The sequence below is a fragment of the Amphritea sp. genome (genome assembly GCF_016744155.1).
GTDB lineage: Bacteria > Pseudomonadota > Gammaproteobacteria > Pseudomonadales > Balneatricaceae > Amphritea.
Map to the genome: position 1 here is coordinate 1 of NZ_JADGEW010000008.1, position 57,671 is coordinate 57,671.

Consider the following 57,671-nt stretch of genomic DNA (forward strand, 5'->3'; position numbering starts at 1 on the left):
ATCTACAGCTAATTATTAAAATATCTTCAGTGGATTACTGATTGAAGGTATTAAGACTTAGATGAATGATTGCCCACGACAACTCTTCAAAAAAACTCAGGGCTTATCGGCGAGCTCTACACCAAATTTTACAGTATCTTCAGTGGATTACAGATTGAAGGTATTAAGACTTAGATGAATGATTGCCCACGACAACTCTTCAAAAAAATCAGGGCTTATCAGCGAGCTCTACAACTAATTCTTAAAATATCTTCAATGGATGAAGTGTTGAAGGTATCAAGCTCTGGATGAATGATTGTCCACGGCGGCTCTTCAAAAAAACTCAGGGCTTATCAGCGAATCCTAAAACTAATTCTTAAAATGCCCTCAATGGATTGCTTATCGAAGGTATTAAGCCTTAGATGAATGATTGTCCACGACAGCTCTTCAAAAAGCTCAGGGCTTGTCGGCGAGTTCTACAGCTAATTCCATAGTTTTTTCAACAGGTTAAGGATGGCTTGTTGAGGGTCTTTTCGCTATGGTGAATAAACAGGTACAAAACTCTCATCCCTTCGTTGTCCTGCGTGGCAATACTTATTACTTCCGTTACGTTACTCCAACTCATATTAGAAAGTTGTGTCCTCCGTTGCCTACTGAGGGTAAGAGAAGCCTTCGCGCAGACTCGCTTGAATGGCTGGCAGGTTTTTGAATGCAACAGTGTTTTGTCTAGTCCGAGGCGCTACCAGTGCATAGTTTTGCTTAAAGCTTCGAGTGTCGGGAAATTTAACAGTGGTGGTGTTTCATGTAAGTGTATGTGTCGACATTGATTACACCAAAAGCTGAAGCTTTTTATATAACAAAGATGCGGATTCTATAACTATCTGTATTAGTTTGACTTTGTTTTTGTAGGAATGTTTTTTGCTTTATTATTTAAAGTAAGATACTAATTTCTTGTTGAGAAGGTGTTGCATGAGTTTAAAAAAAATAATATCAATCGCTTCGTTGACCCTTGTTACCCAAACTGCTTTCGCTGGTGCAGTTGATTTAACTGGTTGGGGAGAAGACGCCAATATCGCTAGTAGCGGAACTTGGACGGTTCAACCAGGAAATGATGCTGTAAAGCAAACTACCAATGGCAACCCTACTGTTTTTTACAAGGCTGGCAGCAACGATCAAGGCAATGCTTTATCCGGCTCTATCAAAGTAGAAACCACCTCAGATGATGATTTTATCGGTTTTGTGTTGGGTTATGATACTGGCGAGATTTCAGGTACAAATACAGATTTCTGGCTCATTGATTGGAAACAGGGTAATCAGTCCGCATTTAGTGCAAGCGCTTCAAAGGGTTTAGCTTTGTCACATGTAACTGGCGCTTTGTCCACGACAGAGGCTTGGGGGCACAGCGGTGATGTGACGGAAGTTGCACGAGGTGCTAATTTGGGCACTACTGGTTGGGCGGATAATACTTCGTACTTGTTTGACTTGGTGTTTACTTCCAGCCTTATCGAAGTTTATGTTAATGGTAACTTGGAAATCTCGGCAGCAGCATCTGCACTTGGCCTGTCCTCTTTCAATGATGGTGCATTTGGTTTTTATAACTTTTCCCAAAGTAATGTCTTATATGCGGGTATTACTGAAGAGCAGCTTAGTCCCGTTCCTGTGCCAGCCGCGGCTTGGTTGTTTGGTTCGGCTCTAGTCGGTTTTGCTGGCTTTAGAAAATTAAAAAAGAAAGCAGCATAGTGTTCTTGATAACCTGCTTAATAGACCCGTCCTTGTGACGGGTTTTTATTTAGTCAAATTTGGAAAATATGCCAATAAGTCCAATCTTTGTATAAGCTTAACTGCTTGTTTAGGGCTTGTGCTAAGTTGGGCTTCGGGTGTATTGGCTGGTTTGGTCTAGAGTCGACCCTTACCGACCGAAATAATACTTAAGGCTTCCTCAAGGGGTTCTAAGTCCACACCTTTAAAGTACAAGTCGCAACTAAGTGACGCTGCTTGCGTATGATCAAGTATCTAGATGTCGGTGCTCTCAATTATTATCTTTGGTGTACCATTTTTGAGTATGTGATGTGCTCGATGGCCCGAAGGTAAGCGGTTTGCGGCTATAGAATCTTTTCATTACTTGCTGGTGGAGTTTCCTTCTCATAGTTCTGTTTTTATATGCAAAGACTTATTAGATGGCTTACCTTCTTTTCTGTGAGTGATGAGAATATGCCGCTTGTCTTGGTACATAAACTGGTACAGAATGGCGCCAGATTTTAATAGAGGCATTATGCCGTTACCTTCTGGGTACTATGGAAGAGTTCTGGAGCAAGACCAAATAGGAATCCCCGAAGGTATGGCTCATATCGGATTCGGGTAGGTCGCTCGAGGCCTGTGGAGACGCAGAGCTTAGATGAATGATTGTTCACGAGGGCTCTTCAAAAAAACTCAGGGCTTATCGGTGAGCTCTACAACTAATTCTCTCGTTTTTTCAATTGGTTGCGGATGGGTTTTTAGGGGCTCTTCGCTACGGTACTTAAGCTGGTACAAAGCTTCTATCACTCTGTAGGGATTTGCGGCAACACTTCAAACTATTCAAAGCTAATCTGAGAGCTATGTCTCTTATTCAATTTGGAATTACCCATTTTCGTTACACGTCAAGGTTAGGTTGCGTTGGTGAAGGTGAATATATTTTTTCATCTAAGCTGTGACTGCTTGTTATAACGCTGACTCTGGTCTTTTTTTAACTCTCTGTTAATCATGCGCTTTTTTCCGACTTCCTAGTTAATTCCAATTTCTGTATTTGTCAGGCTAATAATCCTTCCCATTTTGGTGCTTTCCATAGCGCTTTCGGCCTTGCAAATGAGGGGGTTAATTTCTATAGTGTGTAGTAGTGGGTAAATGTGGGTAAATGTGGGTTAAATTGGTTTAGCGAGGAGGTTTTTTCAGTGTTTCGAGGGGTTAGCCCAATCAATCTTGATGCCAAAGGCCGTATGGCCGTACCGGCACGCTACCGTGACAAGATCACGGAGCTCTGCTGTGGAGAGTTGGTGGCGACGATTGATACTGAAGAACGCTGCCTACTGCTGTACCCGCTTGCTGAATGGGAAGAAATTCAGGAAAAGATTGAGGCGCTACCCAGTTTTAATCCTGCAGCCCGTCGTATACAGCGATTGCTGATTGGTCATGCGACCGACCTTAATATGGATGGTAACGGCAGACTTCTACTTCCTGCGCCGCTACGTGAATATGCCGAGTTAAGTAAAGAAATTGTCCTGCTGGGGCAAGGAAACAAGTTTGAAATCTGGAGCGAGGAGCGCTGGTTGGCGACCCGTGAAGAGTATTTGGCGGAAGCCTCTGGTGGCGCTGAGTTGCCAGAAGAATTACAGAATTTATCACTTTAAACCGACAGGGGTTAACGCACATGAGTGCAGAGTTACAACATATCACAGTTATGCTGAATGAGGCTGTGGATACCCTGGTCGGTGACCCTGAAGGGTTTTATATCGATGGCACCTTTGGTCGTGGTGGCCACTCAGCCTTGGTGTTGAGTCGGCTGGCAGAGAAGGGCCACCTGATGGGGATCGATAAAGACCCCGAGGCGATTGCCTGCGCAGCAGAGCGTTTTGCTGATGAGCCGCGTTTTAGTATTGAACGGGGTTCATTTGCACAGTTAGAAGAATTTGTACGTCGGCGTGAACTTGCCGGGCAGGTTGACGGTGTGTTGTTAGACCTGGGTGTTTCATCTCCCCAGTTAGATGACCCGAGTCGCGGCTTTAGTTTTATGTCTGATGGACCGCTGGATATGCGAATGAATCCTGATGTAGGTGACAGTGCAGCTGAATGGTTGGCCCGCGCCAGTGAGAAAGAGATCGCTGATGTGATGTATACCTACGGTGAAGAACGCCATTCCAGACGAATGGCCAAAGCTATCGTTAAGGAACGTGAGCTGGAGCCCATTGTAACAACGGGACGTCTGGCGAAGATTATTACTGAAGCGAATCCTGCTTGGGAGAAGGGTAAAAATCCGGCGACCCGTGCGTTTCAGGGTATTCGGATTTTTATAAACCGTGAATTAGAAGATCTTGAAGATTGCCTTGATCAGGCGCTGGATATGCTAAAGCCTGGTGGTCATTTGGTCGTTATCAGCTTTCACTCGCTGGAAGACCGCATCGTTAAACGGTTTATTCGCAAGCACGTAAAAGGCGATGATCATCTACCGCTAGGTATTCCGGTAACCAATGATATGTTGAAAATTCGTATGAAAGCCGTAGGCAAAGCGGTGAAAGCCGGGCGTGATGAGGTTTCTGAAAATCCACGCTCTCGAAGCGCCGTCATGCGGGCAGCGAAAAAAATACGATGAAACTGAGTGTGCCACTGCCAGGATGGCTGAAGGCAGAAGATGAACCGCAGATTGGCGAGCTGATAAAGCCCGTTGAACTGGTAAGGCCGGGTTTAGTGCTGATAAGCATCGTTGCTTGTGTTGTGCTTTCTGCTTTGATGGTTATCTGGTCGGCACATCAGTATCGATTGCTGTTCAATCAGCAACAAGAATTGGTACAGCAGTGGGATGAGCTTCAGGTTGAATGGGGGCAGCTGCTACTGGAACAAGGAGCGCTGGCCGCCAATAACCGGGTGGAGTCAGTAGCAATTAAGCGTTTAGGAATGCGTATTCCTGAACAGGTAGAGGTGATCAGAGATGAGCGATGAGCAGGGGTTACAAGCTCGTGCGGCCAGGGGGTGGCGCTTATGGCTGGTCTTTGGTTTGCTATTTCTGATAGCAGGGGCGGTTGCCACCAAGATGCTCTCACTGAATGTCCAGGAACATGCATTTCTGAAGCGACAGGGAGATGCTCGGATTCTACGTACCGCAGTGATACCCGCTCACCGGGGAATGATTAGTGACCGGAATGGTCAGCCTTTGTCTGTGAGTGCTCCAGTATCGACCGTATGGATGAACCCAAAAGAGTTTGATCGGCAGAATGGGTCGATCAATAAGCTGGCAGCGTTGCTGGGAACCGATAAAACAGCCTTGCTTAAGCGGGTTTCACGTTTTCAAAGTAAGCAATTTATTTATCTGAAGCGCCAGATGACACCGATACAAGCAGCCCAGGTTGAAGAGCTGGAAATGCCCGGAGTCTATGTTGATCGTGAGTACAAACGATTCTATCCAGCTGCAGAAGTAGCCACTCATCTGGTTGGCTTTACCAATGTAGATGGTAAGGGGCAGGAAGGGATTGAATTGGCCTTTCAGGACTGGTTGCAGGGTATTCCTGGGAAGAAGCTGGTGATGCGGGACCTGCTAGGACGAACTGTTAAGCATATTCGTGAACTAGAGCCGATGACTCAGGGACGTGATATTCAATTGAGTATCGATTTGCGTCTACAGTATCTGGCTTATCGAGAGTTAAAAGCGGCGGTGCAAGCGCACAAGGCAGACTCAGGCGCAGTGGTCGTGATCGATGCGCATACCGGTGAAGTGCTGGCGATGGTAAATCAGCCTTCTTATAACCCTAATGATCGTAGCAATCTTGGGGATGGTATGAAGGCGTTGAGAAACCGGGCAGTCACCGACACTTTTGAGCCAGGTTCAACCATGAAACCTATTACTGTGGCTACAGCGCTAATGAGTGGCCAATACACTCTGGATAGCGTTATTGATACATCGCCAGGCTATATGCGGGTACGTAGTAAAACTATTCGTGATCATCGTAATTACGGCAAGCTGAATATTGGCCGAATTATTACCAAATCCAGTAATGTCGGAGTGACTAAACTCGCTTTGAGTATGCACGAAGATGCCGTGCGAAACACGATGCAGAATTTAGGGTTAGGACAGGCGCCGGGCACCGGATTTCCTGGAGAGCAGACCGGTGTACTACCTTATTATTCAAAGAAACGTACCGTTGAGCGGGCGACCATGTCTTATGGATATGGGATCTCTGTCACTCCGCTTCAGTTAGCGCAGGCTTATATGCCGTTTGCTACTGGAGGGCTCATGCGGCCTGTCTCTTTGTTGAAATTGGATCGCCCTGAGAAGGCTACGCGGGTGATGCCGAAAGAGATTGCTGAGAGTGTTCTGCGAATGATGGAAACGGTGACAGGGTCGGGTGGTACGGGACGCCAGGCGGCAATCGATGGTTACCGTGTTGCAGGTAAGACCGGGACCTCACATAAAGCCAGCAATGGCGGTTATGCTGATGATCGCTATGTTGCCGTTTTTGCAGGTGTTGCTCCAGTAGAGAATCCGGAGGTCATCGCTGTAGTGATGGTGGATAACCCGAAAGGGCAGGAATATTACGGTGGTGAGGTAGCTGCGCCGGTTTTTTCCCGGGTTGTCGGTGGTGCGTTGCGAATGCTGAATGTGGCACCGGATAACTGGCAGCCAGCTTCATCACAGATGGTGATGAAGTGAGTACTGACTGTTTTTCTCTGGCTGAGTTGCTGCCACAGTTAGCTCAGAGTGACCTGGCTGAAATTAAGGTCTCCGGGATCTGTCAGGACAGTCGTTTAGTAAAACCGGGGGATCTGTTTTTCGCCCGTGATGGTGTAAGCCATAAAGGAATCGATTTTGTTTGCTCCGCTGCAGCAGAAGGGGCAGTTGCTGCGATCGTTGATGACGTAGCGCTGGCTGCAGCGGACTCTATTAACGTGACCATTCCGCTGATTGGTGTGCCAGATGTGGCTGCACTGATCGGCGGGGTCGCTTCACGTTTCTATGGTAAACCTTCCCTTAATATGCGCGTTGTAGGTGTAACCGGTACTAACGGTAAGACTTCATGTGCTCATTACATTGCGCAGGTATTGGAGTTCTGCGGCGAAACCTGTGGGTTGATTGGCACTGTGGGTAACGGTTTGCTGGGTCAATTAAATGACGCAACCCATACCACTCCGGATGCGATTCAGCTGCACAAAATGTTGGCGGATTTAAAGCATCAGGGCGCTACGGTAGTGGTAATGGAAGTGTCCAGTCATGCGTTAGATCAGCAGCGTGTGAGTGGGGTTCACTTTGATGCAGCGGGTTTTACAAATCTGTCCCGGGATCATCTGGATTACCACGGCGATATGGAAACTTACGGTGCAGCTAAAGCCCGTCTGTTTTGTGATATGGAGATAGATCATCAGGTGATTAATGCTGATGATGAGTATGGTGCCCGAATACTGGCTTTGAAGGATGGTCAGGAGCGTATCAGTTTTGGTGAATCGGAAGGGGTTAAAGTTTGGGCAGATGAAGTAACGCTTTCAGCAACAGGAATTAAAGCTCAAATTGCTATGCCGCAGGGAACCTTTGTATTAGAAGCGGGTCTTATCGGCCGATTCAATTTGAGTAATCTGTTACTGACGATTGCGATCACTGAGCGGCTGGGCTGCTCTATGGATCAAATTGATGCGGCGTTGCGTCAAATAACAGCGGTTCCCGGGCGTATGCAACGGGTCTCTCCAGATCAGCCTTTGGTTGTTGTTGATTATGCCCATACACCCGATGCATTGGAAAAAGCTCTGGAAGCTCTTCGGACCCATTGTCAGGGTCAACTCTGGTGCGTTTTTGGCTGTGGCGGTGATAGGGATACTGGAAAACGCATCCAGATGGCTGCCGTCGCGGAGAAGTTTGCCGATCGGGTTATGGTTACCAGCGATAACCCGCGTACCGAAGACCCTCAGCAGATTATTGCGATGATCATGAGTGGCTTTCGTAATGCGGATCGGGTTCTGAGTGATGCCGATCGCGCTATGGCGATTAAAACAGTCATTGCTGAATTAACACCGCAAGATATTTTACTGATTGCTGGAAAAGGGCATGAGAATTATCAGGATATACAAGGGGTGAAAATGCCGTTTGATGATCTGGAGGTTGCCCTTAATGCCTTGGATTTATCTGCTGAGAATTCTGGAGAAAAAGGAACCGCACAATGAATGGCCCGTTTAATCTAAGTGAGCTTGCGCCTGCGCTATCCGCTCGTTTGATTGGTGGAAGCTGTGAAGTATTGGGCGTTAGTACTGATACTCGAAATATACAGGCAGGTGATCTGTTTATCGCGCTACGGGGCGATAATTTTGATGCCCATAATTTTGTCTCCCAGGCAGTAGTGGATGGTGCTGTTGCGGTAGTGGTCGAACGTGAAGTTGATGTCGATGTTCCACAGTTAGTTGTGAGTAATACCCGAATGGCGTTGGGGAATATTGCCGCTTATAACCGCAATCGGTTTGAGGGTGCACTGTTTGCTGTGACCGGTAGCAGTGGCAAGACGACCGTGAAAGAGATGCTGGCGTCGATCAATCAACTGCGTGGCCAGACATTAGCGACCCAAGGGAATCTAAATAATGACATCGGTGTACCACTGACGCTACTAAGGCTGTCAACAGGTGATCAATTCGCTGTGATTGAGATGGGGGCAAGTGGAGCTCATGAGATCGCTTATAGCACCCACCTGGCAAAGCCGGATGTGGCTATTTTGAATAATGCCATGGGAGCGCATCTGGAAGGGTTTGGCTCTCTTAAAGGTGTTGTTCAGGCAAAGGCTGAAATTTTCGAGGGGCTTTCTGCAGATGGTATCGCTGTGGTTAATCAGGACGACCCTCATGTGCAAGTGTGGCTGGGAATGCTGCAACAGCAGCCGGTAATGACCTTTTCGTTGGTTAATCAGCAGGCTTCTGTCTATGCCACTGATATTAAATTGCAGGATAACGGTTGCTACGCGTTCTCTATGAATTATGAGGGCTACCAGTATCCGGTAAGCCTTGGTCTGATGGGGCGGCACAATATTGCTAATGCACTGGCGGCAATGACGGCAGTGCTGGCGGATGGTTGTGATCCTCAGATTGCTGCAGAGGGCGTTGGACAGTGTCAGGGTGCAGCAGGACGAATGCGGCCGTTTCAATTAGATGAATTAACCCTGTTGATCGATGACAGTTACAACGCTAACCCTGATGCTGTTAAAGCAGCAGTTGATGCCCTTGTTGAATTGCAGGGAGAGTCGGTACTGGTACTGGGTGATATGGGTGAGCTGGGCGAGGGTGCTGAATTGAAGCATCGCGATGTTGGAGAGTATGCGGCCGCTAAGAATGTCGATGCCCTGTTTTGTTGTGGTGTCATGAGCCAAGAGGCGGTGGAGGGCTTTGCCGCTGCTGGTGGCAAGCAATCCCAGAATTTTAAAGATAAACCGACACTGCTGAGTGCGCTTAGACAGTTACCAAAAAATAGAAGAAATCTGCTGGTGAAAGGATCTCGCAGTGCAGGAATGGACCAAATAGTGACCGAACTTATAAAAATGAACGTAACTGTTACAGAATCGACTGATGGGGGTAGCCACTGATGTTATTACTTCTGGCGGAATGGCTGACTGAATATAACAGTTTTTTTGCGGTCTTCAGTTACCTCACACTACGTGGCATTTTTGGTGTACTGACTGCGCTGGCGATCTCCCTGTTTTTGGGGCCTGCTCTGATTCGTAAGTTGAAAAGCAAACAGATTAAACAGACGGTACGAAATGACGGCCCGGAATCGCACTTCAGTAAAGCGGGCACGCCAACCATGGGTGGCGCACTGATTATTTTGGCGATTATGATCAGCAGCTTGCTCTGGTCGGATCTGACAAACCGTTACATCTGGATTGTTCTGGGAGTTACCTTTATTTTCGGAGCAGTGGGCTGGGTTGATGATTACCGGATGGTGATTGAGAAGAGCACTCGTGGTCTTCCTGCACGTTGGAAGTATTTCTGGCAATCAGTGGGAGGGCTGGGGGCTGCGATAGTGCTCTATGTCACAGCTCAATCACCCGCTGAGACCCAATTGATTATCCCTATTTTTAAAGATGTAGCCATAGAGATGGGCTTGTTCTTTATTGTCTTTACCTACTTTGTGATTGTGGGTACATCGAATGCAGTCAATCTGACTGATGGCCTGGACGGTTTGGCTATTTTGCCAACGGTATTGGTAGCGGGAGCGCTGGGCGTCTTTGCCTATTTAGGGGGTAACGTTAATTTTGCTGAATACCTGCACATTCCCTATATAGCGGGTTCTGGTGAGTTGATCGTTATCTGTGGTTCGATTGTTGGAGCGGGCCTTGGCTTTCTCTGGTTCAACGCTTATCCCGCTCAAGTCTTTATGGGTGATGTAGGTGCGCTGGCGCTGGGTGCTGCGCTGGGTGTCATTGCGGTGATTGTTCGTCAGGAGCTGGTGCTGATGATTATGGGTGGTGTGTTTGTTATCGAAACCGTGTCAGTGATTCTTCAGGTGGCATCATTCAAACTGACGGGGCGACGCATCTTCAGAATGGCGCCGTTGCATCACCACTTTGAGCTGAAAGGCTGGCCGGAACCACGCGTTATCGTTCGGTTCTGGATTATTACTGTCGTGCTGGTCCTGATTGGACTGGCGACACTTAAGATACGTTAACGGAGCATATGTGAGCCTGATAGCGACGGATCAACTGCGCATCATTATCGGTCTGGGTCAGACTGGGCTTTCCTGTGCCCGCTACCTGGCTGGCCGAGGCTTGTCGTTTGTGCTTGTTGATACCCGTGATGTGCCTCCGAATCTGGAACAGATCCGGTCTGAGTTTCCTGATGTTGATCTGCATTGTGGTGCATTAGAAGAAGCTCTGCTGTGTCGGGCCAGCGAAATTCTACTGAGCCCCGGTGTGGCGAAAGACCAGCCGGCAATACAGGCGGCTGTTGCTGCCGGTGTTAAGCTTAGTGGCGATATTGATCTGTTTTGTCAGACGGTATCTGCGCCCATCGTTGCTATCTCAGGCTCTAATGCCAAAAGTACCGTCACTACACTGGTTGGTCAGATGGCACTGGATGCAGGTATCGATACCGGTATTGGTGGAAACCTGGGGACTCCGGTACTGGATATGCTGAGTGCCGGTGAGCAGCAGCTTTATGTCCTTGAGTTGTCCAGCTTTCAGCTGGAGACGGTAAATGACCTTAGAGCAACCGTCGCAACCGTGTTGAATGTTAGTCCTGATCATCTTGACCGATATAACAACAGTCTTCAGCTTTACTATCAGGCGAAACATCGAATCTTTAAAGGTGCAGGTCGGGTTGTTATCAACCGGGATGACCCTCTTACATCGCCACTGGTTAGCACCGGCGTGAAAGTGAGTAGCTTTGGTAAGGGGCGGCCTGATCTGAATCAATTTGGGCTGTTAGAAAAACAGGGTGAAACCTATCTCGCTAAAGGTAATCAGCCACTATTGTCAGTCAATGAACTTAAGGTTCGTGGGCAGCATAACCTTGTAAATGCTCTTGCGGCACTGGCGCTGGGGGAGGCGGTGAATCTACCGCTGAGCTCGATGCTGGAAACCTTGAAAGGTTTTACCGGTTTGAAACACCGTTGTCAGTGGGTTGCTGATAAACATGAGATTACCTTCTTTAATGACAGCAAAGGCACCAATGTTGGTGCTACGGTTGCCGCAATCGATGGTCTTGCCTCGACCCAGACCCCAGGTAGTCGGATTGTGCTTATTGCGGGTGGTGTGGGTAAAGGTGCCGACTTTAGTGATCTGAATAAGCCGATGCAAAAGAGCGGGCGAGCACTGGTCTTAATAGGTGAGGATGCGGTTCAGATAGATCAAGCGGTGACTTGTCTGGATGGGCAGTATGCTGCATCGATGCAGGATGCGGTTAAGCAAGCGATGAATTTAGCGCAGCCAGGGGATATCGTTTTACTGTCACCTGCTTGTGCCAGCTTTGATATGTTTAGTGGTTTTCCGGCCCGGGGTGATGCCTTCATCGATTCGGTGGAGACGATATGAGTATCGCAGCTACCGCTCCCGTTACCCTAAATCAAAAGGTCTTGCCGTTTGATCCATGGTTACTGACGGCGGCAATCTGTCTGATCCTGATTGGTTTTGTGATGATTAGCTCTGCATCTATTGAAGTTGCAGCGGTACGCAATAGTAATCCATTTTTTTACATGATTCGTCACGGGGTTTTTATACTCATAGGTCTGGCAGCGGCGATTGTGGCTCTGAATATACCTATTAGTTTTTGGCAGCGTAGTGGGCCTTGGTTACTGCTGATAGGTTTTTTGTTGTTAATACTGGTGTTGATTGTTGGTCGGGAGATTAACGGTTCGGTGCGCTGGATCTCGTTGGGCCCTATAAACTTACAAGCGTCAGAGGTGGCAAAGTTTGCCATGGTAATCTATCTGGCGGGCTATCTTGTTCGGCGTCTGACAGAAGTAAGAAGTAGTTGGAAAGGAATAGCTAAACCGGCGTTACCGCTGGCGTTTTTTCTATTTTTGCTGATCCTTGAACCAGATTTTGGAGCTGCTGTAGTGCTGCTTGGCAGTATTATGGGAATGATTTTTTTAGGCGGAATGAAGTTCAGCCAGTTCGCTATGATTGTGGTTGGTTGTGCGGTAGTTATACCGTCGCTTGCCGTACTTCAGCCTTATCGGGTGGTGCGATTAAAGACTTTTTTAGATCCCTGGGCTGATCCATTTGGATCAGGATATCAGTTGGCACAAGCACAGATCGCTTTTGGTCGGGGAGAGTGGTTTGGTACGGGCTTGGGGAACAGTGTGCAGAAACTGTTTTATCTTCCCGAAGCGCACACAGATTTCGTGTTTTCAGTGCTGGCTGAAGAGATGGGGTTGGTATTTGCACTGCTGGTGATTGGTTTGTTTGGCCTGTTGGCGATACGTATGTTTAATATCGGCCGCAGAGCAGAGAAGCTCCAACAATTCTTTATGGCTTATATCTCTTATGGTTTTGCCATCATGTTGGCGGGGCAGGCGTTGATAAACATAGGCGTGAATGTAGGCGCTTTGCCGACTAAAGGGCTGACACTACCTTTGGTGAGTTATGGCGGCAGTAGTTTGGTGGTCAGCTGTGTAATGCTGGCGATAGTGATGCGTGTGGATTACGAGTTAAAGCGGATGCAACGTGACGCGGTTAATGCGCCAGTGAAATTAAAAAAACAACGAAAGACTCGCGGAGGAGGTTCAGATGACTAGCTCTTCTGCAGCACCTGTATCCACCGTGCTTATTATGGCTGGTGGTACCGGCGGGCATGTGTTTCCGGCGTTGGCCACTGCAGATTATTTGCGTCAGCAGGGCGTCGGTGTGGAGTGGTTAGGCACCGCAGCAGGTATTGAAGCGGATGTCGTGCCAGCGGCAGATATTAAACTGCACTGTATTGATGTCAAAGGGCTGCGTGGTAAGGGTAAGTTAAGCCTGCTGCTGGCACCCTTTAAGCTAGTGCACGCGTTATATCAGGCGTATCAGGTATTAAGACGTGTAAAACCCGATGCAGTGTTAGGCATGGGCGGTTTTGCTTCCGGGCCGGGTGGGCTGGCCGCATGGCTAACCGGTGTGCCTGTTGTGGTTCATGAGCAGAATGCTTATGCCGGTATGACTAACAAGATCTTATCGCGTATGGCTCGACGAGTACTTGAGGCTTTTGGTGGAGCGTTCAGAGGCAAGACTGAAACCACCGTGGTAGGTAACCCTGTTCGGGGGAATATCCTTGATCTGCCCGCTCCGGAGCAACGTTTTACTGATCGTCAGGGTGCTCTTCGACTATTGGTAGTCGGGGGTAGTCTTGGGGCAAAAGCGATCAATGAGTTGTTGCCTGTTGTGTTAGCAGGGCTGCCCGAGGGTATCCAGTTGGAAGTGCTGCACCAGGTAGGTAAACGAAACTTGGCTGAAACCCAGACCTGCTATCGGAATGCAGGGCTTGAGGGGAAAGACAATATTCGTGTTGTACCTTTTATAGAAAGAATGGATGAAGCTTATGGTTGGGCTGACCTGGTACTGTGCCGGTCAGGTGCTTTAACGGTAAGTGAATTAAGTATAGCGGGGGTCGCTTCTGTATTAGTACCTTTCCCGTTTGCTGTAGATGACCATCAGACAGGTAATGCGCGCTATTTGGCTGAGGCCGGGGCGGCCATTCTGATTCAACAAAAAGAGTTGGATAGGAACCGTCTGACAAATATTTTGACAGAGCAGTTGAATAACCGGCAGGTGCTTCTAAACATGGCGGTGAAAGCCCGTCAGTTAGGACAGCCAGAAGCAAGCCGACGCGTTGCTGAGATCTGTTTGGAGGTAATGAAATAGTGACTGAAAATACAACTGCGATTTATGACGTGCCAGAGATGCGCCGAATCCGTCGAATACATTTTGTTGGTATTGGCGGTGTTGGCATGTGCGGTATTGCTGAAGTACTGCTGAACCAGGGTTACCAGATCTCAGGTTCTGATATCAGAGCCTCTGCGACCACCGATCGTTTGGAGCAAATGGGGGCGGAAATTTTCATCGGGCATTCGTCTGACAATATTACCGCAGCCAATGTGGTTGTGACCTCTACAGCCGTTAATAATGAAAATCCTGAGGTGAGTGCTGCCCGGGAGCGACGTATACCCATAGTCCGTAGGGCTGAGATGCTCGCCGAACTGATGCGTTATCGTCATGGTATTGCCGTGGCCGGTACCCATGGAAAGACGACCACCACCAGTTTATTGGCTTCGGTGATGGCTGAAGCAAAGTTCGATCCCACTTATGTAATTGGAGGTCGACTAAACAGTGCCGGGACTAATGCCAAACTGGGTAGTAGCCGCTATCTGGTGGCTGAAGCCGATGAAAGTGATGCCTCCTTTCTACATCTTCAACCAATGGTCGCTATCGTTACCAATATCGATGCCGATCATATGGATACCTACGGCGGCGACTTTGGCAAACTGAAACAGACTTTCGTTGATTTTCTGCACAATCTGCCATTCTACGGTCTGGCTGTGCTTTGTACCGATAACCCTGTTGTGAAAGAAATTATTCCTCAGGTTGGTCGACCCATAGTGACTTATGGCACTAATGAAGAGGCTGATTACCGGGCTGAAAATATTGTTCAGAATGGCATGCAAACCAGTTTTACGGTTAAGCGGCCTGATGGACGAGCGGATCTGCAGGTTACTGTAAATATGCCGGGCAGGCACAATGTGTTGAATGCTTTGGCGACAATTGCAGTAGCGACCGATGAAGGTATAGATGACTTAGCTATTTGCACAGCTCTGAAGAAATTTGAGGGTGTTGGTCGACGCTTCCAGGTATTAGGCGACATCCCTGTAGAGGGTGGTTCTGCGATGCTGGTGGATGATTATGGTCATCACCCCACAGAGGTTCAGGCAACCATCCGTGCGGTAAAAGAGGGCTGGCCGGATAAGCGTTTAGTCATGATTAACCAGCCGCACCGTTATACCCGTACCCGTGATCTGTATGAAGATTTTGTTCAGGTGCTATCTGAGGCCGATGTCTTGTTGCTGATGGAAGTTTATGCGGCAGGTGAGGAGCCGATAGCGGGAGCGGATAGTCGTAGTTTGTGTCGCAGTATTCGTCAGCGCGGTAGTGTTGATCCGGTGTTTGTTGAATCGGTTGATGCCGTACCAGGTGTGCTGAAAAATCTGCTGAAACCCGGTGATCTGGTATTGACGCAGGGAGCAGGCAATATTACCGCCTTGGCACACGAACTTTCTAAACTTGATCTGACAGCGGAGTCGGAGGTCAATTGATGAATGCTTTTAAAGTAACGGATCAAGAGCGTAATCGATTCGGCCGGGTAGCGGTGCTATTCGGAGGCTCCTCAGCTGAGCGCAGTGTGTCTCTGAAAAGTGGCGCCGAAGTGTTGCGTGGGCTGCAAGCAGCCAATGTAGATGCTTTTGGTGTGGACCTTTGCGGTGATGATGCAGACCCATTACAACAGTTGCAGCAGGCTGACTTTGATCGGGCTTTTCTGATTCTCCATGGACGTGGTGGGGAAGATGGCACTATCCAGGGGGTGCTGGAAATTATGGGTAAACCCTATACCGGCAGTGGTGTGATGGCGTCAGCACTGGGCATGGATAAAGTGAAGTGCAAACAGATTTGGGCGGCGGCAGGACTGCCTACACCGATTTATGCGGTACCTAATGAGACTACTGATCTTAATCAACTGGCACTTGATCTTGGCTTCCCACTGATCGTTAAGCCTGCCCACGAAGGCTCAAGTATCGGTATGAGCAAAGTGACTAATGGTTTGGAATTAACTCAGGCGATTACAGATGCACAAGAGTTTGACCGGGCGGTATTAGTAGAAAGCTGGATTAATGGGCCTGAGTTTACTGTTGCTGTACTGGATGGAGCGGCTCTGCCGGTTATTCGCTTGGAAACGCCCCATGAATTCTATGACTTTGATGCGAAATATCAGGCGAACGATACTCAGTATCACTTTGACCATGGCCTGACTGCAGATCAGGAATCTGAGTTAAAGAAATTGTCAGAGCAGGCTTTCGAAATGGTCGGTTGTAGCGGTTGGGGGCGGGTTGATGTGATGTTGGATGAACAGCGCGGTTTTCAGTTGTTGGAAGTGAACACGCTTCCGGGTATGACCGATCATAGTCTGGTGCCGATGGCGGCGAAAGAGGCGGGTAAAAGCTTTGAAGAGCTAGTGGTGACTATTTTGCGAGGGAGCCTCTAGTCCATGCTAAAAAAACTGCTTTCGTCAGAACAGCCTGAAGCCGAACAGCCCCGACGAGGAGCTTCGGCTACGGCATATAAGCGAGCAGAGAAGAGTAAGGCAGCGGCAAAAGAGAGTGATCCAGCGCGGATTGAACTAGCCTGGATGCAAAAATTAAAAGGGATCGATGGCGACTGGTGGCTCAAGCCTGCGACGATTCTTACGGCATTGGCGGTGTTTGTTGCGCTTGCTGATTACAGTTATAGCGTAATGTACAACTGGCTGGATAAGCCAGTGGAGCAAGTGGTTTTTGAAGGGCAGACAAGACATCTGGACCGGCATCAATTAGCGGCCAGTTCGGTGGCTTTGATGAACGGTGGATTGTTGAGTGCTGACCTTGAAGCGGTAAAAGAGGGAATACAGGCTAATCCCTGGGTTTATCAGGTAGGTGTAACTCGGCGCTGGCCAGCGGCACTTTACCTACAAGTGACAGAAGAGGTGCCTGTTGCCCGTTGGGGGAGTGATGGCCTGTTAAACCATGAAGGTGATATTTTTTGGCCGGAGCAGCTATCGAGATATAGCGGTCTACCATTGCTGACGGGGCCTTCCGGAAATACTGCGATGATGATGTCGGAGTATTACGATCTGAATCAGATGCTGAGAAATGCCGGGCTGCAGCTGGTTGAACTGAAACTGGAAGCTCGGGGAGCCTGGACGCTGATTCTGGATAACGATATTCGAATCATCGTTGGCAGAGATCAAGTGGTGGCAAGGCTTGAGCGTTTCCTGAAAATTTATACGCAACGCCTACAGGCTGAAGCAAAAGCAGGCCGAATAGAGCAGATTGATATTCGATACAACAACGGCATTGCCGTGAAGTGGCGCCCTCAGGTGTCCACCGAAGAACAACAGAAAGGTTAATACTGTGAATATGGCGATGAAGCCTGGAAATAATATGATCGTAGCACTGGATATCGGCACCTCTAAGGTAGTGTGTCTGGTGGGCGAAGTCGGTTTGGATGGCATTGTTGATATCGTTGGTATTGGCTCCCATGAGTCTCGCGGTTTAAAACGAGGCGTCGTGGTTAATATTGAATCTACTGTTCATTCGATTCAACGAGCCGTTGAAGAAGCTGAACTAATGGCGGGCTGCAAGATTCATTCGGTTACTGTGGGTGTTGCAGGTAGTCATATTAGAAGTATGAACTCCCACGGAATTGTTGCTGTTCGTGATGGTGAAGTGATGGAGCACGATCTGGAACGGGTGATTGATGCTGCTCGGGCGGTGGCTATTCCCGCAGATCAGAAAATCTTGCACATACTGCCGCAGGAATACGTGATTGATAATCAGGAAGGTATTCGTGAACCGCTGGGCATGTCAGGAGTGCGGCTTGAAGCTAAGGTTCATTTAGTAACGGGTGCGGTTAACGCGGTACAGAATATCGAAAAATGTGTTAAACGCTGTGGCCTGGCGGTGGATAGCTCGGTACTGGAACAGCTGGCATCCAGCTACTCGGTACTAACAGAAGATGAGAAAGAGTTGGGTGTTTGTATGGTGGATATGGGTGGCGGTACCACTGATATCGCTATCTTTACCGGCGGTTCGATTCGTCATACGGCAGTGATCCCTATTGCGGGTGATCAGGTGACCAATGATATAGCGATGGCATTGCGAACACCGACTCTGCATGCCGAAGATATCAAAATTAAGTATGCCTGCGCCCTGGCGCAGTTAGCCAGCCCTGAAGATACGATCAAAGTGCCGAGTGTCGGTGATCGTCCGGCAAGGGATCTGTCGAGACAAGCATTGGCTGAAGTGGTTGAGCCGCGTTACGACGAGTTGTTTACCTTGGTGCAGGCTGAGTTACGCCGCAGCGGGTTTGAAGATTTAGTGGCCGCGGGCATTGTACTGACCGGCGGTACCTCGAAAATGGAAGGGGCGGTAGAGCTGGCAGAAGAGATCTTCCATATGCCGGTACGACTGGCGTTACCCAAAGGAGTACGGGGTATGGGGGATATTCTCTGTAGTCCGATCTACGCAACGGGCATCGGCCTGTTGCAGTACGCAAAACAAGATAATCAGCATTTGGGCGAAGCGGTTGAAATAGAAGACAGCGTCGAGCGACCAGGTGTTCTGGACCGGATGAAAGCCTGGTTTCAGGGTAACTTTTAACGAAAAAGATAAAAGGGTCTGCTGACTCGGTGAGCGATTTGTTCACAGGTTTAGATAGACAACAAATGAATTGGAATGCAATACACAACAGGTGCAGGTTGGGCACTGAACCTGGAGGGAAGGGATATGTTTGAATTAGTCAATAATGTAGCGCAGAACGCGGTCATTAAGGTGATTGGCGTTGGCGGTGGTGGCGGTAACGCTGTACAGCATATGGTCTCATCCGAAGTGGGTGGGGTCGAGTTTCTCTGTGCGAATACGGATGCGCAAGCGTTGAATCACATGGATTCACGCAATGTCCTGCAAATGGGTGGCGAGATCACCAAAGGTTTGGGGGCAGGGGCGAATCCGGATATAGGCCGTCAGGCGGCTCTGGAAGATCGGGATCAGCTCGCTGAAATGCTCAGTGGTGCGGATATGGTCTTCATTACCGCAGGCATGGGCGGTGGTACCGGAACCGGCGCAGCCCCTATCGTCGCTGAAGTTGCAAAGGAACTGGGTATTCTGACAGTTGCAGTGGTGACTAAGCCTTTTCCGTTCGAAGGTCGTAAACGGATGTTGATCGCCGAAGAGGGGATCAAGCATTTATCAGAGCATGTTGATTCTCTGATAATTGTGCCTAACGAAAAGCTTTTGCAGGTATTGGGTAAAAGCTGCACGCTGATCAAAGCTTTTGATGAAGCTAATGATGTGCTGAAAGGAGCGGTGCAGGGTATCTCTGACCTAATTATCCGCCCGGGTATGATCAACGTTGACTTCGCCGACGTGCGTACTGTGATGTCTGAGATGGGTACTTCAATGATGGGTACTGGCTCTGCTCGGGGTGAGAACCGTGCAGTTGAGGCGGCAGAAGCCGCTGTGCGCAGCCCGCTGCTGGAGGATGTCGATCTGATGGGCGCTCGCGGTATTCTGGTGAATATCACCGCAGGTCTGGACCTGAGTCTGGGCGAGTTTAGCGATGTGGGTCAGGTGATTGAAGAATTCGCTTCTGATAATGCGACGGTCGTTGTTGGTACGGTTATCGATCCAGAGATGGTTGATGATATTAAGGTGACTGTTGTCGCGACTGGTTTGCAGAAAAATGAACCGGAGCAGGGTACGGTTAAGGTAGTGAGTAATACCCGTAAGCCTGATGGGGAACTGGATCTGAATAAGCTTGAGTTGCCAGCGGTTGTACGCCGCAAAGCAGATTATCTTAATGCTGAAAAAAATAGAGTTCAACAGCGGGAACTATCTGGCTCTCAGTTGTCGAAGGATGACGAGAAAGGAGATACCGAAACCTACTTGGATATCCCAACCTTTCTAAGGCGTCAGGCAGATTGATATTAGCGTATCAAGCTGAGGGTGCTGAACGGGTTACACTAATCAGTTATTGCTGAAATAGCGGGTAATTTGTTAGAATGTTCGGTTAATACGGCACAAAATACCTTGGCAGGAAATATGATCGGACAACGTACTTTACGGAACAGCATTAAAGCAACTGGAGTTGGACTTCACACAGGTCAGAAAGTGTATCTGACGCTGAAGCCAGCACCAGTCAATACTGGTATTATTTTCCGTCGAGTGGATCTGGACCCTGTAGTTGAAATTCCAGCCCGCGCTGATAATGTCGGTGATACTACGATGTCGACAAATCTGCAGAAAGATGATGTGCGTATTTGCACAGTAGAACACTTGTTGTCAGCAATGGCCGGCCTGGGAATCGATAATGCTTATGTAGAATTGAGTGCTGAAGAAGTGCCAATCATGGATGGTAGTGCTGCGCCATTTGTGTTTTTGATCCAGTCTGCCGGTATTCAAGAACAGGGTGCACTGAAAGAGTTTATTCGGATTACAAAGGAAGTTACTGTCCAGGTTGACGATAAAGTGGCGACCTTTAAGCCTTTTAATGGCTTTAAAGTTGGCTTTACTATCGAATTCGATCATCCGGCTTTTGCTGATCGAAATATGGAAGCTAGCCTGGATTTCTCGAGCACTTCGTTTGTGAAAGAGGTAAGCCGTGCGCGTACTTTTGGTTTTATGCGTGATATCGAGTATCTGCGCGCGCAAAATCTAGCGCTGGGCGGTAGCATGGATAACGCTATTGTAGTGGATGACTACCGTATTCTTAATGAAGATGGCCTGCGTTACGATGATGAGTTTGTTAAGCATAAAATCCTGGATGCCGTAGGCGATCTCTATTTGTTAGGTAAAAGCCTGATCGGTGAGTTTCACGGTTTCAAGTCAGGGCACTATCTGAACAATCTGTTGTTACGTAAGCTATTGGAAACAGAAGATGCCTGGGAAGTGGTTACTTTCGACGGTAAGGATCAATCAGTACCCATTTCATACCTTCAGCCTGCAGCTGTTAGTTGATCTGTATTTTTTTATATTAAGCCGGGCTATTTAGTCCGGTTTTTTTATATTTTTTCTGCTGATTTATACCTGCAAAAAAAATATCTCTATTGAGATTCAATTTGATGCCCCAATAGATGTAGAATGTTGCGTTAATTTAATAGTTTAACCGGCCTCAGCCCGCCGAATCTTACAGGTAAATAATCAGATTATGTTCACTACTATGTTAAAGAAGGTTTTCGGTAGTAAAAACGAGCGTGTACTCAAGCAGATGGGTAAGGTCGTTAAGCAGATCAATGGCTATGAAAGTGAACTGGAACAACTGTCTGATGACGACCTGCAGGCGAAGACAGGCGGTTTTAAATTACGCTTAGAGCAAGGTGATAGTTTAGAAACTATTCTACCTGAAGCTTTTGCTGTCGTTCGTGAAGCTTGTCGCCGCTCGATGGGAATGCGCCACTTTGATGTGCAGATGATTGGTGGTCTGACTCTTCATCAGGGTAAGGTTGCCGAGATGCGTACCGGTGAGGGTAAAACTCTGGTAGCTACTTTGCCGGTTTATCTAAATGCACTGGCGGGCCGTGGTGTGCATGTAGTAACCGTTAACGATTACCTGGCTAGCCGGGATGCTGAGTGGATGCGTCCATTGTATGAATTCCTGGGCCTGAGTGTCGGTGTGGTGCTTTCCGGGCAAGATTCTGAAACTAAGCGGGCTGCTTACAAGTCAGATATTACCTACGGAACGAACAACGAGTTTGGCTTTGATTACCTGCGCGATAATATGGCGTTTAGTGTTGAGGATAAAGTTCAGCGGGACTTCTTCTTCTCGGTTGTGGATGAGGTGGACTCCATCCTGATCGATGAAGCGCGTACACCGTTAATTATTTCAGGTGCTGCAGAAGACAGCTCTGAGATGTATCGTAAGATGAACACTCTGATCCCAACCCTGGAAAAGTATGACGGTGAGGTCGATCCAAAGAGTGAAGAAGAGATTGAGGGTGACTTCACCGTTGATGAGAAGAACCGCTCTGTTGAAATGACAGAACGGGGCCATCAGCGGATTGAAGAGATGCTGGCAAAAGAGGGCATTCTGGGTGAAGGTGAAAGCCTCTATGCACCACAAAACCTAAGTATGCTTCATCATGTGCTGGCTGCTCTGCGGGCGCATAACCTGTTTCAGCGTGATGTTGATTATATTGTTCAGGAAGGTGAGGTTGTCATCGTTGATGAGCACACCGGACGTATTATGCCGGGCCGTCGCTGGTCTGAAGGCTTGCATCAGGCTGTAGAGGCAAAAGAAGGGGTGCATATTAATCAGGAGAGCCAGACTCTCGCATCGACGACCTTCCAGAACTATTTCCGCTTGTATGAAAAGCTATCTGGTATGACCGGTACAGCGGATACTGAAGCCTTCGAGCTTAACCAGATCTATGGTCTGGATGTTATCGTTATTCCAACCAATGTTACGGTTGCCCGGATCGATTATAACGATCTGGTGTTCCTTACTATCCAGGAAAAGTATGACGCAGTCCTTGAAGAAATAATTCAATGCGTCGAAGACAAGCGCCCGGTTCTGGTAGGTACAGCGTCAGTTGAGTCTTCAGAATTGATTTCTGCCTTTTTGACCAAGAAGAATATTGCTCACAATGTTTTGAATGCCAAGAATCACGGTAAGGAAGCGGGCATTATCGCAGAAGCAGGACGTGCCAGTGCGGTTACTATTGCAACTAACATGGCCGGCCGTGGTACTGATATCGTGTTGGGCGGTAAGTTGGAGTCTTCACTTGAGAAGCTCGATAACCCAACCGAAGAAGAGATTGCTGAGGCAACCGCTGAGTGGAAAATACGCCACGATGACGTTTTGGAAGCAGGTGGCTTGCATATTATAGGTACCGAGCGCCACGAATCTCGCCGGATTGATAATCAGCTGCGTGGTCGTGCAGGCCGTCAGGGTGACAATGGTTCTTCTCGTTTCTTCCTGTCCCTTGAGGATGATCTGATGCGGATATTCGCATCTGACCGTGTTCGTCAGTTTATGAAAGCTCTGGGTATGGAAAAAGGTGAGGCGATCGAGCATAAGATGGTCTCCAATGCGATTGAGAAAGCTCAGCGTAAAGTGGAAGGTCGTAACTACGATATGCGTAAGCAGTTGTTGGAATACGATGACGTTGCTAATGATCAGCGACGCGCCGTTTATGATCAGCGTAATGAACTGATGGCAACCAGTGATATTTCAGAAACCATTGAAGCGGTACGTGCTGAGGTGGTTGAAAATGCGATTAATGAATACATCACGCCACAAAGTTTGGAAGAACAGTGGGATGTGCCAGGTCTGGAAAAACAGTTGCAGAGTGAGTTTGGTCTTGAGATGCCGGTTCAGAAGTGGCTGGATCAGGATGATGATCTGCACGAAGAGACACTGCGTAAGCGTATTCTGAGAGATATCATTGAGGATTATCAGGCTAAGGCCGCGATTGTCGGTGAAGAGAATATGCGCCTGTTTGAGAAGCAGGTGATGCTGCAGGTTTTGGATACTCTGTGGAAAGAACATCTTCAGTCGATGGATATGTTGCGTCAGGGTATTCATTTGAGAGGTTATGCTCAGAAGAATCCTAAGCAGGAGTATAAGCGTGAATCCTTTATTCTGTTTGAACAGTTGCTTGAAAATATAAAGACCGATGTTGTTAAGATTCTTAGCCATGTGTCAGTTCGCGAGCCTGAAGAACTCGAAGAGATGGAGCGTCAGCGTCGCGAGCAGGCAGAACAACAGCAGATGAGCTTCCAGCATGAAGAGTCCTCTGCGATGGGTGCAGACGAGTCAGGAGCTGAGGAAGTCGCTGAGGGGGCTGAGCCTTTCGTAAGAGAGGGTAAGAAGGTGGGGCGTAATGATCCTTGTCCTTGTGAATCAGGTAAGAAGTATAAGCAGTGTCACGGTAAGCTTAGCTGATTATAGGCTATTGTGATTGGCGCTTCTGATGGGCTTTTGCGATTGAAGGTAATGCGATAAATCTGTCTCTGTAGCTCACAAAAAAAACCACATAATATTACCCTTATGTTGGTATTGATAATAACCCCGAAAGCAGCGAAGCTGCTTTCTTTATTTCTGAAGGTTTAAGGAGTTTGTAATGGCTGTGGGTCCTGGCACACTTCCAACGCTGCACCCTGTTGCAGGTTTTCGTTTAGGTACAACCTCTGCGGGTGTAAAAACACCGGGCCGAAAAGATCTGGTGGTTATGGAGATTGTCCATGGGGCAACAACCGCTGGGGTTTTTACTCAAAACCAATTTTGTGCAGCGCCGGTTCAGATCTGTAAATCTAATCTTAAAGTGGCCACGCCTTCATTTCTGGTTGTTAATACAGGCAACGCTAATGCCGGCACTGGAAAAGAGGGTTATCAGGATGCTCTGGAAGTTTGCCAGTCTGTCGCTGAGCACGCCGGAGTCGCAATTGATCAGGTGCTGCCATTCTCCACGGGAGTGATCGGTGAGAAGCTACCCACTGACCGGATTATCCCCGCGATTCCTGCTGCGTTTGAAGCTCTGACGGAAGATGGTTGGCTGGAAGCGGCCAACGGTATTACGACTACAGATACCCGGCCTAAAGCTTTCTCACTGCAATTTGAGTATCAAAGTAAAGTTATTACACTGACCGGTATTTCTAAAGGTGCAGGTATGATTAAGCCAAATATGGCTACCATGCTGGCTTATGTCGCTACCGATGCAAAGGTTGAAGCGGGATTGCTTCAGTCGATGCTTGCTCGCTCTGCGGACCTGACCTTTAATCGGGTGACTATCGATGGCGATACATCGACGAATGATTCTTGCATACTCACAGCAACCGGTACCGGCGGCATAGAAATAACTGAATCAGATGCCGAGTTGTTTGAGAGGTTTAACTGTGCTCTGGATAAAGTAATGCTAGAACTCGCACAAGCTATTGTCCGTGATGGGGAAGGCGCTACCAAATTCGTTACTATCTCTGTTGAACAGGCGGCAAACTCTGATGAGGCATTGAAAACGGCTTACGCTGTTGCTCATTCTCCATTGGTGAAGACTGCGCTCTTTGCCAGCGACCCTAATTGGGGGCGGATTCTTGCTGCGGTGGGCTATGCTGGTGTGGAAAACCTGGATGTAGACGCGTTGCAGGTCTGGTTGGGTGATACCTGTATCGTTGAAAACGGAGGCCGTGCACTGAGCTATACAGAAGAAGCCGGACAGGCGGTGATGAATTGTGAAGAGATTACTATCCGCATCGTACTTAATCGTGGGAATAAACAGGAAACGGTCTGGACGACTGATCTGAGTAAAGATTATGTCGCTATCAATGCTGATTATCGTTCCTGATTAGGTAGTGCTCTGTGTCTGAATTAATTCATGTTGCCGCAGCTGCGATCTTTAATGAGTCAGGTGAGCTGCTGTTGGCGTTACGTGATAAGAGGCAGCATCAGGGTGGTTTATGGGAGTTCCCTGGGGGTAAGGTCGAGGCAGGTGAGAATGTTCAGGATGCGTTGGCCAGAGAGCTCAATGAAGAGCTGGGGATAGAGATTGATCTATCTGCTACGACTTCTTTAATACAGGTGCCTTACCACTACCCAGATAAATCGATACTGCTGGATGTCTTTCGAGTTAATCGTTTTAATGGCGAAGCTTATGGGCGCGAAGGGCAGCCTTTAAAATGGATCAGTCTCGCTGACCTGAATAACTATCAGTTTCCGGCCGCGAATAAACCGATCGTCAATGCTCTATTGTTGCCTCCTATGATCGCCATTACGCCTGAGTTACCGCGTGATTCCTACACTGAGTTTGTTCATCGTGCTCTGAGTAAAGGTGCGCAGGCCATTATGTTGCGGGCAAAGCATCTATCTGAGCTTGATCAGCTAAAACTTTATTTGCAGTTATCGAAAGAATTCCCTAGTCAGTTTCTGATATGGAATGGCTCTGTTGAATCTGCTAATGATGCCGGAATTTCGACTATTCATCTTAGCTCAGCGCGATTAATGCAGCTGCAACATCGGGATGAATTTAAGGGGCGTTGGTTAGGGGCTTCCTGCCATAACGAAGAACAGCTTCGTCATGCTGAGCGGGCCTGCCTCGACTATATAACCCTATCACCGGTAAGGCATACATTGAGTCACCCCGATGCTAGTCCCCTCGGGTGGGATCAGTTTGCTGACTGGGTAAGCGACTGTGCGCTGCCGGCTTACGCCTTAGGAGGCGTTGCAAGTGAGGATCTGGAGCTCAGTATTAATGCTGGAGGGCAAGGCATTGCTGCAATTCGCAGCTTTTGTTGAAAGTCTTCTTAATGCAGCGGTCGGTCCTGGTGATCCTGGCTTTCAGGGTCGTCAAAACTACTGCTGTAATCGTCTACGCTAGGTTCAGCCGCAACCTTGTACTCTTCTGAAGCCCAGGCTCCAAGGTCTATCATTTTACAACGTTCACAGCAGAAAGGGCGGAACTCGTTTTCTGGGTTCCATTCTAGCTGTTTGCTGCAGGTTGGGCAGGCGACTAGCGTTTTCTTTGTATGGGACGTGTTAGCCAAGTCGAGGCTCCTGTTTATTAGATTGTGCTAAGTTGTGCTAGGGTTAGAAATCTATTATGTAACGCTTCTATCTGAGGTTGCAACAACTCTTCAGAATCACTGTTATCAATAAGGCTGTCCGCGCGAGTCACTTTGTCTTCTCGAGGCATTTGAGCTGCGATGATAGCTTTGACTTGTTTGCTATCAGTGTTATCTCTAATCGCGGTACGGCTGATCTGGGTTGCTTCATCGACATCTACAACGACTGTGTGATCTACCAGCAGATGCTGGTCCGTTTCTAATAACAGGGGAGAGGCTAAAATAGCGTAAGCGGAAGCGGCTTGTGTTAATTGTAGTAAAATTTGCTCTCTGATGAGGGGGTGAAGTAGTTGTTCCAGCCAGTCGCGTTTCTCAGGCTGGTCAAAGACAATCTTTCTAAGCGTGGCGCGGTTTAGGTTGCCATCGGCTAGCAGAATAGTAGGACCGAACTGCTGGGTGATTGACTTCAGAGCAGGTTCTCCCGGCTGAACTACTTCTCGGGCAACGATATCAGCATCGACCACAGTGACGCCGAGTTGCTCGAATCGTCTGGACACTGCAGATTTTCCACTTCCAATACCACCGGTAAGGCCAACTACAAACATAGTAAAGTCTCTGTAATAATCTCGTTGTAATGATAGATTAAAAAATTAGCAGCTGAAGGTACAAGTCAGTCAGTTCATGGCCCCATAGGAGTGCGATCCACCCCGCGCCGGCTAGATATGGTCCGAAAGGAATAGGTGTTTGTGATTCATGACGGCTGAACGTTATCATCAGGCCGCCTACTACCGCTCCGATGAGTGAGGAGGCAAGGATAATCAGTGGCAGCATATCTGCGCCAGCCCATGCACCGAGTGCGGCTAATAGTTTGAAATCACCGTAGCCCATGCCTTCCTTTCCGGTAATTAACTTGAAAACCCAATACACAGACCAGAGGGAAAGATATCCTAGTACTGCCCCCCAAAGTGCTGAGGGAAGGGTAGTGAAATAGTCAAAGCTATTCAGTAGCAACCCGATCCAGAGCAGTGGCAGTGTTATTATATCGGGTAGTAGTTGATGATCGATATCGATTGCAGTCAGAGCAATGAGGCACCAGCTGAAGAAAACAATACTAAAGCTGATTAAATTGAAACCATACTGGTAGATAATAAAGGCGGAGATTGTAGCAGTTGCAAGCTCTATCAACGGGTATCGCAGTGATATTTTGTTTTCACAAGCGCTGCATTTCCCCCCAAGTATCAGAAAATAGCTAATTAACGGAATGTTTTCATACCAGCGTATTAGGTGCCCACAGGATGGGCAGGTAGAGGCTGGCTGGGCAAGGTTGTAGCTTTCTGTTGGCTCTGAAGAAGACTCTTTAGGAAAATCTTGAATATCAGGCAGGTTTGTTTCTACAGCCATCAGCTGCCATTCCTGCTCCATCATAATAGGAAGTCGGTGGATAACGACATTAAGAAAACTTCCGATTAACAGTGAAAAAATAAAGGCGAGTGATACTGCCAGCCAGGTGTTCGCTGCAATGAGTTCAAACAACATAAAGTCAGATATTCCTTAAGCTATACGACATTACCCAACTGGAAGATAGGTAGATACATTGCGATTACCAAGCCGCCTACGAGTACGCCCAGAATTGACATAATCATCGGTTCGATCAGGGTTGATAGATTGTCAACCGCGTCATCAACTTCTGCTTCGTAGTAGCTGGCAACTTTATCCAACATCATATCTAGTGACCCCGCTTCTTCGCCGATAGCGATCATCTGGGTAGCCATTGGCGGAAACAGGCCTGTCATAGTAATAGCGTTTTGTAATGATTGGCCGGTAGAAACGCCATTCTTCACTTGCTGAATAGCTGTTTCATAGACGATATTACCTGAAGCGCCGGCAGCAGAATCGAGAGCGTCGACTAGTGGCACCCCTGCGGAAAAAGTGGTTGCCAGGGTTCTGGCAAAGCGGGCTATAGCTGAGTTATGTAGTATCTGGCCAATAATCGGTAGTTTAAGCACTGTTCGGTCTACCCATTGTCTGAAGCCTTGCGACTTTTCATGGGCTTTAGATATCGCAAAGCCCGCCACGGCTATTGCAATAATGGCGATAAACCACCAGTCCTGAGCTATTTTTGATAAACCAACCACGAACATAGTGAATGCAGGCAGATCAGCTCCAAAGCTGGAAAAAACGCTTTCGAATTGGGGGACTACTTTTATCAGAAGTATCGCGGAAACAACAAGTCCGATAACTATTACGGCAATGGGGTAGGTAAGCGCTTTTTTAATCTTCTTTTTTAGGGCTTCAATCTTTTCTTTATAGGTGGCAATACGCTCGAGCATTGTTTCCAGAGAGCCTGAACTTTCACCCGCATGTACTAAATTACAATAAAGGTCATCGAAGTGCTTTGGGTGGCGCTCCAGAGCTTTAGCAAAGCTGGTACCGCCGCTTACATCGGTTTTGAGGTCATAAATTACCTTTTTCATTTTTGCTTTTTCAATACCGTTGGCTACGATATCAAAGCCTTGTAGCAGAGGGACACCGGATTTGAGCATGGTGGCGGTTTGTCGGGTAAACAGGGCAATATCCAGCGGTACGATCGGTTTGTTGTGATTACTGAACATGCTATAGGTTTGCTTGCGGACTTTTTTCGGCATTATGCCTTGCTTGCGCAGCAGTGCTTTCGCCTCACCCAGGTTGTCGGCATTGATTGAACCTTTGCTAGGGTTGCCGCTTTTATCTTTACCTTCCCAGTTAAAGGTGATAGGTGCCTTATCTGTCGCTTTCTTAGCCATCTGGGTGGTTTCCGTCTACAGGTTTAGAATATTTAAATCTTATAATATTTAAAGTATTAACAATAATATGAGGTCGTTAAAGTTTAATGACCCGGTTCATCTCTTCCAGGCTAGTGACGCCCTGAATAACCTTCCGTAGGGCTGATAACCTTAGAGATCTGAAACCCTGCTTCTTTGCTGTGTTGAGAATGTCCAATGAGCTTCCGTTGTCCATTATAACCTGAGCAATTTCCGGGCTCATTGACATCGTCTCATAAACACCGACACGGCCTTTATAGCCTTTGTTACATTTATTACAGCCTTCCGGGTTGTGCTCAAATATATTGAGGCCTGCTTTTATCTGTTCAGGGGTAAAACCTTCTTCGACTAGCGTAGCCTCAGGGATATTAGCCGGTTTTTTACAGCCTGTGCACAGACGTCGTCCTAATCGCTGAGCAATAATCATAGACACAGATGTGGCGATGTTAAAGGCAGGAACACCCATATTGCGTAGTCGAGTTAGCGTTTCTGCTGCGCTGTTGGTGTGCAGGGTTGATAGCACCATATGGCCGGTTTGGGCCGCCTTAATCGCAATTTCTGCTGTTTCAATGTCCCGGATCTCACCTACCATGACCACATCAGGATCCTGGCGCAGGAATGAACGTAATGCTTCAGCGAAGGTTAGTCCTACTTTGATGTTCACATGTACTTGGTTTATTCCTTCGAGGTTGATCTCTACGGGGTCTTCTGCCGTTGATATATTTCGCTCAACGGTGTTAAGGATATTCAAGCCGGTGTATAGCGATACGGTTTTACCACTACCCGTAGGGCCTGTTACCAGAATCATGCCCTGAGGCTTATGCAGAGTCTGCATGAACAGTTCTTTCTGATCTTCATCGTAGCCCAGAGCTTCGATGCCCATCTGTGCACTGGTAGGGTCCAGAATACGTAGAACAACTTTTTCCCCCCAGAGAGTGGGCAGTGTGTTTACCCGAAAATCGATGGCGCGGTTTTTCGATATCTTCATTTTTATGCGGCCATCCTGAGGCACGCGCCTTTCAGATATATCCATCTGTGACATGACTTTAAGGCGAGCACAGAGGCGGGGGGCCAAGTTAGAAGGAGGTTTAGCGACTTCCTGCAGAATGCCATCGATACGACAACGGATGCGATAGGTTTTTTCATAGGGCTCAAAGTGAATATCCGATGCCCCGCTTTTTATCGCATCCAGGAGTATCTTATTAACAAAGCGTACGATCGGCGCATCGTTTGCTGCATCTTCGCCGGTGTCTTCTTGCTGTTCTTGAAGTCCTTCATCGATCTCAAGGTTATCAAGATCTGCATCATCAAGGCCGTCTAAGGCAGAGTTTTGTTCATCAAGGAAGGTGTCGATGAGATTAGAAAGCTTATCTTCCTCAACTATGACGCCTTCGGTAGTAGTGCCCGTATGAAATTTGAATTCGTCCAATGCCTGGATGTTTGTGGGATCGGATATAGCAACATAGAGTCGGTTGTCACGCTTGATCAGTGGTAGAGCATGATGTTTGGTTATCAGTTTTTCATCTACCAGTCCCTGAGGGAGGGCTTCAATGTCGATAACTTCAAGGTCGAACAAAGGCATGCCAAATTCATCTGCGGCCGCTGCGGCCGCTCGGTAGGCACTCACCAAACGGTTTTCAATAATATGGGCAATAAAAGGTTTATTGTCCTTGCGGGCTGTTTTTAGGGCGTCCATCGCTACATCAGATGAAAATACACCATCGTTAACCAGTCGTCTCGCCAAACCACTTAGGGGCTGAAAGGGTTGTACGCTCATAATGTCAGAGAATCCATTTTAGCTGCTTTTATCGGCGTCATATCAAGATGCTTAAGTTTATAACGCTTTAACTTAAACTGCCTTGTATTATTATCTATTTGTAAAGTAACATCTATCGGTCGGTTTGAGAATCAACAGGCGCTTGCTTTAGGTCACTGGACTGCCATAAAAAATAGGTTATTATCATATCAGGCTCGTATGGAGCATGGATGAAGAGCTATATGGCAAGGGAAAGGGTCGTTCGGAGCAAGGATGATGATGAATACTTTATACTCGCTGGAGAGTTGATAATGAAAAGTACAATTAAAAAGCAACAAGGTTTTACCCTGATCGAATTGATGATCGTAGTGGCGATTATTGGTATTCTGGCAGCGATTGCATTGCCTGCGTATCAGGATTATACAACTCGTGCAGCTTATACTGAGGTTGTACAGTCGACACAGGCAGCGAAAGTATCTGTTGATGTATGCTTTAGCGTTACTGCTGATATAACAGATTGTGATGGCGGTACAAATAATGTACAAGCAAATATTGCGGCAGGTGAGTATGGCGGTGATACTGTAAATACTGTTGCGACAGTTGATGGTGTGATTACAGCTACTCCTCTGGCTAATGGTCAGATTGCAGTAACTGATACTTATGTATTGATACCTACAGCAGCTTCAGCTGGTAACCTTGCTTGGACTACAAGTGGTGGTGGTGTTACAAGCGGTTGGGCAAACTAATAGTAAAGACTGTGTTTTTAAGGGCCTCGGTATTTACCGGGGCTTTTTTGTATTAGGCTTATCGCCAATACTTATATTTGGATAATTGTTATTAAATTAGTTTTTCTATCTAAAAGATGTATAAATGAATAAAAAAACAATCCTGTTCATTCTTATCGCTATCACCGCAGCCGTCACTTATTACCTTTACGAAGAACCTCTGTCTCTTGAAAAACGGGCGGTTGTTGAAGCGGAACTGGCTTCTCAGCCGGATAAATACCCCGCAACTCCCGTTTGGTGGGCTGATGGTGGTGTACTGGCTATAGGGATGCTTCCTCTAGATGGAGGGGGGAAGCGTAACGATAGTGCTAAAGAGATCTGCAATATTCTCTGGAAACATGATGTCAATAAAACCACGGTTGAGGTTTACGATATCCTTCAGATACAACAAACTCAGGATATTGACGGACAGCAGCTGATAGGTACCGCTGATTGTCGGCGTGCTGTACCATGACTTTGAGTGGTAATGTAGCTCTTTAGATACAGATCAACACTATTGTGACGTTGTTGTTACCCAAATTGGGTATCAGAAATCAAACGCTTAATTGTTTCCTTTTTGGAATCAATGAGTCTGTAGAAGTATAGAAAAACCGTCTGCCAAGACGGTTTTTTGTGTTTTAATAAGTGTAAATAATCAAACAAACCGCATCGACAGATCAACCGCTTTGCAGTCTTTGGTCAGCAGGCCGATAGAGATATAGTCAACGCCGGTTTCTGCAATGCTTCTCAGTGTATGTTCGTCAATGCCCCCAGAAGCTTCTAGTTTGGCTGGGGTTGGGTGTTCTTTGTTTTTTTGTACTGCCAGACGCAGGCCTGCGTGGTCAAAGTTGTCCAGCATAACGATATCTGCGCCCGCTTCTAATGCTTGCATAAGCTCATTAAATGATTCGACTTCCACTTCTACCGGCTTGCCAGGTTCATTACGTTTGGCTGTGGCGATTGCATTGGTAATTGAGCCACAGGCCATGATGTGGTTTTCTTTGATGAGGAAGGCGTCGTAGAGGCCGATGCGGTGATTAAAGCAGCCGCTACAGCTAACGGCGTATTTCTGTGCATTTCGCAGGCCTGGAATGGTTTTACGGGTATCGAGCAGCTTTACGCCAGTGCCTTCAACCAGAGATGCGTAATATGAGCTGATGGTGGCTGTCGCTGACAGTGTTTGCAGAAAATTTAGGGCGCAACGTTCGCCGGTTAGAAGTGAGCGGGCAGAGCCTTCAAGTTTAAACAATGTTTGATCAGCCGCTACCTGTTCACCATCTTGTACCAGCCAGTTTACTCTGACAGTTTTATCTACTTGGCGGAATACCTCATTGACCCATTCAACCCCGCAGATAACAGCGTTCTGACGGCTGATAATCCTAGCCTTTGCTTGCTGGTCGGCAGGAATCAGTTGTGCTGTGATATCCCCATCGCCAATATCTTCAGCCAGAGCAGTTTTAACGGTAGCTGCGATATCGGTTAGCAATTTGGTATTGGCCATGAGGGCTCCGTTTAAATGATCTGAATCCGGTTATTCGGCTATCACAAACGGTGGCTGTTCAGATAGCTTGTCTGATGTGAAGGGCGTGGTAATATCTATGGCCATTCACAGATCGGTATTTTAGCGGAAACCTGCAGGGTAAAGTAGTCGCTGATAGAGGAAAAATGACGCTGATTAAAAAGAGTTTACAGCTAGAAGAGGGTTGGCTTAAAGATGCTGAGCATTGTCCGTCGCCCAATTTTAATCATCGTCCAGAAAATGTGACGCCTCGGCTGTTAGTTATTCATAATATTAGTCTCCCACCCGCAAAATTTGGTGGTGGTTATATTAAGGATTTTTTTCTTAATCGGTTAGACAGTACAGCAGATCCCTATTTTGAAACTATTGAATCTCTGCAAGTATCGGCGCATCTGTTGATTGAGCGCGATGGCCAGTTAGTACAGTTCGTTAGTTTTGATCAGCGAGCCTGGCATGCGGGTGCGTCTGAATATTGTGGTGCCATTGAGTGTAATGATTTCTCTGTCGGTATTGAGTTGGAAGGTACCGACGATATTCCCTATACGGATCGGCAATATCAACAGCTTGTAAAGGTGACAGCTGCGCTACTTAACTATTATCCATTCATGTTACCTGAACATATTACCGGCCATTCAGATATTGCCCCACAACGAAAGACGGACCCCGGTATAGCCTTTAACTGGGAATATTATAATCGTCTGTTAAGCATGGAGATTACAGGATGAAGTTTCTAGCAGTACTGTTGGTGATCATTCTAGGGCGCTTTAAACCTCGGCCAAAAAGGGTCAGCAAGTTTGCTAAGGCAGCTATCCCTCAGAGCTTATTACACTGGCTGATGCTGACACTCTATCTGATTATTCTTGAGGTGCTGTTAATACTGTTTTTTAGCTGGGAGTTCGGCATCTTTGTTTTAGCCATAGAACTATTGGTCTTATATCTCTATCTGGAAAGTTGGTCGCCCAGCGAGTTGACTGGAAAATACTACATCGATTGGTGTCGGGGGGACTTTCAGGGTGCATGGCTCCAGCTTGCAGGGATGATGGGATTGAGGAGAACAGATGAGGTGACTGATTGCCAGTCTGCTCATTACGCGATCTGCCAGCAATATCTGTACCTGTCACTTACAGGATTCTTTTCGACGTTATTTTGGTTTGTATTGTTAGGCATACCGGGGGTTTTTCTTTCTCTATGGGCTAACTGGCAGACACAGCGTCAAGCAGCGTCGGCTGCAGCGAAACTTGCAGAAATCATACTCTGGCTTCCTGCCAGGTTACTTGGATTTACTTTTTTTATTGTGGGTAACGGTGTTAGTGCTTATTCCCAGCTTAATAACAGTGATAGCCGTCAGGAGAGTGCGCGTGATTGGCTATTTCGTGTCGCATTAGCTGCAGTGGGCGAAGAAAGCTTCAGACAGTACCAATCAGGAATTGAGTGTGGTGACGAGCAATTCAGGCACCTTGCAGCAGAAGAGATCGTTCATCTTAATAAGCTGATTCGGCGCGCCGCTATATTATGGCTAGTGGTGTTGGGTGTACTGACGATGTTGGGTATAGAAACGCCGCTTTATTAAAATAATGTTAATTAAAAAGTTAGAGTGGCTCCGGATCTCCGTTTACCCCTAGTAGATATATGGGTAAACTAAAGCGAGAATCATTATCATTTATATTAGAGATAACATTAAGCTATGACTCGCTTATTGGAACATTCACCTTTATTAGAGCTTAAAGCCCTCAGTTGTGGTTATGGTAATACCGTTATTACCGAACAGCTTAGCTTTCAGTTACAGGCGGGGGAGATCGCTTGCCTGCTGGGGCCTAGTGGCTGTGGTAAGACTACTGTATTGCGTGCGATAGCAGGATTTAACCCTTTGTTATCTGGCAGCATCAGTCAGAATGGGCGGGTGATCTCAGATCTGAATTTCACCCAGCCTCCTGAACAGCGGGGTATAGGTGTTGTGTTTCAGGATTACGCACTTTTCCCCCATCTTAGCGTGTTTGATAATATCGCCTTTGGTTTAAATGGCCGAAGTTCGTCAGAAAAAAGAGAGGCGGTTAATAGCTTGCTGAAGCTGGTTGAGCTTCCGGATATCTCTTCCCGTTATCCCCATGAACTGTCAGGCGGACAGCAGCAACGAGTCGCGCTGGCCCGCGCCCTGGCGCCTAAGCCTAAATTACTGTTGATGGACGAGCCTTTCTCTAACCTTGATACAGACCTCCGTCGTCAATTAGCACTTGAAGTCCGTTCTATTCTGAAAGATCAGGGAATTGCAGCGATTATGGTCACCCATGATCAGGAAGAAGCTTTTGCTATCAGTGATAAATTAGGCATCCTTGCAAATGCACAGTTACAACAATGGGGAACGCCTACGGAACTCTACTATCAACCATTAAATCCTATGGTTGCGGGGTTCGTCGGTAAAGGGGAGTTGTTTGATGCCGAGTGTCTGAGTGAGACAACGGTGCAAACCGAATTGGGTACTATTGAGTTTGCCGAGCCATTTGGAGCTGAATCCGGTAAGCAGTTATCGCTTTTTATTCGCCCAGCGGATATACGCCCAAGCATCGAGCAGGGCGCAGTGATGGCAAGGGTAGAGCAGAAAGAGTTTCTGGGTAATTCAGTTGTTTATCAGTTGATGTTGCCTTCAGGACGGCAGATTGAGTCTGAAATTTTTGAACCATTGATGTTCGAAGTAGGCTCGCAGGTCTCTTTGCATATTGCCGCGCACCGGCCGATAGCTTTCGCTTCTTAGTTTATTTTCTAAACGCCAGCCGCAAAAGTAGAGCTCTTACATAGGGCTTTATAGTAGAGCTCATAAATAGAGTTTTAAAGTAGCGCTTTAGTTACTATCCCGGGTTCCCGAGATAGTTCTGCTGAGTAGAATAACCGGAATAATCCCCACTAGTACTATCAGCAGTGCCGCCAGCGAACAAGCTTCCAGCATTTCATCAGAGGCGTACTGGTATACATAGGTTGCTAGGGTGTCGTAATTGAACGGACGCAGTATGAGTGTTGCGGGTAGCTCTTTCATACAGTCAACAAACACTACCAGTGAGGCTGTAAGTATTCCTCCTTTGATCAGTGGCAGGTGTACTTTTACCAGTGTCTGTAGGGGGGAGAGTCCCAGCGAACGTGATGCCATATCCATACTTTCGGTAATCTTGTTCAGACTAGATTCCACCGAACCGACCGACACTGCAAGAAAACGGACCACATAGGCAAAGACCACCGCGAAGGCTGTTCCGCTGAGCAATAGACCTGTGGATATATTGAAATACTCTTCCATCAGGCTATCCACTGCATTATCAAAGGCTGCCAGAGGGATAATTACACCTATCGCCAGTACCGCGCCCGGCATTGCATAACCCAGGCTAGAGAACTGGGCAGCAATTTTCAGGCTTTGCTTTTTATGTAAGCGTTTTGAGTAGGCCAGTAACAACGCAATAACGATGGTCAGCAGTGCAGCGATGGTCGACAAAATGAAGCTGTGGCTGGCATGAGTGATAAAGTCACTGGTCCAGAGCTGGTCTAAATTACTGAATGCGTAGCCGGCAAGTACCCAGACAGGAATGACGAAGCCGGTAATAACGGGCAGGGCGCAGAGGAGAGTGGCGCCCCAGGCCTTCCAGCCGGATAGTTGGTAGCCTGTGAGTGCTTTGAAACGATCTGAGCTATGAAATTGTCGTTGTTTCGACCGTGCCAGTCGTTCCAGCGAGATCAGCATAACTACAAATATCATCATCAGACTGGCTATTTGGGCAGCGCCGCCCAAGTTATTCATGTTCAACCAAGTATCATATATCCCTGCGCTCATGCTTTTAACTGCAAAGTAATCCACAGTGCCGAAGTCGTTGAGGGTTTCCATGGATACCAGGGAAAGTCCTACAGCGATAGCGGGTCGGGCGATCGGTAATGATACCCGGTAGAAGCTTTGAAACGGAGTGCAGCCTAGGGTGCGACTTGCATCATGGATAGTAGTTGATTGTTCGAGAAAAGAGGCGCGGGCCAGTAGATAAATGTAGGGATAGAGAACCATCGCCAGCATCAGGATTGCACCGCCTAAGGTGCGAATATCCGGAAACCAATAATCCCGGGCAGTTTGCCAACCGAAGATCTCACGTAGAAAAATTTGTAGTGAACCCGAGTACTCAAGCAGGTCAGTATAGACATAAGCGATGACATAGGCGGGTACAGCAAAAGGTAAAAGTAGTGCCCATTCAAAGATGCGTCGACCAGGGAAGCGACACATGGTGACCAACCAGGCACCACAGACACCGGTTGCAATGGAGAGCGCGCCTACGCCAAACAGTAACTGAAGCGTTGTTATGACGTATACCGGTAGGACGGTTTCTACCAGATGGCCCCAGATGTTTTCTTCGGGAAAGAGGGCCAGGTAAAAGACTGATAGCACCGGCAACGCTATCATCAAGGCGGTTGTCCAGGTACAGCTATACCAACCAAACAGATACCCTCTGCGCCCGGATATTAACGGGGGGAGTTGTTCTGTTTCATGTCTGGCGGGTTCGGCTTGCATCTGTTGCCTTATGTAAATGAGAACATAAACGAAAAACGGTAGCGCGCAGACTACCGTTTTGAATTTAGATTGTCGATATAAGCCGGATACTTTATCAGGTTATATCAGTTATCAAAGCCAACTTTGTCAACCAGCTTAGCCGCATCAACACGTAGCTTCGCTACTTTCTGCAAGCTAACGCTGTCCTGTTTGAACTCTCCCATGTATTGCTCAATCAAAGCAGAACGCTTGGTGTTAGGGCGAACAGGAAATTCAAAGTTAGCTTCTGCATACATCGCCTGAGACTGAGCCTCACTGAGAAACTCCATCAGCTTAATGGCGTTCTCCTTGTTAGGTGCGTATTTAGTTAGTGCGGCACCGGATATGCTCATGTGTGTGCCACGATCTTGCTGGTTAGGGAAAACCAGGTTAACAGAGTTCGCCCACTCTTTTTGTTCAGGTTGTTTTTCGTTGGTGATCATCTTGCCGAAGTAGTATGAGTTGCCCAACGCAAGATCACATACGCCCTCTTTAACCGCTTTAACCTGAGCACGGTCATTACCTTGAGGTTTGCGTGCCAGATTGGCTTTCAAGCCTGTTAGCCACTGTTCTGTGTCTGCTTCACCATGTTGAGCAATCATAGAGCCGATCAGTGTCAGGTTGTAGCTGTGCTTTCCACTACGAGTACAGATACGACCTTTCCATTTTGGATCGGCCAGTTCTTCATAGCTTGTGATCTCACCCTGAGCGACGCGGTCTTTAGAGGCGTAGATCAATCGAGCACGGGTGGTGAGTCCAAACCACTGGTCTTTAGGGTCACGGAACTGCTCAGGAATGTTTTGTTCCAGTACTTCACTATCGACAGCTTGCGTTAATCCCGTTGCAACGGCGTAATAAAGTGGGCTGATATCTGAGGTTAGCAACAGATCCGCAGGAGAGTTCTTACCTTCATGCTCTAAACGTTCTATCAGGCCTTTCTTCGCAAAAACAACATTGGCTTTAATACCCGTTTCAGCAGTGAAAGCTTCCAACATCGGTTGAATCAGGAACTGCTGACGGTAGGAATAGATATTCACTTCACTGGCAGCGGAAACAGAAGTTGCTGCAATGGTAAGTGGAAGAGCGATAAATGCCAGTTTTTTAAATGTGTTCTGCATTGTGATTATTCCTGAATAGTACCTGTGTAAGGCTTGGCGTAAACATCTTAATTGCTAATGCGAACCATTCTTATTTATATTTGCATTGATGTCAATGCTAATGAGTATGATTCTCAATTAAGTTGATTCAGATCAATGAACGGCCAGGTTGGATCACGTGTTATTCAAAGCCGTCGCCTGGGTAGTGAGTGCTCAGACCGGAAATAATCTGGCGAGTAAGACCGGTACTGCATTCTCAACCCTAAGAATACGGGGGCCTATATGAATCGCATCAAAGCCGGTGGCTTGAAGTTTCTCAATCTCATAGGGTATAAATCCGCCTTCAGGGCCAATCGCCAGTGTTGTTTTTACCGGGGCAGAGACAGGGCAGTCTGAAGCGTTATAGGGATGAGCCACCAGAGCTCGGGATTGGGCTGCCAGTTCGGGCAGTTCATCTTCGACAAAAGGTTTGAATCGCTTACGTAGGTGAATTTCGGGTAATTGTGTATCCCCTGACTGCTCTAACCCCAGCAATAGTTGCTCCCTGAGGTTATGATCCTGAAGAATGGGTGTCGACCAATAACTTTTATCAACCTTGTATGAGTTGATCAGGTAAATCTGCTTCACTCCCATACTGGTTATTGTCTGCAAAGTACGCTTTAGCATTTTTGGCCGGGGTAAAGCGAGTAGTAGTGTCAGAGGCAACGGTGGGGGAGGAGTGTTGTCCAGATGAATTTCCAGAGTAATACTTTGCTCAGAAAGGCCGGTTACGGTTCCACGACCGATATCACCATTCAGCAGACCTACTTTCAGCTGTTGGTTTTCAACCGGCTGATAGAACTGTTTTATGTGCTGAAAACGCCGGTCACTGATAACAGCAGTGTCCGAAGCGATGAAATCACTTTCAAAAAGCAGAATCAGGTTCATGGTGAGCTCTGGAGAGGATTAAAGGCGGCTATTCTAAAGCAGCCTTTATGACTTATCCATCTTGCAGCTTCTTTAACTTATAAGCGAGAGCCGGGCGAGTCAGTCCAAGTTTTCGGGCTGCTTTTGAAACATTACCATTACACTGCGCCATCGCTTCTTCGATTAACTGTTGCTCTAGTTGTTCAAGACTGAAGTTTTCTACTAGCAGGCTTTCGACGGTTTCCTGATTCTCAGTGGTAGATTTTTGTGGCTCTTCACTGAGCAGTCCACTGCCGTTAATTATGTTCAGGGGGTGAGAAGGCTCTGAAAGAGAGGGGAAGAAACTGGCCATGCCGATTGTCTGGTTGTTATCAGTGAGAATGACGCCCCGCTCAATCATGTTTTCCAGCTCACGGATATTACCCGGCCACTTGTATTGCGTCAGTGCCTGCATCGCTTTATCTGAGATGCCCGATGTCTTCTTGTTATATAAGGTGCAATACTTTTCCAGAAAGTGTTCGGTTAATAGCGGTATATCTTCAGTGCGATCTCGAAGTGGAGGAATATGCACAGGATATACATTTAAGCGGTAAAAAAGGTCTGCCCGGAAACGACCTTCCTGCACGGCCACTTCAAGGTCTTCATTGGTTGCAGCCACAACTCTGACATCGATGCGTCGGGTGCGATTATCGCCGACCCGCTCCAATTCGGATTCTTGCAGTACTCTTAGTAGTGAAGCTTGGGCTCTGGGTGTGAGTTCGATGACCTCATCAAGGAAAATAGTGCCCAAGTGAGCGCGCTCAAACTTGCCTTCTCTGGATTGGGTTGCGCCGGTATAGGCGCCCTTTTCTACGCCGAATAATTCAGCCTCAATCAGATCGGGAGGAATACAGGCGCAGTTAATTGCAACAAAAGGTTTGTCTGCCCTGTCACTTGAGGAGTGCAGGCCTTTGGCGACTATCTCTTTACCGACGCCAGTTTCTCCTTGCAAGAGAACGCTGACTTTACTCTTTGAGGCTTTGCGTATCAGGTGGCAAACATTCTTGAAGGCGTTTGAGTGCCCTACACTATTGAACAGAAGGTCGTCTTCAACTTCGTTGTTGCGAAACTGATTTTTCAGGACAGTAACTTCATTCTGCAACGCTAAAAGTTCTTCTATCATCGGGTCAGGAAGTAGGTATTTACCTGCTTCTTCGGCATCGTCCCACTCTTCGGCTGGCCTTCCTTCTATGTGACAATGATCGACGCCGGTACCGGCACATTGTGTCTCTCGAAAAATGACCTGACGCTTCATGTAATAGGTAGAAAAACCACTGGCGTAGCCGATCAGAGTCCAGCAGACCGGCACATCTGAGTTGCCAAAATTTGCCAGATGGGTTTCAACTTCGTGGGAGTTATACCAGTCAAAAGATCCGTAGAAATGGTCGGTATCTTCGTCAAACTCCAAAGAAATTGGGACTACTTTAACCATGCCTTTAATGGCATGAAGTTGTGGTCCAACCATGAACATTTCATTAGCGGTCATATCTGGGCGAATCTTTTTAGCCAGTTCAGCATCTCGCCAGCCAGTATGATATCCAAAGCGCATCAGGAAGCCTTTAGCACGCTCGACGCCCATGGTTTGAATCAGTTCATTTCGCAGTAATCCCATTACGGAAGAATGGATTAACAGCATTCGCTGCTCATCCAGCCAGATTTTTCCCTCTTCATTTTCAAAACGGATCTGTTTTAAGAGGTCTTGATTATCAGGTAGCGTTGGTGATGTTTCAGTCATTTTTAGCACAGCTTTTACTTTTTTTTTTGATTATATTTTGTAAGTTTAAGCATTAAATCCTTACTTATTGTGGCGCTAATTATGCTTAAAAAACAATACCTATTTTGATTTCCTCCTACGATAGTCAAAGATGAGGAGGTCAGGTGTTTTTCACTTTTTCATCAACTTTTAACTATTTCATGAGCTTTTCATCTAGCTTTTTGTTCACCTGCCAATCACGCATCTTTATTGCTCTTCTTGTTTTTTATTATTTAAAATCAATTAGTTATAGTTTTTAAGCAATTATATTTCATCTTTTTTCCTCTCTGGCACAACCGTTGCAGCATCTCCGGTGATCAAAACTTAATTTCACAGGTGAGCACATGGTAGATCTGAAACTACACACCCGTAAAGATTCAGAAGACAGATCCAGCTTTGATCAGCTGACAAAATTTGTCCGGGTACGTAGCTCCGGAAATGCACGTTTTGTTGAGTTTGATTTTGCGATTGGTGACCCGGCGTTGTTCGTCGAACTAATCATGCCGCAGGGTGCGTTCGATCAATTCTGTAAAACCAATGATGTTGTCTTTATGACTGAGGAACAGCAGCAGGTGGTGGATGCAGAGATGGAGAAATGGCGGTATGGGGAAGAAACGCTGATGGCAAATAACCGTCGCTGACCCTGAATGGTCCGCGGTGATTTGACAATAACAATAACGATCCAAATAAGATGGGAAAAAGCAAATGACCATTGAGATTAAAACATCAACACTTGAGCCGGTGCGCAATACCTTTGCACATATTGAACGTCGTTTCGGAGATAAGCCGGCGACTCGCTATCAGGAAGCGACCTACGACGTTGCGTCAGAAATTAACTTTCACTACAAGCCTCTCTGGCAACCGGAATATGAACTGAACGATACCGGGCGAACCGCTATTGTGATGGAAGACTGGTACGCCTTTAAAGACCCTCGTCAGTTCTATTATGGCTCTTATGTACAGATGCGTGCTAAGCAGCAGGAAGTGGCTGAAAGTAATTATAGTTTCTTTGAAAAGCGTAATTTGGCGCGTCTTATTCCAGATGAAATTCAACGCAAAGTGATTCGTCTGCTAGTACCTCTTCGCCATGTAGAGCAGGCCGCCAACCTCAATAATATCTACGGTAGTTCTCTGGGTTATGGCACCGCAATTACTCAAGCGTTGCTTTATAACGGTATGGATCGTTTGGGCAACGCTCAGTATCTCTCTCGGATAGGCCTGATTCTTGATAGCAATTCCGGTGATGCGCTAAACGAAGCCAAGCGCTATTGGATGGACGATGCTATTTGGCAAGGAGTTCGGTCGTACTGCGAAGCAAATATTTGCGTAGAAGACTGGTTTGAGTCCTTTGTTGCCCAGGACGCAATTCTGGATGGCCTGATCTATGAACTGGTGTATCTACAGTTTGATCAGTGGCTGGCGGATAACGGTGGTCAGGACTTCAGCATGCTGACTGAGTTTATTCAGAACTGGAATAAAGATACCAATCGCTGGGTTGATGCGGTGATGAAAATTTCAGCAGCAGAATCGGATGCGAATAAACAGTTACTGGAGCAGTGGATCGGCACCTGGAAAGCTAAAGCATTAGAAGCACTTGCCCCGTTGGCTGAGGAGATGGTTGGTCCTGAAGCGCTGGCGATCGCTGAAAATGCGCTGGTTAAACGTCTGAATAAAGCGGGCTTACTGAAATAAGCGCTGAGCAGGCGTCGAAGTATGAGCTCAGTAAGCCAGGAATAAAAATAAGGAAAACCACAATGTCGAAAGTATACATTGCACTGCAGGACAACGATGAGTCTCGCTATATTGTCGAAGCGATCGAAGAGAGTAATCCTGATTCTACTGTTATCCATCAACCGGCCATGATTCGTATTGAAAGGGAAGGTCGGCTGGTAATTGAACGCGCAGTGGTAGAAGAGAAGATGGGCCGGGACTGGGATGTGCAGGAACTGCATATCAATCTTATCACCCTCGGCGGTAACGTAGATGAAGATGACGACCAGTTCGTCCTCGAGTGGAAACAGTAAGGGTAGAATATTATGGCTGCTAAAAAACTAAATATAAAAGATAAGTATCGCCTTCTTACCCGTGATCTGGATTGGGATTTTTCCTACGAAGATCGTAAACAGGCTTTTCCGTATGAAGAGTTTGAAGGCATCAAAATCACTGACTGGAATAAGTGGGAAGATCCGTTCCGTCTGACGATGGATTCCTATTGGAAATATCAGGCAGAGAAAGAGAAAAAGCTCTACGCTATCTTTGATGCATTTTCCCAGAATAATGGTCACCTGAATGTCGTAGATTCTCGCTATGTTAATGCCTTGAAACTATTTCTCACCGGTGTGTCGCCGCTTGAGTATCAAGCCTATCAGGGCTTTGCTCATGTAGGCCGCCAGTTTGGTGGTGTGGGTGCCCGGGTCGCCTGTCAGATGCAGTCGCTGGATGAACTGCGTCATGTACAGACTCAGATTCACGCGATGAGCCACTACAATAAGTTCTTCGATGGTTTCCAGGAATTCAGTCATATGCACGATCGCGTATGGTACCTGTCTGTACCGCGTTCGTTCTTCTGTGATGCTCGTAGTGCGGGGCCATTTGAATTTATGGTCGCGATCGGTTTCTCCTTCGAGTATGTACTGACCAATTTGCTGTTTGTGCCCTTTATGTCCGGTGCCGCTCATAACGGTGACATGGCGACAGTGACGTTTGGTTTCTCCGCTCAGTCTGACGAAGCCCGCCATATGACGCTGGGTCTGGAAGTGATCAAGTTTCTGTTGGAACAGCACGAAGATAACGTGCCAATTGTGCAGAAATGGATCGATAAATGGTTCTGGCGTGGTACTCGTCTGTTGACCATCGTGGCGATGATGATGGACTACATGTTGCCGAACAAAGTTATGTCCTGGAAAGAAGCCTGGGAAGTCTACTTCGAAGAAGCCGGTGGTGCTCTGTTTAAGGACCTGGCCCGCTATGGAATCCGCATGCCCAAATATGCGGAAACTATCGAAAAGGAAAAAGAGCACATATCCCATCAGGCTTGGTGGACCTTCTACACCCACGGACATGCAGCGGGATTCCATACCTGGATTCCATCGGATAAAGAGCTTGACTGGTTGTCTGCCCAGTACCCGGATACCTTTGATAAGTACTATCGCCCATTGTGGGAGTTGGCAAAGGAGCAGGAAGCTAAAGGTGAGCGTTTTTACACTTCAGGCCTGCCACAGCTTTGTCAGACCTGTCAGATCCCTATGCTGTTTACCGAGATGGATAACCCGAACCAGAATTCGATGCGTGACTCGGTCTTTGAAGATGAGCGTTACCATTTCTGCTCAGATGGTTGTAAGGATATTTTCGATGAAGAGCCGGAGAAATATGTTCAGTCCTGGTTGCCTGTTCATCAGATCTTCCAGGGTAACTGCGGCGGTCCCGGTGTTGAGGATGTGCTGAGTGATTATTATAAAATGAATGTCGGCGTCGACAATATGGATATTAAAGGCTCGCCTGACGAGAAACGTTGGAATGAGTGGAAAGGCATCGCCTGACCCATCGTCAATTGAGCTGGGGCGGTACTGCCGCCCCCGTATTAGGAAATAGGAGAATAATAATGCCTGTATATGCACTAAATCCTGGTTACAAAGGCGAACGGATGGACCGGGTCGAGAATTTTCACGGCAATCAGCTTGTCTATGTTGGCTGGGATGAACATCGAATGTTCTGTGCGGCTAAAGCATTTCCGTTACCGCCCTCAATGCCATTTGCGGCAGTAATCGAAAATATTATGCCGGAAGCCTTCGGTCAGCATCCTGAGTTCAGCCAGATTAATTGGGAAACGGCTGAATGGCTATTAGATGGTGAGCCCTTCAAACCACAGCTGGAGGCTAGCCTTGAAGCACAGGGAGTGGGTCATAAATCGATGGTTCGCTTTAAAACCCCTGAACTGCAGGGTTACCAAAACGCCGGTGTCTGAATAAGACATATGAGTAGGGCGGAGCCTGCCGAGTGAACTGGGCAGGTTCTGTAACAAGGTGAGAATATGAGTTATGAAGTCACAGTAGAACCAACCGGCGATGTGATCGAGGTTGAAGAGGGTCAGACCATCCTGGATGCGGCTCTGCGTCAGGGCGTCTGGTTACCCTTTGCTTGTTGTCATGGAACTTGCGCTACCTGTAAGGTGCAGGTGCTGGAAGGTGAAAGTGACCTGGGTAACGCATCACCTTTTGCTTTAATGGATATGGAGCGGGATGAGGGTAAGGTGCTGGCCTGCTGCTGTACCCCTGAGTCTGATATGGTGATCGAGGCTGATATCGATGTTGATGATGATTTTGCCGGCTATCCGGTATTAGATTTCATTGGTACCGTTTCCGAGATAAGAGATCTGTCTCCTACCATTAAAGGGATCTTTTTTGAACTGGACAAACCGATGGAGTTTCAGGCCGGCCAGTATATCAATCTGAACATTCCAGGAGTGGAAGGTAAGCGGGCATTCTCTATCGCTAATAAACCCTCCGATGCCAGTACACTTGAGTTACATGTGCGGATGGTACCGAACGGCGCAGGCACCACTTACCTGCATGAACAGTTAGAGGTAGGTGATACACTGGATGTATCGGGGCCTTATGGTCAGTTCTTTGTGCGAAAATCAGATGATCAGGGAGCTGTCTTTATCGCTGGTGGTTCTGGTCTTTCAAGCCCTCAATCGATGATACTGGATATGCTGGAAGAGGGTGATAAGCGGCCAATCACTCTGTTACAGGGTGCACGTAATGTGGCTGAACTGTATAACCGGGAACTGTTTGAGAATCTGGATAAAGAGTTCGACAACTTTAGCTATGTTCCAGCACTGAATGCGCCCGAGGAAAACGATAACTGGCAGGGCTTTACCGGCTTTGTTCATGAAGCTGCTCTTGCCCACTTTAATGGTCGTTTCGATGGTAATAAGGCTTATCTGTGCGGCCCTCCACCGATGATTGATGCCGCTATTACCACCTTGATGCAGGGGCGCCTGTTTGAACGGGATATTCATATGGAACGTTTTGTAACTGCGGCGGATGGAGCAGAAGAGCAGAGTAAGTCTGCGCTCTTTAAACGCATCTAATCCTACTGACTAAGATTCATCAGCTATTGCCGTGGTTTTTACCACGGCTTTTTTATCCAGTCATTCGGTGCCAGTAGTCTATAAAATACTGGGTAAAGATAGTGACTCGGGTTGATAGGTGCTGTCGGTGTGGATAGATAACATTGACCGGTATCTGAGATTTATACTCATGGGGTAACAGACTGATGAGTTCTCCCTTTTCAAGCATTGCATGGACCGCAAACTCGGGACAGTAGGTGATGACCCGCCCGGTGCGAGCCATATTGGCGGCGGCCAGTGCACTGTTCACCCGTGCTGTAATATGAGGTCTTACTTCAACTTCTCGCTGATCTTGAGTAAAACTCCAGCTTCCGGCGTGTCGGTAGTTAGTATCGAAAACGCATGGCAGCTCTGCCAGTTGGTGTATTGATTCTGGCTCACCATAGTGTTCAATAAACTCAGGTGACGCGCAGAGGAACATCCGGGTAAAACCGGCTGGCCTGGCTATCAGAGAGGAATCTGCCAAGTTGCCAATTCTGAGAGCTACATCGAACCCTTCACTTATCAAATCTACGAAGCGATCATTCAGTAAGAGTTCAATTTTCAGTTCAGGATTTGCTGAGGTGAGCTCTGCGATACAGGGCATCAGAACTAACTCGCCAAAGGTGGTTGGCGCTGAGATACGTAACCGTCCTACCAAGCTTTGGCTTTCATGGAGCAACTGCGCTTCAAGGGTGACTATATCATCCAGTATTTTTTTGGCTTGCTCATAGTAACTCTGCCCCTCGCTGGTTATTTGCATGCTTCGGGTCGAGCGGATAAGCAGACGGACTTTAAGCAGATCTTCCAGTTGTGATATGTGCGTACTGATCAATGCCTTTGTTTTGCCAAGTCGGTTTGCTGCTGCGGTAAAACTACCTTCCTCAGCCACGGCGATAAAGGAAGTCATGAGATTGAGCTTGTCCATAATCGTAAAAACCTTATTGGAAATCTTATTGTTAAATAATACTGAACAATGAGTTTATAAGATGGATTATTGTTTATGTTTTTAATTAGGTCAAAATTATCCCCAACGATTACTAATTAACAGATGGGGATAACTCAATGAATACTTCACCGGCTTATGCTGCAACGCTTCTTCGTATCGCTCTGGGTACCATGTATCTGGCGCATGGTTTACTGAAACTATTGGTGTTTACGCCTGAAGGTACGGCGGGCTTCTTTAGCTCGTTGGGACTGCCTGGTTTTTTTGGTCCTGTCACTATGGCGCTTGAGATCGCTGGTGGTATTGCCCTGATTTTAGGTGTGTATGCTCGCTATGTTGCTGCCGCGCTGATCCCTGTCCTGCTGGGTGCTGTCGTGCTAGTTCATGGTGCTAATGGTTGGGGCTTTGGCAATAAAGGTGGTGGTTGGGAATACCCAGTATTTCTGATTGCAGCCTCTGCAGTTCAGTTTCTGTTGGGTGATGGTGTCTTTGCCCTCAAGTCCCATAAGGTTAAGTCAGCTACGGTATAAATTTGATTACTGAACTTTAAATAGGAAGTTCTGATATCCAGTTGCCAGAACTTCCCTTTTTAACGTGCTTTTGGAGTGATATATGTTAGTAAATGGCGTGTGGCAAAGTAAGTGGGACCCGGTTCAGAAAAAAGATGAGCTGGGGCGCTTTATCCGTCAGAACAGTGCTTTTCGTGAAACAATCAGCTCAGATCGGGTCTCTGGAGTAAAGCATGGGGACTTTGAAAATCTTGGCGTCAGGCTTTATGTCGCTTACATCTGCCCCTGGGCGACCCGTACCCTGATCGCCCGGTCTTTACTTGGTCTGGAAGAGTATATCCCCGTCAGCATTGTTGACCCACAGATCAGTGATAACGGCTGGATGTTTAACGATTACCCAGGTGGTACCGGTAGTCAGCAGGAATCAATAACCTATATTCACCAACTTTATACACAGGCTGACCCGCAATACTCCGGCCGGGCAACAGTTCCTGTGTTATGGAATACCGAAGAAAATAATATTATCAATAATGAGTCTGCCGATATTGTCCGGATTTTTAACAGTGACTTGCGGCCATTACATACTTCAGAGATTGATCTTGCGCCTGAATCGCTGTTGCAAGAGATAGATACCTTTAATGGGCGAATCTACGATACTTTGAATAATGGTGTCTATCGTGCAGGCTTTGCCTCTACACAGGAAGCCTACGAGGAGGCATATAGCGATGTGTTTACTACTCTTGAGCGGTTGGAAAAATATTTCGAGAAGCGGTTGTATGCGGTAGGAAACCAACTTACAGAAAGTGATATTCGTTTGTTCGTCACCCTGATTCGCTTCGATGTGGCTTATTATGGACTATTCAAAACCAATAAGGCTCAGGTTTGCGACTACCCTAATCTTTCAGCGTATCTGGATCGGTTGTTAAAAATTCCGGCATTTAGTAAAAACACCAATATTGATCATATAAAAGCGGGCTATTACTCCATTAAAGCTCTGAACCCAACAGGCATTATACCTGCTGGGCCAGAGTTGCCGTGGTTTGATTATTTGAAATAGGAGAGAGTTATGTCAGCAACAAGAGCTCCGGTTATGTTTATCGGTCATGGTTCGCCCAGATGGGCTCTGTCACCGGGTGAAGCGGCGATACGATTACAGGAGTTCAGTGGTTTTTTTGATCATGTGAAAGCCGTGCTTGTAATTTCACCCCATTGGATCACCCGGGGAATGTACCTGACGGCTTCTTCTAAGCCTGAAACTATTCATGATTTTGGTGGCTTCGAAGAGGCGCTTTATAAACTACAGTATCCTGTTGCCGGTGAACCTGACCTGGCCCGTAAAATTCAATCGCTGCTGCAAGAACAGGGAATAGCTGTTGCTCTGGATGAAAAACGTGGCTTAGACCACGGTGCCTGGGTGCCGCTTATGCATATGTTGCCTGAGCATACTATTCCTGTATTACAGCTCTCTCTGGATGCAGGTTCTACGCCTGAATCGCTGGTGGCGCTGGGCGAGCAGTTAAAGAGTCTGCGTAATGAAGGCGTTGCCGTAATAGCTTCCGGTAGTCTGACGCATAATCTCTATCATATTGGCGATGAAAATGGTCCACCGCTGGACTATGTTGTTCGTTTTCAGAACTGGATAAGAGAGCAGGTGATTGCACGAAATATAGCGTCTCTTAGTAGGCCTAATATTGAGTCAGAGGAGTTTTCAACGGCACATCCAAGTGCAGAGCATTATCTACCTTTACTGATAGCGATGGGGGCCAGCAGTGACGCAGATCAGTTTTCTCTGCTCGAAAGCCCTGTTTTATATCAAGCGCTGTCTATGGAATCCTATGGATGGAACTGATGAAATCATTAACTGGTTACTGAAATTATTGACTATATGATTAAAAAGCCTTGCTTCCGAGCGAGGCTTTTTTTTGATTTTTTTCTGTTATTTATAATAAAGCATTATAAAAACAATGTGTTACGTATGTTTTTATAATGCTTTGTGCATTCTGGCACAGTGGTTGCTTTTATATTTAGGTGCAATAAATCGAATGAACGTCAAAGGAGATGTTGATGTCGGATCAGGCTACACATTTGATCAAGGTCGTTAACCGTGATCAAAGCTTTCAATGTGCAGAAGATCAGGTGTTGCTGATTGCTATGGAGCGCCTTAGTGCTGATGCGATCAATGTGGGATGTCGGGGTGGTGGTTGTGGTATTTGTAAAATTCGTATTCTTCACGGGGATTATGAATGCAAAAAGATGAGTAAAGCCCATATCTCGGAGGCTGAGCAGCAGCAAGGTTTTGTTCTGGCCTGTCGGGTGTTTCCCCGGACAGATCTGGAAATTGAATCTGATCATCATCAGGCTGTTGAGTCTTCCTACCAAAAAACGGGTGCCAGGATGGCTGCCAGTTAAACAATAAAAAGCAAAGTGCAGAGGAAAACGAGATGAAAAAAGGTGTAATGCGTCCCGGTCATATACAAATCCGGGTTCTGGATGTTGAAGAAGCTTTGAAGCACTACCGGGATCTGCTGGGCCTGATCGAAGTTGAGCGTGATAGCCAGGGGCGGGCTTATCTTAAAGGTTGGACCGAGGTTGATAAGTTTTCCGTGGTACTGCGGGAAGCGGATGAGCCCGGTATGGATTTTGTTGGCTACAAAGTGCTGGATAACCAGACACTGGAAAAGCTGCAGGGTGAACTTATTGAGTATGGCTGTAACGTCGAAGAGATTCCTGCCGGTGAGCTGAACGGCTGTGGTCGTCGGGTTCGTTTTGACTCGCCAACGGGGCATATGTTTGAAATCTATGCTGAGAAAGAACAAACCGGTAAATGGGGCTTGTCCAGTGTAAATCCTGAAGCCTGGCCACGTGGCTTGACAGGCATGAAAGCAACACGTTTTGACCACTGCCTGCTGTATGGGCCAAACATCGTAGGCACTCTGGATCTGTTTCAGAAAGTTCTTGGTTTCGATCTGGCTGAACAGGTTATTGATCCGGAAGGCAATAAAGCAGCAGTGTTCCTGACGGCAAGTATGAAAGCCCATGATGTTGCGTTTATTGAATGTCCAGAGCCCGGTAAATTTCACCACGCATCGTTCTATCTGGATACCTGGGAAGCAGTGCTCCGTGCAGCAGATCTGATTTCAATGGAAGATGTATCGCTGGATATCGGGCCTACGCGCCATGGTCTGACACATGGCCAGACTATCTATTTCTTTGATCCATCGGGCAACCGCTCTGAAGTGTTCTGCGGTGGTGATTATCACTACCCGGATCATGAGCCAGTTACTTGGAAAGCAGAAGATCTCGGCAAGGCTATTTTCTACCATGATCGTGTTCTGAATGAGCGCTTCCTGACAGTTCTGACCTGATAAAAATAAGCAGGCACTCCATTATTTGAAATTAATGGAGTAGCTCGCTATAGGCGGGATTTTTCCCGCCAAGAAAAGTTCTATTGGCTGTGGTTCTCTGAAACTGCAAATGTTTGTCAGATTTATCTCGAGAATAGCGAGTACAAAGATGCAGGAATTTAAAAACTTTATTAACGGCGAGTTTGTTACAGCAGCCAGCGGTAAAACCTTTGAAAACCGAAATCCGGTAGATGATAGTCTCATCGGAATGGTTCACGAAGCAGGCTTGCCAGAAGTAGACACGGCGGTTAAAGCAGCAAAGGCGGCAATGAAAGGGCCTTGGGGTAAGATGACTCAAGCTGCCCGTATAAAGCTGCTGGATAAAGTGGCTAACCGTATCAATGAACGCTTTGATGAATTTTTGGATGCTGAGTGTAAAGACACCGGCAAGCCGCACAAAATAGCCTCCCACATTGATATTCCTCGAGGCGCTGCAAACTTCAAAGCTTTTTCTGAAACACTCGCAAATCATCCTACGGAGGCCTTTAAACTGGATACTCCTGACGGTCGTGGCGCTCTGAATTATGGCCATCGTACCCCTAAAGGAGTGGTTGCCGTTATAAGTCCATGGAACCTGCCACTGCTGCTGATGACCTGGAAAGTCGGCCCTGCACTGGCCTGTGGTAACACTGTAGTGGTTAAGCCTTCTGAAGAGACGCCTGCGACTGCAACCCTGTTGGGTGAGGTGATGAACGAGTGTGGCGTTCCGAAAGGTGTATATAACGTTGTCCATGGTTTCGGCGGTGATTCAGCCGGTGCCTTCCTAACGGCGCATCCTGATGTGAATGCTATTACCTTTACCGGTGAAACGAGTACCGGTGAAACTATTATGCGAGCAGCATCCGTTGGTTTGCGCAATATATCGCTGGAATGTGGTGGTAAGAATCCTGGTATTGTTTTTGCTGATTGCGATATGGATAAAGCGATCGAAGGCACCATGAGGTCAGCATTTGTAAACTGTGGTCAGGTTTGTCTGGGCACTGAGCGTGTTTATGTTGAACGGCCTATTTTTGAAGCGTTTGTGCAACGTCTGAAAGCAGAAGTTGAAAAATTAAAGCTAGGAGTCCCTGAAGATTCAACGGTGGATTTCGGGCCTCTGGTAAGCCAAGAGCACAAAGAAAAAGTCCTTTCATACTACCGTCTGGCTGTCGAAGAAGGTGCAACTATCGTTACCGGTGGTGGTGTGCCGGATATGGGGGCTGAATTGAATGCTGGTGCCTGGGTTGAGCCCACTATCTGGACCGGTTTGTCAGATGATGCACGGGTTATAAGAGAAGAGATATTCGGGCCTTGTTGTCATATTCGCCCGTTCGATACTGAAGAAGAGGTGATCGAGCTGGCCAACGATACTAAATATGGATTGGCAGCCGCGATCTGGACTGAAAATTCTGCCCGGGCTTCTCGCGTTGCAGAAGCGATGGAAGTCGGTATTGCCTGGGTCAACAGCTGGTTCCTACGTGACCTGCGTTCCGCCTTTGGTGGTGCTAAAGAATCGGGTATTGGTCGTGAAGGTGGTGTTCATGGTCTGGAGTTTTATACCGAACTAAAGAATGTCTGCATCAAACTTTGATCTTGTCGAATTAAATGCTTTTTTCAGCGGCTTCTATTGCAGAGAGCGGCTGAGAAATTCTGACTGAATAGAGAAAATATTATGAATAAAGAACAGATTATCCTCTGTGGTGATGAGCTGTATGAGGCGATGATTCAGCGCCATACTCTGCGTCCATTCACCGAACGTTTTGACGACATTACCATTGAGGATGCCTATAACATCTCATTGCGCATGATCGAACGTCGTGTTGCAGCAGGTGAAAAAATTATCGGTAAAAAGATCGGTGTTACCTCAAAAGCGGTTCAGAACATGCTCAATGTTCATCAACCGGATTTTGGTTTCCTTACCGATTCTATGGCTTATTCAGAAGGCCAGGAGATGCCGATCAGTACACAGCTGATGCAACCTAAAGCGGAAGGTGAAATAGCCTTCATTCTGAAGAAGGATTTGTTGGGTCCAGGAATAACCAATGCCGATGTTTTGGCTGCGACAGATTGTGTTATCCCTTGTTTTGAGGTGGTCGATTCACGTATCGAAAACTGGAATATCAAAATTGAGGACACGGTTGCTGATAATGCTTCCTGCGGTCTGTTTATTTTGGGTGATAAGGCAGTAGATCCTCGTAAAGTGGATCTGGCGACCTGCGGCATGGTCGTTGAAAAGAATGGTTCTATTATTTCTACCGGCGCAGGCGCTGCTGCATTGGGTAGCCCGGTTAACTGTGTTGCCTGGTTAGCGAACACCTTGGGTGAATTCGGTATCCCGCTTAAAGCCGGTGAAGTTATTTTGTCCGGGTCTTTAGTTCCTCTTGAGCCGGTTCAGGCTGGGGACTTTATGAGCGTCAGTATCGGTGGTATCGGTTCTGCTTCCGTTCGCTTTGTATAACAGCTTGCAACTATCGGCTTCTTATTAGGGGCTTAGGGTGAAATTTATGAGTAAGAAATTAAAAGCAGTGATTATCGGACCGGGTAATATTGGTACCGATTTGCTGATGAAAATGAAACGTTCCGAGTGGATTGAGCCGGTTTGGATGGTGGGTATTGATCCGGAATCCGATGGTCTGACACGGGCGCGTGAGATGGGGATAAAAACCACCGCCGATGGCGTTGATGGATTGCTGCCCCATGTGTTGGAGGACGACATCCGCGTGGCCTTTGATGCCACCTCTGCTTATGTTCATGCGGAGAACAGCCGCAAATTGAACGAACTGGGTGTGATCATGATCGATCTGACGCCCGCGGCGATTGGTCCCTTCTGTGTGCCTCCGGTGAATCTGGTGCAGCATGCGAAAGAGCTGGAGATGAACGTCAATATGGTGACCTGTGGCGGCCAGGCGACGATCCCGATGGTGGCTGCTGTCTCTCAGGTTCAGCCCGTAGAGTATGGCGAAATTATCGCGACGGTTTCCTCTAAATCAGCCGGCCCTGGTACCCGTAAGAACATCGATGAGTTCACCCGGACCACTGCGAGCGCAGTCGAAAAAGTGGGCGGTGCGAAAAAGGGTAAAGCGATTATCATTATCAACCCGGCTGAGCCACCACTGCTAATGCGCGACACGGTTCACTGCCTTACCGAAGGTGAGCCAGATCAGGCGGCTATCACTGAGTCGGTTCACGCCATGGTGAAAGAGGTACAGAAATATGTACCAGGTTATCGCTTGGTCAACGGCCCTGTGTTTGATGGCAATCGGGTCTCCATGTTTATGGAAGTGGAAGGTCTGGGTGATTACCTGCCGAAGTACTCCGGTAACCTGGATATTATGACCGCAGCGGGTCTGCGCACCGCCGAGATGTTTGCTGAAGAAACCAACAGCGGCAACATTACCCTGCCAGCACGCGGCTAAGTGGAGAAATAAGACAATGAATCTTAAAGATAAGAAAGTAATACTTCACGATATGAGCTTGCGGGATGGCATGCATGCGAAACGTCACCAGATCTCACTGGATCAGATGGTCGCTGTGGCCACGGGTTTAGATGAAGCCGGAATGCCGCTGATCGAAGTCACCCACGGCGATGGCTTAGGTGGAACCTCGGTAAACTATGGTTTTCCAGCGCACAGTGATGAAGAGTATCTCAGCGCTGTTATTCCGAAGATGAAAAACGCTAAGGTCTCTGCATTGCTGTTGCCGGGGATCGGAACGGTTGATCATCTGCGCATGGCGAAAGATCTGGGTGTAAGCACTATCCGTGTGGCTGCGCACTGTACCGAAGCGGATGTGACGGAACAGCATATCGGCCTGGCCGCTAAGCTGGAGATGGATACCGTTGGCTTCCTGATGATGGCGCATATGGCCAGCCCGGAAAAGATAGTAGAACAGGCACGGCTGATGGAGTCCTACGGGGCGAACTGTATCTACTGTACTGACTCGGCGGGTTACATGCTGCCGGATGAAGTGACAGAGAAGATCGGTCTGCTGCGGGCAGAGCTGAACCCCAACACGGAGATCGGCTTCCACGGTCACCACAATATGGGAATGGCGGTAGCTAATTCATTGGCCGCGATTGATGCCGGTGCGATTCGTATAGATGGTTCGGTTGCTGGTTTGGGTGCCGGTGCCGGTAACACGCCACTGGAAGTATTAGTCGCCACCTTGGTGCGGCTGGAAGCGGACCACGGCATCGATCTGTATAAGATTATGGATGTTGCGGAAGATCTTGTAGTACCGATGATGGACCAACCCATTCGTGTCGACCGTGATGCTTTGACGCTGGGTTATGCTGGTGTTTATTCGTCGTTCCTGCTGTTCGCGAAACGGGCAGAAGCGAAGTATGGGATTCAGGCGCGAGACCTTCTGGTAGAGCTGGGCCGCCGCGGAACCGTAGGTGGACAGGAAGATATGATTGAAGATCTGGCGCTGACAATGGCCAAAGAGAAGGGGTTAATCTAATGGCTGAATCTAAAGAAAATAAGTTAACAAAGTCACAGATCGAAGAGCTGGCCATTCATCTGGAAACGGCTGAGCTTGAAGCATATGAAGTCACTAAGATCACCAATGACTTTCCGGATATGACTTATAGAGACGCCTTCGATATCCAGTGGGAAATTCGTCGTCGTAAAGAGGAACGTGGTAATAAAATTGTTGGCATGAAGATGGGTTTGACCTCTTGGGCGAAAATGTCTCAGATGGGTGTTGAACATCCCTGCTACGGTTTCCTAGCAGATTACTTTTCAGTTCCTGAAGGCGGTGAAGTTAAGCATGACGAGTTAATCCACCCTAAGATTGAGGCTGAGCTGGCATTTGTGACTAAAGCTCCACTGAAAGGGCCTGGAATCCATATTGGTGATGTACTCCGTGCGACTGATTTTGTAATGCCGGCAGTTGAAGTGATCGATTCCCGCTATAAAGATTTTAAATTTGATTTGAAATCCGTTATTGCAGATAACTCATCTTCATCTCGCTTTATTACGGGTGGCCGGATGGCCGATGTGGCAGATCTAGATCTGAAAACCTTGGGCGTAGTGATGGAGATCAATGGTGAGGTGGTTGAAGTGGGCGCCGGTGCTGCTGTGCTAGGGCATCCTGCCGCATCGGTTGCGATGCTGGCTAATATGCTGGGTGAGCGTGGTGAAGAACTGCCAGCAGGCTCCTTTATTATGATCGGCGCGATCACTGCTGCGGTACAGGTTAATAAGGGTGATTCCTTCTGTGTTCGCTATCAGGATTTGGGCACCATTAGTGGTAAGTTTGTCTGAGTAATCGCTTTTATTATTCAGGTAGCATAGCAGCCCCATCTTAGGGGCTGTTTTGTTTTTTGTTTACGTCAATTATTGAGGCAAGTTATGGCGGATAGCTGTATTCAGAGTCAATTGACAGAACCTGGCCAGGAAGGTCCGGTCACCGTTAGCATTTCCCGGAAAGCAAAAGCAGGACGGGAGGCGGATTATGAAGCCTGGATCTCAGGTGTTATTGATGCTGCATCTGTATACCCAGGTCATCAGGGCAGTAATGTTCTGCGACCCTCAGCAGCGACCGGAAACCGATATGTATTGATTTACCGTTTTGATAATTACGAGAATTGTCAGAATTGGGAGGGTTCCGTTAAGCGAAAAGAGTGGCTTGAAAAGCTCGAACCATTAATCGATGGGGAAGCAGAAGTTCAGCGCGGGACAGGCTTGGAATTCTGGTTTGATCTGCCTGAGTTGCCGGTAAATAAACACCCATCCCCCCATAAAATGGCATTGGTGCTGATTACCGTGGTGTATGTGCTGGTGATCATGCTTAACCTATTGCTAGGGCCGCTATTAGTAGATACGAATCTTTGGTTAAAGTCCGCTGTGATTGTAATTCTACAAGTAGTACTGATGACCTATCTGGTAATGCCACGGGTGACTCGCCTGATACATAGCTGGCTGTTCAAGTGAGGAGCTACAGATATTAACTAGTTACACTTAATAAAATGGCCGACCGTTCTGACGAGAAGTAGGAACTAATGATTGATGAAATTACTGAAGCTATTACTGCACTATAGATGCCCCACCTAAGCTTAATCTCAAGGTTAGGTGTGAG

The 57,671-nt window shown here is 47.4% G+C and carries 53 protein-coding genes; 42 read left to right on the plus strand and 11 right to left on the minus strand.

What is annotated here, in order from left to right; all coding sequences use genetic code 11:
* The first annotated feature begins 948 nt into the window (after nucleotides 1–948).
* The 20 genes from QZZ54_RS08530 to QZZ54_RS08625 all read left to right on the plus strand — a co-directional run bounded on the left by QZZ54_RS08530 (nucleotide 949) and on the right by QZZ54_RS08625 (nucleotide 26,192).
* Nucleotides 949–1,719 carry a hypothetical protein gene (locus QZZ54_RS08530; RefSeq protein WP_290701595.1) on the plus strand — a complete coding sequence of 257 codons (771 nt, stop codon included), beginning with the start codon at nucleotides 949–951 and terminating at the stop codon, nucleotides 1,717–1,719.
* Nucleotides 1,720–2,909: 1,190 nt separating this feature from the next.
* The gene (gene mraZ, locus QZZ54_RS08535) at nucleotides 2,910–3,365 is read left to right on the plus strand and encodes a division/cell wall cluster transcriptional repressor MraZ (protein WP_290701597.1); all 456 of its coding nucleotides are present in this window, start codon (nucleotides 2,910–2,912) and stop codon (nucleotides 3,363–3,365) included.
* A 20-nt stretch (nucleotides 3,366–3,385) separates the two neighbouring features.
* Complete coding sequence (gene rsmH / locus QZZ54_RS08540; protein WP_290701600.1) at nucleotides 3,386–4,324, plus strand: 16S rRNA (cytosine(1402)-N(4))-methyltransferase RsmH; 939 nt, start codon at nucleotides 3,386–3,388, stop codon at nucleotides 4,322–4,324.
* A complete protein-coding gene (gene ftsL / locus QZZ54_RS08545; RefSeq protein ID WP_290701603.1) occupies nucleotides 4,321–4,671 on the plus strand; it encodes a cell division protein FtsL in 351 nt (116 codons plus the stop codon). The genes rsmH and ftsL overlap by 4 nt, the downstream gene beginning before the upstream one ends.
* Nucleotides 4,661–6,376: a penicillin-binding transpeptidase domain-containing protein gene (locus QZZ54_RS08550; RefSeq protein ID WP_290701605.1), complete on the plus strand. Its 1,716-nt coding sequence runs from the start codon at nucleotides 4,661–4,663 to the stop codon at nucleotides 6,374–6,376. The genes ftsL and QZZ54_RS08550 overlap by 11 nt, the downstream gene beginning before the upstream one ends.
* Nucleotides 6,373–7,875, plus strand: a complete 1,503-nt coding sequence (locus tag QZZ54_RS08555; RefSeq protein ID WP_290701608.1) for a UDP-N-acetylmuramoyl-L-alanyl-D-glutamate--2,6-diaminopimelate ligase — start codon at nucleotides 6,373–6,375, stop codon at nucleotides 7,873–7,875. Before QZZ54_RS08550 ends, QZZ54_RS08555 begins: the two co-directional genes overlap by 4 nt.
* Nucleotides 7,872–9,275: a UDP-N-acetylmuramoyl-tripeptide--D-alanyl-D-alanine ligase gene (gene murF / locus QZZ54_RS08560; RefSeq protein WP_290701611.1), complete on the plus strand. Its 1,404-nt coding sequence runs from the start codon at nucleotides 7,872–7,874 to the stop codon at nucleotides 9,273–9,275. Before QZZ54_RS08555 ends, murF begins: the two co-directional genes overlap by 4 nt.
* Nucleotides 9,275–10,357 (plus strand): phospho-N-acetylmuramoyl-pentapeptide-transferase, encoded by a 1,083-nt coding sequence (gene mraY, locus QZZ54_RS08565; RefSeq protein WP_290701614.1) that lies wholly within the window; start codon nucleotides 9,275–9,277, stop codon nucleotides 10,355–10,357. The genes murF and mraY overlap by 1 nt, the downstream gene beginning before the upstream one ends.
* A 10-nt stretch (nucleotides 10,358–10,367) precedes the next feature.
* Nucleotides 10,368–11,720 (plus strand): UDP-N-acetylmuramoyl-L-alanine--D-glutamate ligase, encoded by a 1,353-nt coding sequence (murD, locus tag QZZ54_RS08570; RefSeq protein ID WP_290701617.1) that lies wholly within the window; start codon nucleotides 10,368–10,370, stop codon nucleotides 11,718–11,720.
* Nucleotides 11,717–12,925 carry a putative lipid II flippase FtsW gene (ftsW, locus tag QZZ54_RS08575; protein ID WP_290701620.1) on the plus strand — a complete coding sequence of 403 codons (1,209 nt, stop codon included), beginning with the start codon at nucleotides 11,717–11,719 and terminating at the stop codon, nucleotides 12,923–12,925. The genes murD and ftsW overlap by 4 nt, the downstream gene beginning before the upstream one ends.
* Nucleotides 12,918–14,027, plus strand: coding sequence for an undecaprenyldiphospho-muramoylpentapeptide beta-N-acetylglucosaminyltransferase (gene murG / locus QZZ54_RS08580; protein WP_290701623.1), 1,110 nt, complete (start codon nucleotides 12,918–12,920; stop codon nucleotides 14,025–14,027). The genes ftsW and murG overlap by 8 nt, the downstream gene beginning before the upstream one ends.
* A 38-nt stretch (nucleotides 14,028–14,065) precedes the next feature.
* On the plus strand, nucleotides 14,066–15,472 hold the full coding sequence (gene murC / locus QZZ54_RS08585) for a UDP-N-acetylmuramate--L-alanine ligase (RefSeq protein ID WP_290701982.1): 1,407 nt from the start codon (nucleotides 14,066–14,068) through the stop codon (nucleotides 15,470–15,472).
* Nucleotides 15,472–16,416: a D-alanine--D-alanine ligase gene (locus QZZ54_RS08590; protein ID WP_290701626.1), complete on the plus strand. Its 945-nt coding sequence runs from the start codon at nucleotides 15,472–15,474 to the stop codon at nucleotides 16,414–16,416. Before murC ends, QZZ54_RS08590 begins: the two co-directional genes overlap by 1 nt.
* A gap of 3 nt (nucleotides 16,417–16,419) precedes the next feature.
* A complete protein-coding gene (locus QZZ54_RS08595; RefSeq protein ID WP_290701629.1) occupies nucleotides 16,420–17,316 on the plus strand; it encodes a cell division protein FtsQ/DivIB in 897 nt (298 codons plus the stop codon).
* A gap of 10 nt (nucleotides 17,317–17,326) precedes the next feature.
* Nucleotides 17,327–18,568 (plus strand): cell division protein FtsA, encoded by a 1,242-nt coding sequence (gene ftsA, locus QZZ54_RS08600; protein ID WP_290701985.1) that lies wholly within the window; start codon nucleotides 17,327–17,329, stop codon nucleotides 18,566–18,568.
* Nucleotides 18,569–18,694: 126 nt separating this feature from the next.
* Nucleotides 18,695–19,891: a cell division protein FtsZ gene (ftsZ, locus tag QZZ54_RS08605; RefSeq protein WP_290701987.1), complete on the plus strand. Its 1,197-nt coding sequence runs from the start codon at nucleotides 18,695–18,697 to the stop codon at nucleotides 19,889–19,891.
* 117 nt (nucleotides 19,892–20,008) lie between these two features.
* The gene (gene lpxC, locus QZZ54_RS08610) at nucleotides 20,009–20,923 is read left to right on the plus strand and encodes a UDP-3-O-acyl-N-acetylglucosamine deacetylase (RefSeq protein ID WP_290701632.1); all 915 of its coding nucleotides are present in this window, start codon (nucleotides 20,009–20,011) and stop codon (nucleotides 20,921–20,923) included.
* 190 nt (nucleotides 20,924–21,113) lie between these two features.
* A complete protein-coding gene (gene secA, locus QZZ54_RS08615) occupies nucleotides 21,114–23,849 on the plus strand; it encodes a preprotein translocase subunit SecA (protein WP_290701635.1) in 2,736 nt (911 codons plus the stop codon).
* Between the two features lie 178 nt (nucleotides 23,850–24,027).
* Nucleotides 24,028–25,245, plus strand: a complete 1,218-nt coding sequence (gene argJ / locus QZZ54_RS08620; protein WP_290701638.1) for a bifunctional glutamate N-acetyltransferase/amino-acid acetyltransferase ArgJ — start codon at nucleotides 24,028–24,030, stop codon at nucleotides 25,243–25,245.
* A gap of 14 nt (nucleotides 25,246–25,259) precedes the next feature.
* Entirely contained in the window at nucleotides 25,260–26,192 is a 933-nt protein-coding gene (locus QZZ54_RS08625) for a Nudix family hydrolase (RefSeq protein ID WP_290701641.1), read from the plus strand.
* A gap of 8 nt (nucleotides 26,193–26,200) precedes the next feature.
* Here the strand turns inward: QZZ54_RS08625 and yacG are convergent, their stop codons facing one another.
* The 5 genes from yacG to pilB all read right to left on the minus strand — a co-directional run bounded on the left by yacG (nucleotide 26,201) and on the right by pilB (nucleotide 31,036).
* Nucleotides 26,201–26,440 carry a DNA gyrase inhibitor YacG gene (yacG, locus tag QZZ54_RS08630; RefSeq protein WP_290701644.1) on the minus strand — a complete coding sequence of 80 codons (240 nt, stop codon included), beginning with the start codon at nucleotides 26,438–26,440 and terminating at the stop codon, nucleotides 26,201–26,203.
* A gap of 17 nt (nucleotides 26,441–26,457) precedes the next feature.
* Complete coding sequence (coaE, locus tag QZZ54_RS08635; protein ID WP_290701647.1) at nucleotides 26,458–27,063, minus strand: dephospho-CoA kinase; 606 nt, start codon at nucleotides 27,061–27,063, stop codon at nucleotides 26,458–26,460.
* Between the two features lie 37 nt (nucleotides 27,064–27,100).
* Nucleotides 27,101–27,994 carry an A24 family peptidase gene (locus QZZ54_RS08640; protein WP_290701650.1) on the minus strand — a complete coding sequence of 298 codons (894 nt, stop codon included), beginning with the start codon at nucleotides 27,992–27,994 and terminating at the stop codon, nucleotides 27,101–27,103.
* Between the two features lie 20 nt (nucleotides 27,995–28,014).
* On the minus strand, nucleotides 28,015–29,241 hold the full coding sequence (locus QZZ54_RS08645) for a type II secretion system F family protein (protein WP_290701653.1): 1,227 nt from the start codon (nucleotides 29,239–29,241) through the stop codon (nucleotides 28,015–28,017).
* Nucleotides 29,242–29,317: 76 nt separating this feature from the next.
* Nucleotides 29,318–31,036 carry a type IV-A pilus assembly ATPase PilB gene (pilB, locus tag QZZ54_RS08650; protein ID WP_290701656.1) on the minus strand — a complete coding sequence of 573 codons (1,719 nt, stop codon included), beginning with the start codon at nucleotides 31,034–31,036 and terminating at the stop codon, nucleotides 29,318–29,320.
* Between the two features lie 290 nt (nucleotides 31,037–31,326).
* On the opposite strand from pilB, the gene QZZ54_RS08655 reads away from it, so the two are divergent.
* Together QZZ54_RS08655 and QZZ54_RS08660 are read left to right on the plus strand one after the other, a co-directional pair.
* The gene (locus QZZ54_RS08655) at nucleotides 31,327–31,761 is read left to right on the plus strand and encodes a prepilin-type N-terminal cleavage/methylation domain-containing protein (protein ID WP_290701659.1); all 435 of its coding nucleotides are present in this window, start codon (nucleotides 31,327–31,329) and stop codon (nucleotides 31,759–31,761) included.
* A 124-nt stretch (nucleotides 31,762–31,885) separates the two neighbouring features.
* A complete protein-coding gene (locus QZZ54_RS08660; RefSeq protein ID WP_290701662.1) occupies nucleotides 31,886–32,254 on the plus strand; it encodes a hypothetical protein in 369 nt (122 codons plus the stop codon).
* A 180-nt stretch (nucleotides 32,255–32,434) separates the two neighbouring features.
* Here the strand turns inward: QZZ54_RS08660 and nadC are convergent, their stop codons facing one another.
* Complete coding sequence (gene nadC / locus QZZ54_RS08665; RefSeq protein ID WP_290701665.1) at nucleotides 32,435–33,280, minus strand: carboxylating nicotinate-nucleotide diphosphorylase; 846 nt, start codon at nucleotides 33,278–33,280, stop codon at nucleotides 32,435–32,437.
* Nucleotides 33,281–33,444: 164 nt separating this feature from the next.
* Here nadC and ampD point away from each other — a divergent pair, with 164 nt between their 5' ends.
* From ampD to QZZ54_RS08680, 3 genes are all read left to right on the plus strand, one after another.
* Complete coding sequence (gene ampD, locus QZZ54_RS08670) at nucleotides 33,445–34,023, plus strand: 1,6-anhydro-N-acetylmuramyl-L-alanine amidase AmpD (protein ID WP_290701668.1); 579 nt, start codon at nucleotides 33,445–33,447, stop codon at nucleotides 34,021–34,023.
* Nucleotides 34,020–34,868, plus strand: coding sequence for a hypothetical protein (locus QZZ54_RS08675; protein ID WP_290701671.1), 849 nt, complete (start codon nucleotides 34,020–34,022; stop codon nucleotides 34,866–34,868). Before ampD ends, QZZ54_RS08675 begins: the two co-directional genes overlap by 4 nt.
* Before the next feature lie 114 nt (nucleotides 34,869–34,982).
* Nucleotides 34,983–36,047 carry an ABC transporter ATP-binding protein gene (locus QZZ54_RS08680; protein WP_290701674.1) on the plus strand — a complete coding sequence of 355 codons (1,065 nt, stop codon included), beginning with the start codon at nucleotides 34,983–34,985 and terminating at the stop codon, nucleotides 36,045–36,047.
* Nucleotides 36,048–36,134: 87 nt separating this feature from the next.
* Here the strand turns inward: QZZ54_RS08680 and QZZ54_RS08685 are convergent, their stop codons facing one another.
* The 4 genes from QZZ54_RS08685 to QZZ54_RS08700 form a co-directional block, all read right to left on the minus strand.
* Complete coding sequence (locus QZZ54_RS08685) at nucleotides 36,135–37,829, minus strand: iron ABC transporter permease (protein WP_290701677.1); 1,695 nt, start codon at nucleotides 37,827–37,829, stop codon at nucleotides 36,135–36,137.
* 104 nt (nucleotides 37,830–37,933) lie between these two features.
* On the minus strand, nucleotides 37,934–38,965 hold the full coding sequence (locus tag QZZ54_RS08690; protein ID WP_290701680.1) for a Fe(3+) ABC transporter substrate-binding protein: 1,032 nt from the start codon (nucleotides 38,963–38,965) through the stop codon (nucleotides 37,934–37,936).
* A gap of 192 nt (nucleotides 38,966–39,157) precedes the next feature.
* Nucleotides 39,158–39,871, minus strand: a complete 714-nt coding sequence (locus QZZ54_RS08695) for a 16S rRNA (uracil(1498)-N(3))-methyltransferase (RefSeq protein WP_290701682.1) — start codon at nucleotides 39,869–39,871, stop codon at nucleotides 39,158–39,160.
* Between the two features lie 52 nt (nucleotides 39,872–39,923).
* Nucleotides 39,924–41,624 (minus strand): sigma-54-dependent Fis family transcriptional regulator, encoded by a 1,701-nt coding sequence (locus tag QZZ54_RS08700; protein WP_290701685.1) that lies wholly within the window; start codon nucleotides 41,622–41,624, stop codon nucleotides 39,924–39,926.
* A 362-nt stretch (nucleotides 41,625–41,986) separates the two neighbouring features.
* On the opposite strand from QZZ54_RS08700, the gene QZZ54_RS08705 reads away from it, so the two are divergent.
* The 6 genes from QZZ54_RS08705 to QZZ54_RS08730 all read left to right on the plus strand — a co-directional run bounded on the left by QZZ54_RS08705 (nucleotide 41,987) and on the right by QZZ54_RS08730 (nucleotide 46,734).
* Nucleotides 41,987–42,283 carry a phenol hydroxylase subunit gene (locus QZZ54_RS08705; protein ID WP_290701687.1) on the plus strand — a complete coding sequence of 99 codons (297 nt, stop codon included), beginning with the start codon at nucleotides 41,987–41,989 and terminating at the stop codon, nucleotides 42,281–42,283.
* 64 nt (nucleotides 42,284–42,347) lie between these two features.
* A complete protein-coding gene (locus QZZ54_RS08710) occupies nucleotides 42,348–43,334 on the plus strand; it encodes an aromatic/alkene monooxygenase hydroxylase subunit beta (protein ID WP_290701689.1) in 987 nt (328 codons plus the stop codon).
* A 62-nt stretch (nucleotides 43,335–43,396) separates the two neighbouring features.
* Nucleotides 43,397–43,666 carry an MmoB/DmpM family protein gene (locus tag QZZ54_RS08715; protein WP_290701691.1) on the plus strand — a complete coding sequence of 90 codons (270 nt, stop codon included), beginning with the start codon at nucleotides 43,397–43,399 and terminating at the stop codon, nucleotides 43,664–43,666.
* Between the two features lie 12 nt (nucleotides 43,667–43,678).
* A complete protein-coding gene (locus tag QZZ54_RS08720; protein WP_290701693.1) occupies nucleotides 43,679–45,181 on the plus strand; it encodes an aromatic/alkene/methane monooxygenase hydroxylase/oxygenase subunit alpha in 1,503 nt (500 codons plus the stop codon).
* A gap of 62 nt (nucleotides 45,182–45,243) precedes the next feature.
* Nucleotides 45,244–45,606 carry a phenol hydroxylase subunit P4 gene (locus tag QZZ54_RS08725; protein WP_290701695.1) on the plus strand — a complete coding sequence of 121 codons (363 nt, stop codon included), beginning with the start codon at nucleotides 45,244–45,246 and terminating at the stop codon, nucleotides 45,604–45,606.
* Nucleotides 45,607–45,672: 66 nt separating this feature from the next.
* The gene (locus tag QZZ54_RS08730) at nucleotides 45,673–46,734 is read left to right on the plus strand and encodes a phenol 2-monooxygenase domain-containing protein (protein ID WP_290701697.1); all 1,062 of its coding nucleotides are present in this window, start codon (nucleotides 45,673–45,675) and stop codon (nucleotides 46,732–46,734) included.
* Nucleotides 46,735–46,786: 52 nt separating this feature from the next.
* Here the strand turns inward: QZZ54_RS08730 and QZZ54_RS08735 are convergent, their stop codons facing one another.
* Nucleotides 46,787–47,680, minus strand: a complete 894-nt coding sequence (locus QZZ54_RS08735; RefSeq protein WP_290701699.1) for a LysR family transcriptional regulator — start codon at nucleotides 47,678–47,680, stop codon at nucleotides 46,787–46,789.
* Between the two features lie 137 nt (nucleotides 47,681–47,817).
* Between QZZ54_RS08735 and QZZ54_RS08740 the strand changes: the two genes are divergently transcribed.
* From QZZ54_RS08740 to QZZ54_RS08790, 11 genes are all read left to right on the plus strand, one after another.
* Entirely contained in the window at nucleotides 47,818–48,228 is a 411-nt protein-coding gene (locus QZZ54_RS08740) for a DoxX family protein (RefSeq protein WP_290701701.1), read from the plus strand.
* 82 nt (nucleotides 48,229–48,310) lie between these two features.
* On the plus strand, nucleotides 48,311–49,264 hold the full coding sequence (locus QZZ54_RS08745) for a glutathione S-transferase C-terminal domain-containing protein (RefSeq protein ID WP_290701703.1): 954 nt from the start codon (nucleotides 48,311–48,313) through the stop codon (nucleotides 49,262–49,264).
* Between the two features lie 9 nt (nucleotides 49,265–49,273).
* Nucleotides 49,274–50,056, plus strand: coding sequence for a class III extradiol ring-cleavage dioxygenase (locus tag QZZ54_RS08750; protein WP_290701705.1), 783 nt, complete (start codon nucleotides 49,274–49,276; stop codon nucleotides 50,054–50,056).
* Between the two features lie 215 nt (nucleotides 50,057–50,271).
* Nucleotides 50,272–50,616, plus strand: a complete 345-nt coding sequence (locus QZZ54_RS08755) for a 2Fe-2S iron-sulfur cluster-binding protein (RefSeq protein ID WP_290701709.1) — start codon at nucleotides 50,272–50,274, stop codon at nucleotides 50,614–50,616.
* A 32-nt stretch (nucleotides 50,617–50,648) separates the two neighbouring features.
* Nucleotides 50,649–51,572 carry a catechol 2,3-dioxygenase gene (locus QZZ54_RS08760; RefSeq protein WP_290701713.1) on the plus strand — a complete coding sequence of 308 codons (924 nt, stop codon included), beginning with the start codon at nucleotides 50,649–50,651 and terminating at the stop codon, nucleotides 51,570–51,572.
* Nucleotides 51,573–51,720: 148 nt separating this feature from the next.
* Nucleotides 51,721–53,181 carry a 2-hydroxymuconic semialdehyde dehydrogenase gene (locus tag QZZ54_RS08765; protein ID WP_290701716.1) on the plus strand — a complete coding sequence of 487 codons (1,461 nt, stop codon included), beginning with the start codon at nucleotides 51,721–51,723 and terminating at the stop codon, nucleotides 53,179–53,181.
* 81 nt (nucleotides 53,182–53,262) lie between these two features.
* Complete coding sequence (dmpE, locus tag QZZ54_RS08770) at nucleotides 53,263–54,048, plus strand: 2-oxopent-4-enoate hydratase (protein ID WP_290701719.1); 786 nt, start codon at nucleotides 53,263–53,265, stop codon at nucleotides 54,046–54,048.
* A gap of 46 nt (nucleotides 54,049–54,094) precedes the next feature.
* The gene (locus tag QZZ54_RS08775) at nucleotides 54,095–55,006 is read left to right on the plus strand and encodes an acetaldehyde dehydrogenase (acetylating) (protein WP_290701722.1); all 912 of its coding nucleotides are present in this window, start codon (nucleotides 54,095–54,097) and stop codon (nucleotides 55,004–55,006) included.
* Nucleotides 55,007–55,022: 16 nt separating this feature from the next.
* On the plus strand, nucleotides 55,023–56,051 hold the full coding sequence (gene dmpG / locus QZZ54_RS08780) for a 4-hydroxy-2-oxovalerate aldolase (protein WP_290701725.1): 1,029 nt from the start codon (nucleotides 55,023–55,025) through the stop codon (nucleotides 56,049–56,051).
* A complete protein-coding gene (dmpH, locus tag QZZ54_RS08785; RefSeq protein WP_290701728.1) occupies nucleotides 56,051–56,857 on the plus strand; it encodes a 2-oxo-3-hexenedioate decarboxylase in 807 nt (268 codons plus the stop codon). The genes dmpG and dmpH overlap by 1 nt, the downstream gene beginning before the upstream one ends.
* An 87-nt stretch (nucleotides 56,858–56,944) precedes the next feature.
* Complete coding sequence (locus QZZ54_RS08790; RefSeq protein WP_290701731.1) at nucleotides 56,945–57,526, plus strand: antibiotic biosynthesis monooxygenase; 582 nt, start codon at nucleotides 56,945–56,947, stop codon at nucleotides 57,524–57,526.
* The last annotated feature ends 145 nt before the right edge of the window (nucleotides 57,527–57,671 follow it).

Coding starts and splice junctions, on each gene's coding strand:
- QZZ54_RS08530 (WP_290701595.1), top strand. CDS start 949: ATGAGTTTAAAAAAAATAATATCAATCGCTTCGTTGACCCTTGTTACC.
- rsmH (WP_290701600.1), top strand. CDS start 3,386: ATGAGTGCAGAGTTACAACATATCACAGTTATGCTGAATGAGGCTGTG.
- ftsL (WP_290701603.1), top strand. CDS start 4,321: ATGAAACTGAGTGTGCCACTGCCAGGATGGCTGAAGGCAGAAGATGAA.
- QZZ54_RS08550 (WP_290701605.1), top strand. CDS start 4,661: ATGAGCGATGAGCAGGGGTTACAAGCTCGTGCGGCCAGGGGGTGGCGC.
- murF (WP_290701611.1), top strand. CDS start 7,872: ATGAATGGCCCGTTTAATCTAAGTGAGCTTGCGCCTGCGCTATCCGCT.
- mraY (WP_290701614.1), top strand. CDS start 9,275: ATGTTATTACTTCTGGCGGAATGGCTGACTGAATATAACAGTTTTTTT.
- ftsW (WP_290701620.1), top strand. CDS start 11,717: ATGAGTATCGCAGCTACCGCTCCCGTTACCCTAAATCAAAAGGTCTTG.
- murG (WP_290701623.1), top strand. CDS start 12,918: ATGACTAGCTCTTCTGCAGCACCTGTATCCACCGTGCTTATTATGGCT.
- murC (WP_290701982.1), top strand. CDS start 14,066: ATGCGCCGAATCCGTCGAATACATTTTGTTGGTATTGGCGGTGTTGGC.
- QZZ54_RS08590 (WP_290701626.1), top strand. CDS start 15,472: ATGAATGCTTTTAAAGTAACGGATCAAGAGCGTAATCGATTCGGCCGG.
- QZZ54_RS08595 (WP_290701629.1), top strand. CDS start 16,420: ATGCTAAAAAAACTGCTTTCGTCAGAACAGCCTGAAGCCGAACAGCCC.
- ftsA (WP_290701985.1), top strand. CDS start 17,327: ATGGCGATGAAGCCTGGAAATAATATGATCGTAGCACTGGATATCGGC.
- ftsZ (WP_290701987.1), top strand. CDS start 18,695: ATGTTTGAATTAGTCAATAATGTAGCGCAGAACGCGGTCATTAAGGTG.
- lpxC (WP_290701632.1), top strand. CDS start 20,009: ATGATCGGACAACGTACTTTACGGAACAGCATTAAAGCAACTGGAGTT.
- secA (WP_290701635.1), top strand. CDS start 21,114: ATGTTCACTACTATGTTAAAGAAGGTTTTCGGTAGTAAAAACGAGCGT.
- argJ (WP_290701638.1), top strand. CDS start 24,028: ATGGCTGTGGGTCCTGGCACACTTCCAACGCTGCACCCTGTTGCAGGT.
- coaE (WP_290701647.1), bottom strand. CDS start 27,063: ATGTTTGTAGTTGGCCTTACCGGTGGTATTGGAAGTGGAAAATCTGCA.
- QZZ54_RS08640 (WP_290701650.1), bottom strand. CDS start 27,994: ATGTTGTTTGAACTCATTGCAGCGAACACCTGGCTGGCAGTATCACTC.
- QZZ54_RS08645 (WP_290701653.1), bottom strand. CDS start 29,241: ATGGCTAAGAAAGCGACAGATAAGGCACCTATCACCTTTAACTGGGAA.
- pilB (WP_290701656.1), bottom strand. CDS start 31,036: ATGAGCGTACAACCCTTTCAGCCCCTAAGTGGTTTGGCGAGACGACTG.
- QZZ54_RS08655 (WP_290701659.1), top strand. CDS start 31,327: ATGAAAAGTACAATTAAAAAGCAACAAGGTTTTACCCTGATCGAATTG.
- QZZ54_RS08660 (WP_290701662.1), top strand. CDS start 31,886: ATGAATAAAAAAACAATCCTGTTCATTCTTATCGCTATCACCGCAGCC.
- nadC (WP_290701665.1), bottom strand. CDS start 33,280: ATGGCCAATACCAAATTGCTAACCGATATCGCAGCTACCGTTAAAACT.
- ampD (WP_290701668.1), top strand. CDS start 33,445: ATGACGCTGATTAAAAAGAGTTTACAGCTAGAAGAGGGTTGGCTTAAA.
- QZZ54_RS08675 (WP_290701671.1), top strand. CDS start 34,020: ATGAAGTTTCTAGCAGTACTGTTGGTGATCATTCTAGGGCGCTTTAAA.
- QZZ54_RS08680 (WP_290701674.1), top strand. CDS start 34,983: ATGACTCGCTTATTGGAACATTCACCTTTATTAGAGCTTAAAGCCCTC.
- QZZ54_RS08685 (WP_290701677.1), bottom strand. CDS start 37,829: ATGCAAGCCGAACCCGCCAGACATGAAACAGAACAACTCCCCCCGTTA.
- QZZ54_RS08690 (WP_290701680.1), bottom strand. CDS start 38,965: ATGCAGAACACATTTAAAAAACTGGCATTTATCGCTCTTCCACTTACC.
- QZZ54_RS08695 (WP_290701682.1), bottom strand. CDS start 39,871: ATGAACCTGATTCTGCTTTTTGAAAGTGATTTCATCGCTTCGGACACT.
- QZZ54_RS08700 (WP_290701685.1), bottom strand. CDS start 41,624: ATGACTGAAACATCACCAACGCTACCTGATAATCAAGACCTCTTAAAA.
- QZZ54_RS08705 (WP_290701687.1), top strand. CDS start 41,987: ATGGTAGATCTGAAACTACACACCCGTAAAGATTCAGAAGACAGATCC.
- QZZ54_RS08710 (WP_290701689.1), top strand. CDS start 42,348: ATGACCATTGAGATTAAAACATCAACACTTGAGCCGGTGCGCAATACC.
- QZZ54_RS08715 (WP_290701691.1), top strand. CDS start 43,397: ATGTCGAAAGTATACATTGCACTGCAGGACAACGATGAGTCTCGCTAT.
- QZZ54_RS08720 (WP_290701693.1), top strand. CDS start 43,679: ATGGCTGCTAAAAAACTAAATATAAAAGATAAGTATCGCCTTCTTACC.
- QZZ54_RS08725 (WP_290701695.1), top strand. CDS start 45,244: ATGCCTGTATATGCACTAAATCCTGGTTACAAAGGCGAACGGATGGAC.
- QZZ54_RS08730 (WP_290701697.1), top strand. CDS start 45,673: ATGAGTTATGAAGTCACAGTAGAACCAACCGGCGATGTGATCGAGGTT.
- QZZ54_RS08735 (WP_290701699.1), bottom strand. CDS start 47,680: ATGGACAAGCTCAATCTCATGACTTCCTTTATCGCCGTGGCTGAGGAA.
- QZZ54_RS08740 (WP_290701701.1), top strand. CDS start 47,818: ATGAATACTTCACCGGCTTATGCTGCAACGCTTCTTCGTATCGCTCTG.
- QZZ54_RS08745 (WP_290701703.1), top strand. CDS start 48,311: ATGTTAGTAAATGGCGTGTGGCAAAGTAAGTGGGACCCGGTTCAGAAA.
- QZZ54_RS08750 (WP_290701705.1), top strand. CDS start 49,274: ATGTCAGCAACAAGAGCTCCGGTTATGTTTATCGGTCATGGTTCGCCC.
- QZZ54_RS08755 (WP_290701709.1), top strand. CDS start 50,272: ATGTCGGATCAGGCTACACATTTGATCAAGGTCGTTAACCGTGATCAA.
- QZZ54_RS08760 (WP_290701713.1), top strand. CDS start 50,649: ATGAAAAAAGGTGTAATGCGTCCCGGTCATATACAAATCCGGGTTCTG.
- QZZ54_RS08765 (WP_290701716.1), top strand. CDS start 51,721: ATGCAGGAATTTAAAAACTTTATTAACGGCGAGTTTGTTACAGCAGCC.
- dmpE (WP_290701719.1), top strand. CDS start 53,263: ATGAATAAAGAACAGATTATCCTCTGTGGTGATGAGCTGTATGAGGCG.
- QZZ54_RS08775 (WP_290701722.1), top strand. CDS start 54,095: ATGAGTAAGAAATTAAAAGCAGTGATTATCGGACCGGGTAATATTGGT.
- dmpG (WP_290701725.1), top strand. CDS start 55,023: ATGAATCTTAAAGATAAGAAAGTAATACTTCACGATATGAGCTTGCGG.
- dmpH (WP_290701728.1), top strand. CDS start 56,051: ATGGCTGAATCTAAAGAAAATAAGTTAACAAAGTCACAGATCGAAGAG.
- QZZ54_RS08790 (WP_290701731.1), top strand. CDS start 56,945: ATGGCGGATAGCTGTATTCAGAGTCAATTGACAGAACCTGGCCAGGAA.